Genomic DNA, 56,369 nt, shown 5'->3' on the forward strand with positions numbered 1-56,369 from the left:
ACACGAAGATGTGGTGGGCCGGCAACCAATCGATCACCGCGGAGCAGTTCGAGACGCTCTACCAGGATTTCCTCAAGCACGCCGAAGGCAAGCGCCTGTTCGCGCAGGACCTCTATGGCGGCGCCGATCCGGCCTACCGGATCAAGACGCGCGTCTTCACCGAGCTCGCCTGGCATTCGCTGTTCATCCGCACGCTTCTGATCCGCCCCGAGGCGATCGAGCTGTCGACGTTCGTGCCGGAGCTCACCATCATCGACATGCCGAGCTTCCGTGCCGATCCCAAACGTCATGGCTGCCGTTCGGAGAACGTCGTCGCAATCGACTTCGCCCGCAAGATCGTCCTGATCGGCGGGTCTTATTATGCCGGCGAGATGAAGAAGTCGGTCTTCACCACGCTGAACTACTATCTGCCCGAGCGCGGCGTGATGCCGATGCACTGCTCGGCCAATGTCGGCGCCAAGGGCGACGCCGCGATCTTCTTCGGCCTGTCGGGCACCGGCAAGACCACGCTGTCGGCCGATCCGAACCGCACGCTGATCGGTGACGACGAGCACGGCTGGGGCCCGAACGGCATCTTCAATTTCGAAGGCGGCTGCTATGCCAAGTGCATCAAGCTGTCCAAGGAAGCCGAGCCCGAGATCTTTGCTGCATCCACGCGCTTCGGCGCCGTGCTCGAGAACTGCGTGCTCGACGAGGACACCCGCGTGGTGGACTTTGACGATGGTTCCAAGACCGAGAACACGCGCTCGGCCTATCCGCTCGACTTCATCCCGAACGCCTCGCCCACCGGCCGCGCGCCGCAACCGAAGAACGTGGTGATGCTCGCCGCCGACGCCTTCGGCGTGCTGCCCCCGATCGCAAAGCTCTCGCCGGCGCAGGCGATGTATCACTTCCTCTCGGGCTACACCGCCAAGGTCGCGGGCACCGAGCGCGGTCTCGGCAACGAGCCGCAGCCGGAATTCTCGACGTGCTTCGGCTCGCCCTTTCTGCCGCTCGATCCATCCGTCTACGGCAACATGCTGCGCGACCTCATTGCCCAGCACAATGTCGACTGCTGGCTGGTCAACACCGGCTGGACCGGCGGCAAGTATGGTGTCGGCTCGCGCATGCCGATCAAGGTGACGCGCGCGCTGCTCACCGCCGCGCTCGACGGCTCGCTTCGCAACGTCGAATTCCGCACCGACAAATATTTCGGCTTCGCGGTCCCGACCGCGCTGCCGGGTGTGCCGGCTGAGATCCTCAACCCGGTCAACACCTGGAAGGATAAGGACGAGTTCGACAAGACCGCCCGTGCGCTGGTCGGCATGTTCCAGAAGAACTTTGCCAAGTTCGAAGCCCAGGTCGACGCTGAAGTGCGCGCGGCTGCACCGGACGTGAAGCTGGCGGCGGAGTGAGCTTCTTCGCTTGAAATGCAAAAGGGCGGCCGCGAGGCCGCCCTTTTTGTTTGTAGCCGTGAGCGCGAACCACACACTCAGTGTCGTCCCGGCGCAGGCCGGGACCCATACCGCGTGATCTATCGAGGGAATGCTGTGCGGGTACCGGCGAAGAAGAATAACGACGAGTCTTCGCCAAACTTCTCCCGTGGTTATGGGTTCCGGCCTTCGCCGGCACGACATTGGGGTGGGGCCTTAGGCCTTGAAATAGGCGATCTGGGTCGTCGTCGCGAGCAGCCGTCCGTTCGGGGACCAGAGCTCGCCGTTCTGGTCGGCGTAGCTCCTGTGCATGATCTTCGAGTCCGCCGTCGCGAGCACGCGCGTGATGTCTTCAGTCGCGAGCTCTTCGCTGCCGGTGTGGAAATAGGTCGTCAGCGACACCGTGCCGAACGGCACCAGCTCGCGCCGCGCGTGGAAGATGCGGCCGAAGAAGGCGTCCGACATCGACATCAGCGACAGCATGTCGAGCTTGCGCGGCGTGCGGTCGCTGATCCAGATTTTTGAATAGGTGCTGGCAAGCTCGGCCTGCGGCGGGCCGATCCGCATCTCGCCCTCGATGAAGCGGAATTCGTACTGGTTGGCCCACGACGCCGAGATCTTCGGGAACGGCAGCGTCTCTTCGAACGGCTTGGCGTCCGGGCACTGCGCCACCCTGTGCTCCCAGGACGGCCGGCGCTCGGCGAACACGGCGGTGGCGAGCGTCGCGACCTCGCCCCCGCCCTGGCTGAGCTCGACGCTCCAATGCTGGCTGGAGCGGTTGGCCTTCACCAGCCGCACGTCGAGATCGAACGGACCCTTGGCGATCGGCGCGCAGTAATTGACGGTGAGCGCGAGCGGATCGCCGGCGCGTTCCGGATGGTCGATCAGCGCGCGCAAAATGGTCGCCGCTGTGGCGCCGCCGAACGGGCCGACAAAGGCCCAGTAATCGTCGCTGGTGTGCCCCTGCCAGCTGGAGTCGCCCGCGGTGATGCGGGTGGCGTCGTCGAACGGGTGCGGGAGCTTGGCGTGCATTGTTGGTCCTCGATGGCCCGCCGTCATTGCGAGCGCAGCGAAGCAGTCCAGACTGTCTCCGCGGAAAGAACCTGGATTGCTTCGCTGCGTTCGCAATGACGACGTTCGGCGTTACAGCGTCCGTCTCACTAACGCCGCTGTGGGAATGATGACAATCATATCATCATCCGTTGCGCCTGATGCAATAACCTCGCAGGTAACGCCGATTTCACGTCGCGGAAAATCAGCCCGCGGCGTCGCGCAGGTTCGGCAGCAGCGGCGTGGTCGGATTGACCGGCACGTTCCAGATTTCCTCGGCATATTCGCGGATGGTGCGATCCGAGGAGAACCACGCCATACGCGCGACGTTGAGGATGGAGGCGCGCGTCCAGGCCGGCGAGACCAGCCAGCGCGCGTCGACCGCACGCTGGGCCTCGTAATAGGAGTCGAAATCGGCGCTAACCATGTAATGGTCGAGATGGCGCAGCGCGTGCGCGATGGATTCGAAGCGGCCGGGATCGCCGGGCGAGAATTCGCCGGTCCCGATCGCATTGATGGCGCGCTGGAGCTTCGGCGAATTCCGGATGATGTCGGAGGCATCCAGCCCCTGCTTGCGACGGATCATCACGTCGCCGGCCTCCAGGCCGAAGATCGCGATGTTCTCCGCGCCGACATGGTCGCGTATCTCGATATTGGCGCCGTCGAGCGTGCCGATGGTGATGGCGCCGTTCAGCGCCAGCTTCATGTTGCCCGTGCCGGAAGCTTCCATGCCGGCGGTGGAGATCTGCTCGGAGAGGTCGGCCGCGGGGATGATCACTTCGGCGAGGCTGACATTGTAGTCGGGAAGGAAGGCGACCTTCAGTTTGCCGCCGATCGCGGGATCGTTGTTGACGACCTCGGCCACATCGTTGATCAGCTTGATGATCAGCTTGGCGTATTTGTAGCTCGCCGCGGCCTTGCCGGCGAAGATCTTCACCCGCGGCACCCAATTGCCGTTGGGATCGTCCTTGATCGCCTGGTACAGCGCGACGGTCTCGATGACGTTGAGGAGCTGGCGCTTGTATTCGTGGATGCGCTTGATCTGCACGTCGAACAGCGCGCCGGGATCGACCTTGATGCCGAGCCGCTCGCCGATCAGCCGCGCCAGCGCCGCCTTGTTGGCGTGCTTGACGGCCCGGAATTTCTTCTGAAATTCGGCGTCGCTGGCACGGGCCTCGATCAGGCTGAGCTGGGTCGGATCGTCGAGTACGGCCTCGCCGCAGGTCTCGCGTAACAGGTCGGTCAGCTTCGGGTTCGCCAGCATCAGCCAGCGGCGGAAGGTGATGCCGTTGGTCTTGTTGGTGATTCGGCCGGGATAGAGATGGTTGAGATCGTGGAACACGGTCTCGCGCATGAGGTCGGAGTGCATCGCCGAGACGCCGTTGATGCGGTGCGAGCCGACGAAGGCGAGCTGCCCCATGCGCACGCGGCGGCCGCTCTTCTCGTCGATCAGCGAGACCGAGGCACGGAAGTCGATGTCGCCGGGGCAGCGCGCCTCAGCGAGCGCCAGATGCTGCACGTTGATGCGGTAGATGATCTCCAGATGCCGCGGCAACAGCCGCTCGAACAGCTCGACCGGCCAGGTCTCGAGCGCCTCGGGCAGCAGCGTGTGGTTGGTGTAGGAGAGCGTGGCGACCGTGATCTTCCAGGCCTCGTCCCAGCGGAAATTGTGGAGGTCGACGAGGATCCGCATCAACTCGGTGACGGCGAGGCTCGGATGGGTGTCGTTGAGCTGCACCGCGACCTTGCTGGCGAGGCTGCGCAGCTGGCCGTCCGAGCCGAGGTGGCGCTTCACCAGATCCTGGAGCGAGGCCGAGACGAAGAAATATTCCTGGCGCAGCCGCAGCTCGCGGCCCGCCGGGCTTTCGTCGTTCGGATAGAGGAATTTGCAGATCGCCTCCGCGCGCGACTGTTCGGCGCTGGCGCTGACATAATCGCCCCTGTTGAAGGCATCGAGCTTCAGCGGATCGGGCGAGCGCGCCGACCACAGGCGGAGCGCGTTGACGTGCTGGCCGCGCCAGCCGACGATCGGCGTGTCGTAGGCGATCGCCTGCACGGTCTCGCCGGGATGCCAGATCGCGCGGTCGCGGCCCTTGTCGTCGACATGCTCGACGCTGCCGCCGAAATTGATGTCGTAGATCACCTCGGGCCGCTGCAATTCCCAGGGGTTGCCGAAGCTCAGCCATTCGTCCGGATATTCCTGCTGCCAGCCCTGATTGATGATCTGGCGGAACAGGCCGTAATCGTAGCGGATGCCGTAGCCGATCGCGGGGATCGACAGCGTCGCCATGCTCTCCATGAAGCAGGCGGCGAGGCGGCCGAGGCCGCCATTGCCGAGCGCCGCGTCCGGCTCGCATTTGCGCAGCTCGGGCAGCGAGACGCCGAGATCGCCGAGCGCGACCTCGAAGATCTTGAGCAGGCCCATGTTGTTGAGCGCGTCGGTGAAGAGGCGGCCGATCAGGAATTCGAGCGAAAGATAATAGACGCGCTTGCGCCCTGCGTCGTAACTGTGCTTCTCGGCCGTGAGCCAGCGGTGCACGATGCGGTCGCGCAGCGCCAGCGCCGCGGCCTGGTACCAGTCGTGCTTGGTTGCCATGCCCGCGTCCTTGCCGATGGCAAGGCGCAGCTTCGCCAGGATCGCGCCCTTGATCTCAGCCAGCGCGAGCTCGTCGACGGGCTGGCCGGGGGCGGGAAAATTTGGCTGGAACGATTGATCTTGCAAGGCCTTCACTTCCTGGTCGACTGAACACTGAACCCTACGCGTCTTGCTCCTGCACCGGAACCGTCACAGGCGCGGCCGTGCACTGCGCTGGCGTAAATTTATGCAAGGACCGGGCCGGTTTGGGAACCCGGGCGAGCACGGAGAAACGTGGATTTGCTGCTAGAATGGGGGCCAATTCAGCCATCACTGTGGAGGAGACCTCTGATGAGGCTGCTGATCGAAATGGCCGCCGCGACCTTTCTCATCGTCTGCATCTCCGCCTCCAGCGCGGCGCTTGCCGCAGGCAAGACCGGCCGCAGCGCCGACGGCCTCAGCTGCGGCTTCACTGTTCCGCAGAATGCATCCCCCGCAGCCCGCTGCGCCGCCATCAAGCGTCAATGCGCCGGCAAGTTTTATGCGAGCGCGTGCGGGGACAAGCTGATGTCGGCGGCGAGGTGAGGGGGGTGATGCTATGAAATTCGGGGATGCGTTGCGGCATGCTCTCACCACATCGTCGTCCTGGCGAAAGCCAGGACCCATTACCCCGGCTGTCGGATGAGGCCCGATCGGTCGTTCCAGTCAGGATTTTCCTGCTCGATCAGCTTGATCTTCCAGTCGCGCTTCCAGAACTTCAGTTGCTTCTCGCGTGCAATGGCTTCTTGCGGTGTCGCAAAGGCTTCGACGTGAACGAGGCGAAAGATCTTGTATCGGTGGACGAACTTGGACCCGCGACCTGAACGGTGCAATTCAAGTCGTGCGCGGACGTCGTTAGTGACGCCAATATAGATCGCGCCGTGATGGCGGATCGCGAGGATGTAGACGTAGTATGTGGCTGCGCTCGTGTGGCTCAAGCCCGCAAAGCAACGCTGACCGGGGTAATGGGTCCTGGCCTTCGCCAGGACGACGCTCTCAACAACCAGCCCTACAGCATCAGAACAAATTAAGAACACTTTAGCAAGTCTTTGATATATCATTGTGATTCGGCACTGCGCCGACACAACATCTAGCGCCCGTCAGACTTTGCGAGGACTACATGTCCACCATTGCGTTCGATCAGTTTGCCCTCACCCGGATCGCCGATTTCGCGCGGTCGCTGTCACGGCTGCATCGGGCGGCGCGGCGGCAGCGGATCGACGACGACCAGTTCGACCGCGAGTTCAACGCGGTCTGCCAGTCGATCTGGGGCTACACCATCGACGACATCAGCGACGAGCTGTTCTCGATTGCCGACCATCTGTTCCTCGACACGCTGGACGAAGCGCATGCGCGCATCTTCGCGGCCGAGCAGGGCTATGACCTCGTTGACGAGACGGGCATGCTGACGGACTGGTGGGGCTTCTGCTGGATGATCCTGGCCGAGAAGCGCGGCCTGTTGACGCCGGACAACCGCGCCGCGGCGCGCGCGGCGATCGAGGAGAAATACCTGGCGGCGCCGAACGTGATCGGGGTGATCATCGGGCGGTGAGTTTTCGTGCCCCGAACAAAGCGCAGCGCGCCAAGCGATGCGCTGCAGAGCCGGGGCCCAGAAAGGCTGGGTCCCGGCTCTGCGTCGCGTTACTTCGTGCCGCGCCGCGTCCGGGACACGAAACTGAGCTAATCCAGTCCCGCGCGCTTGGCCGGCTTTTGTGTCTTCGGCACCGCCACGTCAGGCAGCGGCTCGCGCACGATCTCGGCCGCGGGCGGGGCATCCGCGGAGACCGTCTCGGCGCGCACCGGGGCCACCTTCATCTCGCCGAGCCGGGCCCGGACCTGCGCGGTGAGCCCGGGATAGGAAGCGACCGGGGTGAAGTCCGCAGCCTGGTCGTTGCCGACGCGGATGCCGGTATAGGCCACGAGGCCGTCGGAGGTGGCGATCACGTCGCCGGCCTTCAGCGAGGAATCCAGCGCCAGATCGACCGGGGCGAGGCCGACGGGGTCGCGGCCGTTGCAGGTGCAGTCCGCGCGCAGCGCTTTGCGATAGGCGAACGCGTTCTCGCTGTCGGCGTAGCGTTCCCCGGTCTGCGACGCGGCGCCTTCGATCGAGGAGCCGAAATAGACCTTCGTCGCGGTGGCAGGACAGAACGCCTGACACATCTGCGCCGGCGAGACGAGCCCGCGCATCAGCGGAAAATATTTCCCGTCGCAGCTGCGCACGCAGAAGGCCGGGCCGGAGCCGCCGGCCGCCGCCGAACGGCTCGGCGGCACATACTGCTGCTGGCCGGTGACGGGATCGACGTAGGAGTTCTGTTGCGGCACCTCGCGCTGGGGGCGCTGTTGCTGCAGCCCGCCGAAGAGGAAGTCGAACAGGCCTTCAGCCGAAACCGGGGCCGGCGCCGCAAGCAGCGGAGCTGCAAGGGTGGCGGCCACAAGTATCGCGCGACGCCGCGCATGGGACGAGATGGTACGCAATGCTCACTCCACCCGACGCTACTGAACCGGCTGGAACCGCCCGGGTCGCAGCACATGGTTCACCATAAAGTGGGATGGTAAATGAGCCGTTGAGCGGAGGCGGTTTCAAGTCGAGGCCGTGACCTCTTTAAGGCCGGGCACAGCTTTCGACGGATGGTTGCTTCCGGGCTACACAAGGGCAAGACGGCGGAGAAGTTTTGCCACCTCAGGCCTTCAAGAACTCCGACGCCTTGTACAGCGAGCGGAACGGCAGGCCGGCCGCACCGAATGTATCGGTGGCGCCTTCCTCGCGGTCGACCATGGTCAGCACCAGCACCACTTCGGCCCCGGTCTCGCGCACGGATTCCACCGCCTTCATCGCCGAGCCGCCGGTGGTGGTGACGTCCTCGACGATCACGACGCGCTTGCCCGCCAGCGTCTCGCCCTTGGGCAGGCCCTCGATCGCGAGCTTGGCGCCGTGCTCCTTCGGCTTCTTGCGGACGAAGAAGGCCGCGATCGGATGACCCTTGATCCAGGAGATCTGCGCCAGCGCGCCGGCCAGCGGCACCGCGCCCATCTCGAGCCCGCCGATGAAATCGAGCTGGTCGTCCTTCAGCGCCTCGTAGGTGAGCTCGGCGAGCAGGGTCGCGCCCTCGGGGTCGAGCATGGTCGGCTTGAGGTTGAAGTAGAAATCGCTCTTGCGGCCGGACGCGAGCGTCACCTCGCCGCGGCCGAAGGAGCGCCGGCGGATGATTTCGAACAGGCGGGCGCGGGAGGCTGATTTCGACACGGCGGTCCCTCGAACAGCGTTTTTGGAGGAGGCGGAATTTATCCGCGACGGGCGCGACATTCCAGAGGGGGCGTCTCCCGTCAACAGGGATCGGCCATCCCGGTCCGCCGGTTGTGGGGGTGCAACTTTCTGGAGTAGGTGAAGGCCGAACCTGTCAGGGGGAAGGAAACAAGGCATGACCATCGAACTGCACACTTGGAACACGCCGAACGGCCGCAAGATCTCGGTCGCGCTGGAGGAGATGGGGCTGCCCTACAAGGTGATCCCGGTGAACATCTCCAAGGGCGAGCAGATGGCCCCGGCCTTCCTCAAGCTCTCCCCCAACAACAAGATCCCCGCGATCGTCGACCCCGAAGGTCCCGACGGCAAGCCGGTCGGCATCTTCGAATCCGGCGCGATCCTGCTCTATCTCGGCGAAAAGACCGGCAAATTCCTGCCGAAATCGCTGTCCGGACGGGTCCCCGTCTACGAATGGCTGATGTGGCAGATGGGGGGCTTCGGCCCGATGCCGGGTCAGGTGCACCATTTCATCGCCCTCGAGAACGAGCAGGACCGCGCCTACGGCCTGAAGCGCTACATGGCCGAGACGCGCCGGCTCTATGGCGTGCTCGACCGCCGGCTCGAGGGCCGCGACTTCGTCGCCGGCGAGCTCTCGGTTGCCGATTTCGCGATCCTCGGCTGGGCCTGGCGTCACCCCCGCCACAAGGTGGACCTCGCCGACTTCCCCAACGTCAAGCGCTGGTACGACGCCCTGATGGCGCGGCCGGCGGTGAAGCGCGGCATGGAGGCGAAGCTGGATTAGCCTCCCAGCGCCTCGTGCCCCGGACGCAGCGCAACGCGCAAGCGGTGCGCTGCAGAGCCGGGGCCCATGCCTCTGCGATTTTCATTCTTAGCCTCCTGGGTCCCGGCTCTGCGCAGCAGCGCAAGAGCGCTGCAGCGCGTCCGGGACACGAGCGCGGCTTGCGACGTTGGCTACACCTTCTTCGCTTCCACCGCCATTCGCACCGCGAGGCCGGCCAGCACCGTGCCCATCAGCCAGCGCTGCACCAGCATCCAACTCGGCCGGCTCCCCAGGAACAGTGCGATCGATCCGGCTGCGAGCGCGATCATCGCATTGACGCTGACGCTGATCGCGATCTGGATCGCCCCGAGCACCACCGACTGCGTCAGCACGCTGCCGGCGGCGGGATCGATGAATTGCGGCAGCAGCGCCAGATACAGCATCGCGATCTTTGGGTTGAGCAGGTTGGTGACGAAGCCCATCGCGAACAATTTGCGCGGGCTGTCGACCGCGAGTTGCTTCACCTGGAACGGCGAGCGCCCGCCCGGCTTCACGGCCTGCCAGGCAAGCCAGAGCAGATAACCGGCCCCGGCAAAGCGCAGCGCGTCATAGGCAAAGGGAATGGCGAGCAGCAGCGCCGTGATGCCGAACGCCGCGCACAGCATGTAGAACACGAAGCCGAGCGCCACGCCGCCGAGCGAGACAATGCCCGCCGCCGGCCCCTGCGTGATCGAGCGCGAGATCAGGTAGATCATGTTCGGCCCCGGCGTGAGCACCAAACCGAGAGAAACGAGGGCGAAGCCGAGCAGGGCGGGCGTGTGGGGCATGGGTGAACCGGTGCGGGATATGACACGATTCTAATATGCGGCGCGCTGCGGGGCCATCGCGCAATTGCTCGGAGGACAATTGAGCTTCAGTGTCGTCCCGGCGAAGGCCGGGACCCATAACCACGAAATCGAGTTTGGAGAAGACTGCCAACTACGGTCTTGTGCCAAAACTTCTTCCTGGGGTTATGGGTCCCGGCCTTCGCCGGGACGACGCCGTGTGTGTGTAGCGTTCAGTGCGCCTCGTCCCAATTGTTGGCCGCGCGTGCGTCGACATGCAGCGGCACTGACAGCAGCACGGCCGGGAACGGTGCGTCCTGCATCACGCGTTGCACGACGGGCAGCGTTGCCTCGACCTCGGCGTCCGGCACCTCGAAGATCAGTTCGTCGTGCACCTGCAGCAGCATCTGCGCCGACAGCTTCTTCTCGGCGAGTGCGTCCTCCACGCGCGTCATGGCGCGGCGGATGATGTCGGCGGCGGTGCCCTGAAGGCGGGCGTTGATCGCGGCGCGCTCGTTGAAGGCGCGCACCGAGGCGTTGGAGGCCTTGATGTCGGGATAGTGGCATTTGCGGCCGAACAGCGTGGTGACGTAGCCGTAGCTGCGGCAGAAGTCGCGCGTCTCGTCCATATAGGCGCGGATACCGGGGAAGCGCTCGAAATATTTCTTGATGTAGGCCGAGGCCTCCTCGCGCGCGATGCCGAGCTGGTTGGCGAGACCGAACGCGGAGATGCCGTAGATGATGCCGAAATTGATCGCCTTGGCACGGCGGCGGATCTCGCTCGGCATGCCCTTGATCGGCACGCCGAACATTTCCGACGCCGTCATGGCGTGAATGTCGAGCCCGTCGCGGAACGCCTGCTTCAGCACGGGGATGTCGGCGATCTCGGCGAGCAGCCGCAGCTCGATCTGCGAATAGTCGGCGGAGACCAGCTTGTGCCCTGGTGTCGCGATGAAGGCGCGGCGGATCTTGCGGCCGTCCTCGGTGCGCACCGGAATGTTCTGCAAGTTCGGCTCGTTCGACGACAGCCGGCCCGTGGTGGTTGCGGCCAGCGCATAGGTGGTGTGGACGCGATGGGTCTGCGGATTGACGTAGGTCGGCAGCGCGTCGGTATAGGTCGATTTGAGTTTCGAGACCTGGCGCCACTCCAAAATCTTCTTCGGGAAGTCGTGGCCCTGCTCGGCGAGCTCGTCGAGCACCTGGGCGGTGGTCGACCATGCGCCGGTCTTCGTCTTGGTGCCTCCGGGCAGTCCCATCTTGCCGAACAGGATGTCGCCGATCTGCTTGGGGCTGCCGACATTGACGGGCTCGCCGGCAATCTGCTGGATCTCGGCCTCGACGCGCGCCGCGGTCTGGGCGAAGTCACCCGACAGGCGCGACAGCACCTGGCGGTCGATCGAGATGCCGCGCCGCTCCATGCGGGCGAGCACCGACACCAGCGGCCGCTCCAGGCTCTCGTAAACCGTCGCCATGTGCTCGGCGACGAGGCGCGGCTTCAGCACGCGCCAGACGCGCAGGGCGATGTCGACGCCCTCGGCCGACAGCGGCGCGGCCTTGTCGACCGGCACCTGGTCGAAGGTGATCTTGCCCTTGCCGCTGCCGAGCAGCTCGCTCTCCTTCAGCATGGCATGGCCGAACCAGCGCTCGGATAGCGATTCCAGCGCATGCGAGCCGCGGCCGGCATCGAGCACGTAGGAGATCAGGAGAGCATCGTCGATGTTGCGCAAGGTGATGCCATGCTGCGCCAGCATCACGGCGGTGAACTTGACGTCGAAGCCGATCTTGAGGATGCCGGATGATTCCAGCACCGGCCGCAGGGCCTCGATCGCATCGGCATGCCTGACCTGACCGGGCGCGAGCCCTGCATCGAACAGGCCGCCGTCGCCGCCGGATTGCTTGTGCGCCAGTGGCACGTAACAGGCCTCGTTCGGCGCCAGAGCCAAGGCAATGCCGCAGAGGTCGGCCTGCATCGGATCGATCGAGCTTCCGCGCAGCTCGATCGCGACGTGGCCTGCATCGTGGATGCGCGCGATGAAGGCGTCGAGCTCCTCGAGCGTCTTGATCGCCTGGTATTTGCCGCGGTCGACCGGAAGCTTGCGCAAGGCGTCCTCGCGCGCGGCCGCGAGCGAGACCGGCGCGCCTTTCGGGCTCGCGGACTTGTCTTCCTTGCTGGCCGATGTGTTGGGCTGGCTCGGCCGGGCCGGCACCGGCGTGCCGTCGCCCGGCGTGGGCACGACGTCCGAGGGCGGCAGCGGCGAGAACACGCTGGCGCCGCTGGCATAGCCCGGGTCGGCATCGACATTGGCGGGATCGATTTGCGAATAGTCGGCGACGCGTCGCGTCAGCGTCGTGAACTCCATCGCCTTCAGGAAGGCGACCAGCTTGCGCGCGTCGGGCTCGTGCACCGCGAGGTCGTCGAGCGGCACCTCGAGCTCCACCTTGTCGTCGAGCAGCACGAGCTGCCGCGAGATGCGGGCCTTCTCCGCGTTCTCGAGCAGCGCCTCGCGACGCTTGGGCTGCTTGATCTCGCCGGCGCGGAACAGCAACTGGTCGAGGTCGCCATATTCGGTGATCAGCTGCGCGGCGGTCTTGATGCCGATGCCGGGCACGCCGGGCACGTTGTCGGTGGAATCGCCGGCCAAGGCTTGCACCTCGACCACCTTCTCCGGCGGCACGCCGAACTTCTCGATCACCTCGGGGATGCCGATGCGGCGGTCCTTCATCGTGTCGTACATGGTGACGCAGTCGGTGACGAGCTGCATCAGGTCTTTGTCGGAGGACACGATGGTCGCGCTGGCGCCGCGCTCGCAGGCCTGCCGCACATAGGTTGCGATGAGATCGTCGGCCTCGAATCCGACTTGTTCCAGGCAAGGCAGGTCGAAGGCGCGCACGGCCTCGCGGATCAGGGCGAATTGCGGGATGAGGTCATCGGGCGCCGGCGGCCGGTGCGCCTTGTAATCGGGATAGATCTTGTTGCGGAAGGTGATCTCCGACTTGTCGAAGATGATGGCGAGATGCGTGGGCCGATTGTCCTCGGGCATGTCGCGCAAGAGCTTCCACAGCATGTTGCAGAAGCCGAGCACGGCATTGACCTGCAGGCCGTCGGATTTGCGGTTCAGCGGCGGCAGCGCGTGATAGGCGCGGAAGATGTAGCCGGAACCGTCGACCAGGAAGATGTGGTCGCCCTTGCCGACCGCCTTCGCCGCGACCGGTTTGGCAGCAGCTGTCGCAGCAGCGGGCTTGGTGTTCGCCGCCTTGGGCGCGGCAGCCTTGGTGTCAGCTTTGGCGGAGGTCTTCGGGGAGGTTTTGGGCATGGCCGCAATGTATGAATTTTTGCGGGCTTTGACAGCCTTAGAAGAGGGATTTTTGGGCGGATTCCCACACCTCATCGTCGTCCCGGCGAACGCCGGGAGCCATAACCACAGGGAGGAGTTTGGCGAGGTTTGGCAGCTAAGAAGCCGTGGTACGACGACCGCAATCTATCGATTGATCACGCGGTATGGGTCCCGGCGTTCGCCGGGACGACGACTCATTCCGCCGCCTGCAACACGGCTCCCGTCCTCTTCGGTGCGATCCAGAACGCATCGGGCCGCTCGAACAGGAAACGCGCATTGAGGCGCAGCGCTACCTGCCAGATCGCCAGCGCGCCGAGCACGCCGGCGATGGTGACGAGCAGCGACACCGTGCCGATGTCGGCAATGACGCCCGTGCGCAGCAGCAGCGTCCGCGTTGCCGCCATCGGCAGGAAGAAGGCGAGATAGATCACGATCGAATGCTCGCCGCAGAAGCGGAGGACATTCAGCCATCGTGCGCGCGCGAGCAGCGTGCCCGTCGTGATGATGGCGCATGCGCCGGCGAAGCCGAGCACGAGCGAGACGATTCCCCATTCGCTGGCGCCCCACGCGACGAGGCCGGCATTCACCAGCGCCCATGTGGCGAGCGCGGCAAGCGCGAGCGCCGGATGGCTGCGCGCGCGATCCGACAGCGCGAACACATAGGGCGCGAACAGATAGCCCGAATAGAAATAGACGAAGCGCGAGCAGAACTCATCGATGACGGTCCAGCCGGTCGTGATGCGCGCTGTCTCCAGCGCGGCGGCGACGAGCCAGATTGCGAGCGGCGGGACTTTGCGTGTCAGTTTTGTGACGACGAAGAAGATCGGCAGCAGATAGATGAACCACAGCGTGCCGAACGGCTCGATGAAGGATTCCAGATACAGGAGGCCCACGTGATGCCAGCCCGTCTCCGCCGCAAAGGCCGGCGCCTTGAAGCCGAATTGGATTGTCACCCAGACGACATAAAAATAGGCGAAATGCACAACCTTACGGTCGAGATAGATTCGCCAGTCCCGATCGATCACCAGTGACAGGAACAATCCCGAGATCAGGAAGAAATCCGGCATCCGGAACGGCTTTGCGAAGGCCACGGCGACATGCATGAAACCGGTCTGCCCGGCGGCGAGCTCGACCCCCAGCACCGAATGCATCATCACGACCATGACGATGCAGATGCCCTTGGCGTAGTCGACCCAGTCGATACGCGCGGCAGCTTGGGCCTTGAGCCCGCCGTCGGCGATTGTGCCCGATCGTGCCATGGTGTCCCTTTTCGAGGCGCCTTCCGCCCGTCCCTGTGTGGCTGTGGGGCAGTTTGGAGCCCAGTGGTTTCTGACTTCTTTACCGGTTCAAATCGCGGGCCGGTTTTTGCATGCGGACTGTTCCACGGCCGCGGGAAAGTGCTAAACCGCCCAAAATTGGGCTTTCGTTAACCAAGCTGGAACAGGACTTTCCATGCGCATTGCGATGATCGGAACGGGCTATGTGGGACTGGTGTCCGGGGCCTGCTTTGCGGATTTCGGTCACGACGTCATCTGCGTCGACAAGGACGAGAAGAAGATCGCGGCGCTCCATCGCGGCGAGATCCCGATCTACGAGCCGGGGCTCGATGACCTTGTCGCGACCAACGTCAAGGCCAAGCGGCTCGACTTCACCACCGATCTGTCCAAGCCGGTTGCGGATGCCGACGCCGTCTTCATCGCCGTCGGAACGCCCTCGCGCCGCGGCGATGGCCACGCCGATTTGTCCTACGTCTACGCCGCCGCGCGCGAGATCGCGCAGTCGCTCACCGGCTTCACCGTCGTGGTGACGAAATCGACCGTGCCGGTCGGCACCGGTGACGAGGTCGAGCGCATCATTCGCGAAGCCAATCCCAAGGCCGACGTCGTCGTGGCCTCCAATCCCGAATTCCTGCGCGAGGGCGCCGCGATCCGCGACTTCAAATTTCCCGACCGCGTGGTGGTCGGCCTCTCCGACGAGCGCGGCCGCAAGGTGATGGGTGACATCTACCGCCCGCTGTCGCTGAACCAGGCGCCGCTGATGTTCACCGCACGCCGCACCGCCGAGATGATCAAATACGCAGCCAACGCGTTTCTGGCGACCAAGATCACCTTCATCAACGAGATCGCCGATCTCTCCGAGAAGGTCGGCGCCAACGTTCAGGAGGTCGCGCGCGGCATTGGCCTCGACAACCGCATCGGCACCAAGTTCCTGCATGCCGGTCCCGGTTTCGGCGGCTCGTGCTTTCCCAAGGACACCAAGGCGCTGATCAAGATCGCTCAGGATTATGACGTCTCCTTGCGCATCGTCGAATCCGTGCTGGCGGTCAACGAGAACCGCAAGCGCGCGATGGCGCGCAAGGTGAGCCAGGCGCTCGGCGGCTCGCTGCGCGGCAAGACCATCGCGGTGCTCGGCCTCACCTTCAAGCCCGACACCGATGACATGCGCGACGCGCCGTCGATCCCGCTGGTCACAGGCCTGATCGACATGGGGGCAACCGTGAGGGCCTTCGATCCCGTCGGCATGGAGCAGGCGAAAAGCGAGCTGCCCAGCATCACCTATTGCGAGGACGCCTATTCCTGCGCGCAAGGCGCCGATGCGCTCGTCGTCGTCACCGAATGGGTGCAGTTCCGCGCGCTCGATCTCGACCGGTTGAAGGCGAACATGGCAAAGCCCGTCGTGGTGGACCTCCGCAACATCTACCGTCCCGAGGACATGGCGGCCGCCGGTTTCGTCTATGAGAGCATCGGTCGTCCGCCGGTGCAGGGCTGATAACTACACATGATTGTCATACCCCGCGAAGGCGGGGTATCCAGTAATCCCGGTCTTCGTGATGGTCGGGATCTGAGTTTACTGGATCAGCCGCCGCAGTGCGCAATCGCGCACGAGGCGGGTGATGACGGATGCGAGATCTTGCCCCGCAAATTCGATACGCCCCTCCCGATCGATGCCGTGCTCGACGAACTCTCGGGCACGCTGGAGGCCGGCAACGCCGCCGTGCTGGTGGCGCCGCCGGGTGCCGGCAAGACCACGCGGGTGCCGCTGGCACTGCTCGATGCACCCTGGGCCAAGGGCAAGAAGATCATCGTGCTGGAGCCACGCCGCATCGCCGCGCGCGCCAGCGCCGACCGCATGGCCAAATCGCTCGGCGAGCGCGCCGGGGAAACCGTCGGCTATCGCGTCCGCTTCGGCTCCAAGATCTCGCGCGCCACGCGCATCGAGGTGGTGACCGAGGGCATCTTCACCCGCCAGATCCTCGACGATCCCGAGCTCTCCGGCGTTGCCGCCATCCTGTTCGACGAATTCCACGAGCGCTCGCTCGATGCCGACATGGGCCTCGCACTGGCACGCGATGCGCAAACCGGCTTGCGTGAAGACCTGCGCATCCTGGTGATGTCGGCGACGCTCGATGGTGCGCGCGTGGCGAAACTGCTCGGCGATGCCCCCGTCGTCGAAAGCGAGGGCCGCGCCTTTCCGGTCGAGACGCGTTATCTCGGCCGCAAGGCCGACGCGCCGATCGAGCGGCAGATGGCGGACGCGATCGCATCTGCGCTGCGCGCCGATAGCGGCTCAGTGCTGGCCTTTCTGCCGGGTGCTGCCGAAATCCGCCGAACCCAGAATTTTATCAGTGAACGCGTGCAGGACGCTTCCATCGAGATCGTGCCGCTGTTCGGCGCGCTCGATGCCGCCGTGCAGGACCGCGCCATCGCGCCGGCGCCGAAGGGCACGCGCAAGGTCGTGCTGGCGACATCGATCGCGGAAACGTCGCTCACCATCGAAGGCGTGCGCATCGTCGTCGATTGCGGTCTCGCCCGCGTGCCGCGCTATGAGCCCGACATCGGGTTGACGCGGCTCGAGACCGTGCGCGCCTCGCGCGCCGCAGTGGACCAGCGCCGTGGCCGCGCCGGCCGCACCGAGGCCGGGGTATGCTACCGGCTCTGGGACGAGCCGCAGACGGCCTCGCTCACGCCCTACACCCAACCGGAAATCCTCAGCGCCGATCTGTCCTCGCTCGTGCTCGATCTCGCGCAATGGGGCGTCGCCGATCCCGCTGCACTGTCGTTCCTCGATCCGCCGCCGCAGCCGGCCTGGAAGGAAGCGAAGAGCCTGCTCTCCGAGCTCAACGCGCTCGATGGCGACGGCCGCATCACCGCCGAAGGCAAGAGCCTGCGCGCGCTGGCGCTGCCGCCGCGGCTGGCGCGCATGATCGTTGATTCACATCGTGCCGGGGAGGGCGAAGCCGCCGCCGAGATCGCGGCGATCATCACCGAGCGCGGGCTCGGCGGCGACAGCGTCGATCTCGAGCACCGGCGCGACCAGTTCCGCCGCGACCGCTCGCCGCGTGCCGCCAGCGCGCGCGATCTGGCGCGGCGCTGGGCCTCGCAGGTCGCGGCGTCGGAGAAGGCGGGGCCGCAGGAGGATATCTCGACCGGCCTGATGCTCGCCTATGCATTTCCGGACCGTGTCGCGCGCAACCGCGGCAATGGCAGCTTCGTGCTGGCCAATGGCCGCGGCGCGTCCGTCGAGCAGACCTCCTCGCTCGCCCGCGCTCCCTACATCGCGATCGGCGAAATGACGGGAACGGCGGCGAGCGGCCGCATCCTGCTTGCCGCACAGATCACGCAGGAGGAGATCGAGCAACATTTCGCCGAGCACATCGAGAGCGCCGATGAGATCACCTTCGACCGTGGCGCGATGGGGCTGCGGGCGCGGCGCAAGCGGGTGCTGCACGCCATCACGCTCTCGGAGGCGACGCTTGCCGTCTCGCCCTCGGAGGATACCGCGCGCATCTTCGCAGACGGGCTGATCGCAGCCGGCCTCGACCGGCTGCCCTGGTCGAAGGCGGCCAAGCAGTGGCGCGACCGCGTGACGTTCCTGCGCAAGGCCGAGGGTGACAGCTGGCCCGATCTGTCCGACGATGGATTGATCGCGCGGCGCGACGACTGGCTGGTGCCGGCGCTCTACGACAAGATCGCGCTCAAGGACATCTCCGCGGGCGATCTCTCCGAGGCGCTGATGGCGCTCTTGCCCTGGGAGATGCGCGCGCGGCTCGATCGCGAGGCGCCGACGCATTTCGAGGCGCCGACCGGAAGCGTGCTTGCGATCGACTACGAGGCCGAGCAGGGGCCGACCATTGCGGTGCGGCTGCAGGAATTGTTCGGCCTCAACACCCATCCCGCGATCGCTGCCGGCAGGGTGCCGCTGGTGCTGGAATTGCTGTCGCCGGCGCAGCGCCCGGTGCAGGTGACGCGCGATCTGCCCGGCTTCTGGCGCGGCAGCTACGCGGCCGTACGCTCCGACCTGCGCGGCCGCTATCCGCGCCACCCCTGGCCGGACGATCCCGCCAATGCGTTGCCGACAAGGCGGGCGAAGCCGCGCGGCACGTGAGAACTGGCGATCGATATTAACCGTCCGCTCATCCTTTTCGTCAAAATGACACGTGTCCCGGCCTGCCTTCGCTCGCGGACAAACGTGCCGCGTGGTGAAATCGGGCTTTCGGCTCGGAAGTGGTGTGATGCGTAACATTGTGATCTTCGCGGCCGTGATGCTCGGCCTCGGCACCTTCATGGCCCAGATGGCGGACAAGATGAGCTCCGCCTCCGCGACCTCGGTGCCGCGCACGACCGTGGCCGTCGCCTCCATTGCGCCGGCCGGCGGCCGCAACCTGGTCCTCTCTCGTGACGTCCGCGGGCATTTCCAGGCCGAAGGCCGCATCGAGGGTCAGCGCATTGGCTTCATGGTCGATACCGGCGCGTCCGTCGTTGCGCTGAACGAGACCTCGGCAGCGCGTTTCGGCCTGCGTCCCTCGCGCGGCGAGTACACCGCAACCGTCTCCACGGCCAACGGCACCATCAAGGCCGCGCGCACCCGCATCGCCATGCTGGAGGTCGGCGGCCTCATCGTGCGCGACGTCGATGCGATGGTGCTGCCGGATGCGGCGCTCTCGGAGAACCTGCTCGGTCTCTCCTTCCTGTCTCGCCTGAAGCGCTTCGAATACGCCAACGGCCAGATGGTGCTGGAGCAATAGGCGCGGCCCGCACGATCGTCCGACTGTCATTTTCAAAGAAAATATCTTTGCTCTGACCGCCCTCGCGGCAACGTTTCTTCGTTACCAAACTGCCGCAATTATCGGCCATAAGCCTTCATTCCCGCCTTTCGTTGCGGCCCGGCATTCGCTAAGGCTGCAGCAAATCCAGCCCCCTTTTCACGAGACTGTCTCAATGTTCCCGAAGCCGAAATCCGTATTGTTGCCCAACACCTATGCCTTCGAATCCGAGCCGATGGTGAAGCCGACGGGCTTTCGCGAGTATGACGCGCGCTGGTTGTTCCAGAAGGAAATCAACCTGATGGGTGTACAGGCGCTCGGCATGGGGCTGGGCGCGCTGATCGCCGAACTCGGCGTCAAGCAGGAGATCGTTACCGGTCACGATTTCCGCGGCTATTCGGCCTCGATCAAATATGCGCTGATCTCCGGCCTGATGGCGGCGGGCTGCAAGGTGCACGACATCGGGCTTGCGGTGACGCCGATGGCCTATTTCGCACAGTTCGATCTCGACGTGCCCTGCGTCGCCATGGTCACGGCCTCGCACAACGACAATGGCTGGACCGGCGTGAAGATGGGCGCCAACCGTCCGCTGACCTTCGGTCCCGACGAGATGACGCGGCTGAAGCAGATCGTTCTCAATGCCGAGTTCAAGAACAAGGCCGGCGGCTCCTACCAGTTTCACGAGAACTATCCGGCGCGCTACATCGCCGATCTCACCTCTCGTCCGAAGCTGACGCGCAAGCTCAAGGTGGTCGCGGCCTGCGGCAACGGCACCGCCGGCGCGTTCGCGCCGCAGGTGCTGGAGGCGATCGGCTGCGAGGTGATCCCGCTCGACACCGAGCTCGACCACACCTTCCCGAAATACAATCCCAACCCCGAGGACATGGAGATGCTGCACGCGATCCGCGACGCGGTGCTGCATCACAAGGCCGATGTCGGACTCGGCTTCGACGGCGACGGCGACCGCTGCGGCGTCGTCGACAACACCGGCGAGGAGATCTTTGCCGACAAGGTCGGCGTGATGCTGGCGCGCGACATGTCGGCGATCCACAAGGACGCGCATTTCATCGTCGACGTGAAGTCGACCGGCCTGTTCGTCACTGATCCCGTGCTGCAGAAACAGGGCGCCAAGACCGCCTATTGGAAGACCGGCCATTCCTACATGAAGCGCCGCACCAACGAGACGGGCGCGCTGGCGGGCTTCGAGAAGTCGGGCCATTTCTTCTTCAACAAGCCCTATGGCCGCGGCTATGACGACGGCCTGGTCTCGGCGATCGCGATCTGCGACATGCTCGACCGTGCGCCGGGCAAGTCGATGGCGGATCTGAAGAACGCGCTGCCGAAGACCTGGTCGTCGCCGACCATGTCGCCGCACTGCGCCGACGAGACCAAGTATGGCGTCATCGACCAGGTGGTGAAGCACTTCGAAGGCCTGCAGGCGAAGGGCGCCAAGATCGGGGGACAGGCGATCCGCGATCTCGTCACCGTCAACGGCGTGCGCGTCACGGTGGAGGACGGCAGCTGGGGCCTGGTGCGCGCCTCCTCCAACAAGCCCGAGCTCGTCGTCGTGGTCGAGAGCCCGGTCTCCGAGCAGCGCATGCACGACATGTTCGAGATGGTGAACAGCGTGCTGCGCACGCATCCGGAAGTCGGCGAGTATAATCAGAAGATCTGATTTGGCGTCAGGGCGTCTGCGCTTGCCGCATCCACTGCTGTGTCATCGCCCGCGAAAGCGGGTGATCCAGTATTCCAGAGGCGGTCGTCGCATACGGAGAAGCCGCGGCGTACTAGATCGCCCGGTCCCGGCTCCGCCAAGGTTACGCCGGGCCACGATGGTGCTCGGCCGGCGAAGCCTTAGCGAAGTCGGCAAGCCGGGCGATGCCAGCGTCCGTGTGGCAGCGCCTACGCTGTCCGCAACGAGCCCAGGAAGCCGTCAACCTCGGCCTTCAACCGCTCCGACTGCGATGACAATCCGGCCGCAGCCTGATGCATCTTCGAAGCCGCTGCGCCGGCCTCGTTCGATGCCTTGCTGACGCTCGAGATGTTGTCGTTCACCTCGCGCGTGCCGGTGGCTGCCTGCTGCAGGCTGCCGGCGATCTCGCGCGTTGCCAGACCCTGCTGATCGACCGCGGTCGAGATCTGGCCGGAGATCTGGTCGATCTCCGCAATCGTCGCGCCGATCGCCTGGATGGCGTTGACGGCATCGCCGGTCGCGCTCTGGATGTTCTGCACCTGCGCCGAGATCTCCTCGGTGGCCTTTGCGGTCTGGTTCGCCAGCGCCTTCACCTCGCTCGCGACGACGGCAAAGCCCTTGCCGTGCTCGCCGGCACGGGCCGCTTCGATGGTCGCGTTCAGCGCCAGCAGGTTGGTCTGGTTGGCGATGGTCTGGATCAGCGTCACGACCTCGCCGATCTTCTGGGTGCCGCTGGCAAGGCCCTCGACGACCTGATTGGTGCGGCGGGCTTCGTCCGCGGCCCGGGCCGCGATTTCGGCGGAACGGGCGACCTGCTGAGTGATGCTGCTGACCGACGCGGTGAGCTCCTCGGTTGCTGCAGCCACCGTTTCGACATTGCTCGAGGCCCGATTCGAGGCTGCGGCCGCGGCGGCGGTCTGCCGCGCGGTGTCGGCGCTGTTGTTGCTCATCGAGGACGACAATTGCTGCACCTCGCCGGCGGCGATCGCCACCGCCTCGACGATGCTGCCGATGCTGCGCTCGAAATTGCCGGCCAGCCGCTGCTTGGCCGCCTCACGGTCCTGCTTCGCGCGCTGCTCGACTTCGCTGCGTTCGCTGTTGGCGCGTGCTTCCGCCGCCATCGCGGCCCGGGCCTCGGCGGTCTTCACTGCCGTGGTCTCGAACAGTTCCTGGAGCTTGTGCGCCAGCGCGATCAGCACGCCCGCCTCGATCAGCAAAATCACCGCGTGAAGCACGACGCGGCCGAAATCGGAGCCGCCCGGATAGATCGCCGCAGGCAGCAGGAAGTTCAACGCGATGTGATGCAATGCCACCGCGACCGTCGCTGCGGCGATCGCACGATAATCGCAATAGGCGACGATGCACGCCAGCGCGGCAAAGAAGTACATGTGCATGTCGATCTGCCACGGGTTCCCCTCGAACTGCCAGGTGAACATCGACACGCCGCTCATCAGGGCGACGGAGAACACCAGGCGTGTGGAGAGGCCGTTGCCCGACATGCGCCAGGACAAGGTCGCGGCGAGCGCGAAGACGGTCATGAAGATGGCGGGGATGAGCCAGGCCTTGCCGAGCGCCAGTCCGATCGTCACGCTGATAGGCACGTGCAGCCAGAGCACCGCGACAAGGACCTTGCTGGTGGTCTGGCGCAGCGATTCCAGTCCGTCGTTCTCGATAGTCATCACGTCATCCCCCGGCCTATCTGCCAATGCATGCCGACACCGCTTGCGCGTCCATCACGAACCAGGCACCGGCCTCATAGAGGCGGCGCAGTCCGTCATGGTCATCCGGGCGGACGACGAGGAGGGTGGGAAGGGCGGTTGCCCCGACGATCGCCGCTTGCGCCGATCCCGCAGCCTCAAACACCTGCTGCGTGCCCCACCAGGGCGGAAACACAACTGCGACAATTGTCGCGCCCGGACGAACCTGTAAGGTGAGGATTGCGAGCGCGATCCAGCCTGCGACCAGCAACGCAGTCGCATTCGCCCAGGCAGGCCAAAGCCGGGACGGAATCGCCGTTCTCCCCTCCATGCGGCGAAGATAGGCGGCCGAACCTAATTCTCGGTAAATGGTTCCTTACCGAGGTACCGTGTCAGGCGGAGACCGGGAACGTACGGGTGATCAGCGGCGATCGCCGCCGATCTCAGTTCGTGCGGCGTGGGTTGCTGGCTCGATCTAAGCCGCCACCACTGCCGGGATCGGCAGCGCGGTGACCGACTTGATCTTCTCCATCGCGAAGCGCGAGGTGACGTTCTTCAGCGGCACGGCGCTGATCAGCTTCTTGTAGAACACGTCATAGGCCTGCATGTCCGCGACCACGACGCGCAGCATGTAGTCGACGTCGCCGGCCATGCGGTAGAACTCCATCACCTCCGGCATGGCGCTGACGGCTTCGGCGAACCGCTTCAGCCAAGCGTCGGAATGGTCGGAGCTCTCCACCGATACGAATACGGAGATGCCGAGCCCGATCTTGTTCTGGTCGACGAGGGCGACGCGCTTGATGATCACGCCATCGGCCTCCAGCCGCTGGATGCGCTTCCAGCAGGGGGTGGAGGACAGGCCGACGCGGTCGCCGATCTCGGCGACGGAGAGGGAGGCATCGTCCTGGAGGACCATCAGAATCTTGCGGTCGATGGCATCGAGGCGGCGGCTGGTCTCGGGGATCTGGACGGCAAGGTCGGTCATTTGAAGAACTTTGTTCCAATTTATGGGCTGATTTTCCTGATATAGAGAAAATCATTCCACATCAAGCCCATAATCTCGGCGCGCCAGTGGAATCGCTCTAGGGTCCGTCTTGTAAAAACCCTTCAACTTCAAGGCGTTGCGGCGCGGCTTGGCCGCCGCCATGGCGGGTGCATTTCAGCGCTGCAGCGGCCGCGGCGAATCGCAGCGCCTCCCGCGCGTCCTTGCCCTCGGCAAGGCCGAGCGTGAATGCGCCATGGAAGACGTCGCCGGCGCCGAGCGTATCGACCGCCTGAACCGGGAAGGCCGGTGTCTCCTCCAGCTCGCCCTCCTCGTTCAGCCAGATCGTGCCGCGTGGGCCGCGGGTGGCGGCAAGGAAGGCCGGCGTCAGCCCGGCCAGCCGCTTCAAGGCTTCGCCGTCGTCAGCGATGCCCGCGGTCTCCTGCACCTGTTCGCCGGCGAACAGCAGATGCGATGCGGTCGTGAGCAGGCGGTCCTGCAGCGCCATCGGGCGGTCGACGCCGACGATGATGGCAATGCCGCGCCGGCGCGCCTCAGTGCAGAGGGAGGTCGCGAACGCCCCGCAGCGGCTTTCGACCAGCACTGCCCGGCAATCGGCGAACAATTCGTCCGCGTCCGGCAGCTTCACCGTCCACAGGCCGGGATCGCGATAGATGGTGAGCGTTCGCTCGCCGGAGGGCTCGATCATGATCGCCGAGACCGGCGTGGCCAGGCCCGGCATGCGCACGATGTGCGTGGTGTCGATGCCTTCAGCTTCCATCCGTTCGAGGATGAAGCCGCTCGACGTCTCCCGCGCATCGCCCATGGGCCCCGCGAACGCGACGCGGCCGCCGAGCCGGGAAATGGCGATCGCGGCATTGAGCGCGTTGCCGCCGCAGATCTCCACAAGATGGCTCGCATTCGCCTTGCTGCCGCGTTCGGGCAGGGCCTCGACGCGAAAGGTGAGATCGCGCACGGGAATGCCGATGCAGAGGATGCGCGGCGCGATCCCGGATGGCGCCATCGGCGATCAGCCCTTGTCGTGCACCCAGCGGCCGAGCAGATGGTGAGCGATGGCGAAGGGATGCGGGCCGGCGAGCCCGTCGGGATGGGTCCGCGCCAACATCTTTGCAGCCTCCTCGCGCGTGAACCAGCGCGCATCCTCCAGCTCCGAATGATCGACCACGACGTCGTCGCTCACGGCCCGCGCGCTGCAGCCGATCATCAACGACGACGGATAAGGCCAGGGCTGGGTCATGTAATATTGCACGTCGGTGCAGCGAATCCCGGACTCCTCGAAGATTTCGCGGCGCACCGCATCCTCGATGGTCTCGGCGGCTTCGACGAAGCCGGCGAGGCAGGAATACATGCCCGGCGGAAAATGCTTCTGGCGGCCGAGCAGGCATTTGTCGCCGGAGGCGACCAGCATGATCACGACCGGATCGGTGCGCGGAAAATGCTCGGCCTTGCAGGCAGGACAATCGCGCTTCCAGCCGCCTTCCTTCATAGCACTGCGCGTGCCGCAATTGGCGCAATAGCCGTGGCGTTGATGCCAGCTCACCATCGACTTCGCCATCGCGATCGCCGACAGCTCCTCGGGCGGAACGGCGCCCTGCATCGCCATGCCGCGCAGCTCGGTCACGGTATACTCGCCGCCGCCGACCAGCTTCTCGGCGGCCGCCTGCGACAGGCCCATGCCGAACATGGCCGCGCCGTCACGCAGGCCGAGGAAGATCGTGCCGGGATTGGCGCCGCATTTCAGCGCCTCGCCGATCCCGAGCAGCGCGCGCACCGTCTCGCCCTCCCGCTTCACGAGAAGCGAGTCGCGGTAGACGACATAGGCCCGCGACGACGGCTTCTGCTCCATCGCGAACAGCTTCTCGTCGTCGCGGCGCAGATGCGCGGCGCGGTCGAGGATGTTGGTGACGAAGGCCGGTTGCCCTAACGGAAAGGCGTCGAATGCTGACATGTCGTGTTCTTTCAACCCAACCAGATCTTGCGGCGAAGCGCGCTGATGAAATTCTGGACTTCGGTGGCGTCATGGGCCAGCGGCGGCATCACGCCCCATACCGGCCGCGGCCAGGCCGCGTCGCTGGTCCGGCGCGCGATGATGTGAACGTGAAGCTGCGGCACCAGGTTGCCGAGGGCTGCGACATTGAGCTTGTCGCATCCGGTGATCTCCTTCAGCGCGCGCGAGACGCGGGAGATCTCGGTCATCAGCTGCGCCTGCTGCACCTCGTCGAGGTCGATGATCTCGACCGCATCAGGCCGCCGCGGCACCAGCAGCAGCCAGGGATAGTGCGCATCCTTGATGACCAGCACCTTCGACAGCGGCAGGTCGCCGATGTCGATCGTGTCGTCTTTCAGGCGGGAGTGCAGCGACCAGGCGGGTTCGGGCATAGGTGTTTCCGGATGGCCCGGTGGGGACGGGCGTGTTGGGCCGGACCATACGATAGGGATTTTGCCAGGGGAAGGTTGGGGGCCGCGGGGGCGGCATGCTCCGCTGTCGTCCCGGGGCTCGCGCTACGCGCGCCCCGGAATGACGGAACTACGCCTCCGCAATCACTCGCGCATTGGCGCGGATCGAGGCTTCGCTGACACGAATCCCGAGGCCGGGTCCATCCGGCACCACGACGTGCCCGGCGCGGTTGGCGACGCGCTCTTCCAGCACGTCCTCGGTCAGCACATGATGCGGCATGTAGAATTCGCAGCCGAGCGAGATGCCCGGCGTGGCCGCGATCAGCTGCGTGCCTGCGGCTAGCCCAATGCCGCCCTCCCACAGCGTGCCGCCATAGCCGGGCAGGCCCGTGATATCGGCGATCGCCATGATCGCCTGCGCCTCGAACAGGCCGCCGGCCTTCATCAGCTTGACCGAGACCGCGTCGGCCGCCTCGCGGCGCACCACCTCCATCATGTCGCGGCGATCGAAGCAGCTTTCGTCCGCGAGAACAGGTGTCTCCAGCGCCGCGGTGAGCTGCGCCATCACGTCGAGATATTTGCGCGGCACCGGCTGCTCGATGAAGGTCGGTGCGAACTCTTCGACGTCGCGCAAGGTCTTGATGGCGCCGAACGGCGCGAGCGCCTGGTTATAGTCGACGCGCAAATCGACCTTGTCGCCGAATTCCTTCCGGATCGCTTCGAGGTGCGCGAGGTCCTCGCGATGCGGCTTCACGCCGGTCTTGACCTTGTAGATGACGTTGCCGTCCGGAACCATCTTGCGCATGCGGTCGAGATCGGCGGCGAAATCGGGATCGGCGATCGAGAAGGAGAGGGGGATGGTGTCGCGCACGCGGCCGCCGAGCAGGTCGGCGACCGAAAGCCCCGAGGACTTGCCGACGATGTCCAGCAGCGCCATCTCGATCGCGACTTTCGCTTCGGCGTGGCCGACCAGCGCGCGGTCGAGCTCGGCCATCAGCGCGCGTATGCGCCGCACGGATTTGCCGAGCACGATCGGACGCAAATAGATATCGAGCGCGGCGAACGCGGCTTCCGGCGTTCCCGTGAAGACCTCCCATGGCGCGGCCTCGCCCCAGCCGATCACGCCGTCGCTGGACGTGAGCTCGATCAGCACGCGCTTCACCGTGCCCTTGACGTTGCCGACGCCTTGCAGACGCGCCATCTTGATCGGGCTTTCGATCAGGAACAGCCTGAGACGTTCGATGGTCGCTCCGGTCATGTCAGACCTCCATTGACGTGCCAGATCTGGCCGGTGACGTAGGATGCCTTCGGGGATGCCAGGAAGGCGATGATCTCGGCGACCTCCTCGGGTCGCCCGCGGCGGCGCATCGGGATCAGCGCCTCGGTCGCGGCGATCTGCTCGGGGGAGAGCCGGCTCTCGCTCGGCTTGTCCTTGACGATGAGGCCGGGTGAAACCGCGTTGACGGTAATGCCATCCCTAGCGAGCTCGATCGCGGTCAGCCGCACCAGCGCTTCCAGCGCGGAACGGCTCGCGGCGGTCGCGGCGAAGGGCGCGAATTCGGGCCGGATCACGTGCGCAACGAAGGACGACACCGCAACGATCCGCGCGTCTTGCCCGGCGCGCAGCAGTGGAAGTGCAGCGTCGATCATCCGCGTGAACGCGAGCGCCGATTCGTCCATCGCCTGCCGGAACTGATCCGCCGGCGTGCCGATCGCGCTGCCGCGGCGGGCGTGGCCGCCGACCAGGATCAGTCCATCGAGCCGGCCGAAGGCGGCTTTTGCGGCGGCGAGGGCATCACTGGCCGCGCGTTCCTCGGCGAGATCGCCAAGGCATTTTGCCGCGACGGCGCCTTTCGCTTCGGCATCGGCCGTCGCGGCGTCGAGGCCGTCTGCGTTCGCGCGTGTATGGAGCAGCAGCCCGACGCCAGGCGCCGCGAGCAGCTTTGCCGTGGCGCGGCCGATGCCGCTGGCGGCCCCGGTGACGAGATAGACGCGTTCGATATCAGGCATCAGGGTGTCGCATTTGCCGGCGGCAGCGCGCCGGTGCGGTGGAAATGGCTGAGGAAGGCGCGCGTTGCGGCCTCCCGCGGGCTATCGATGACCTGCCGCGCCGGGCCTTCCTCGACGACGACGCCGTCGCGCATGAAGATGAGACGGTCGGCAACCTCGCGGGCAAAGGCGATCTCGTGGGTCACGATCACCATGGTCATGCCTTCGGATGCCAGTTGCTGGATCACGTTCAGGACTTCACCGACCAATTCAGGATCGAGCGCGGAGGTCGCCTCGTCGAACAGCATGACGTCGGGCTCCATCGCGAGCGCCCGCGCGATCGCGACGCGCTGCTTCTGCCCGCCGGAGAGCGTCGCCGGATATTGGTCCGCCTTCTCGGCAAGCCCTACCTTGGCGAGCTGCGCCCGCGCGAGCTTTTCCGCATCCGCCCTGGCCATCCGCCGCACCGTGACCGGTCCCTCCATCACGTTCTGGAGCGTCGTCATGTGCGGGAACAGGTTGAATTGCTGGAACACCATGCCGGTGGTGGCGCGGAATCTTGCCAGCGACTTCACATCGGGGAGCTTCGAACCCTCACCGAACGCAAAGCGGGTGTCGCCGACGCGGACGCTGCCGCCGTCGGGCACGACCAGGAGATTGATGCAGCGGAGCAGCGTCGACTTGCCGGAGCCGGACGGACCGATCAATGCCACCACGCCGCCCTTGGCGACGTCGAGGTTGATGTTCTTGAGGACCTCGTTGCTGCCGAAGCTCTTGCGAAGGCTGCGGATCTCGATTTTCGGCGTTTCGCTCATTCGCTGACCGCCAGTCGCTTCTCGCCGCGCCGGACGAGGATGGTGAGCGGAATCAGGATCGCCGCATAGGCGACCGCGACGGCGGTGTAGGTTTCCAGCGGCCGGTAGCTGTCATGGGCGGCGACCTGGCTCTGATAGACGAGGTCGGGCACCGCCAGCACCGAGACCAGCGAGGTGTTCTTGAACTGGATGATCGACTGATTCATCAGCGCCGGGATCATGCGCTTGATCGCCTGCGGCAGCACGATGCGGCGCATGGTCTGGATCGGCGTCATGCCGAGCGCGGCGCCGGCTTCGGACTGGCCGCGATCGATCGAGATGATGCCGCCGCGGATGATCTCGGAATAGAACGAGCCGCCATAGAGCGAGAGCGCCAGCGCCGAGGCCGTGATCGGCGTCATCTCGACGCCGGCGAGGATCGGCAGTGCGTAATAGAACCAGATCAGCTGCACCAGGATCGGCGTGCAGCGGAACGCCTCGATGAAGGCAAGCGCGGCGAGGCGCAGCGCCTTGAAGCGCGACAGGCTGCCGAAGGCACCCAGCAGGCCGAACAGCAGCCCGCACACCACGATGACCACGGTGAAGCCGACGGTGACGCCGAGCCCGTTGAGAAAGAGCCAGCGATAGCTCCAGAGAATTCCGAAGTCCCACTGATACATGCGTGCTTTACTCGTCGTGGGTGACGTGATTCCGGGGCGCCCGGAGGGCGAACCCGGAATCCAGAGATTGTAGCGCGGGATTCCGGGTTCTCGCTTCGCGAGCCCCGGAATGCCGGGGGGAATTTACAGCGAAACGCCTGGCGGAATGTCCGCTTCCGTCACGCCCACCAGCTCCATGTTGGTGATGATCGCGTTGCGGATGAAGCCGAGGCCCTTGTTGAAGTCGATCCAGGTGTTGACGTAGTCGCGCCAGGTCTTGTCGGTCTCGCGGCGGAAGCCGGCATTGGATGTGGTGGCGAAGATCGGCGTCGGCAGCACGAGCTGGCCGAGCGAGGGGTTCTTCTTCAGCACGGTCAGCGACAGCATGGTGATCAGACATTGCGCGTCGACGCGGCCGGTCTGCAGCGCGGCGGTGGCGTCGTCGGCGGTCTTCAGCCGCGTGATCTGCGCCTTCGGCGTCAGGCGGCTGACGACCTGGTCGTGCGAGGAGCCCTGGTCGACGGCGATCTTGATGTCGGGCGAGTTCAGCTCGGCCCAGGTCTTCGGCTTGAAGTCCTTCTTGCAGAGGATGGCGAAGGCGTTGTTGAAGACCGGCACCGAGAAGTCGACCACCAGCGCGCGCTTCGGAGTCGGGTTGAGGCCGAAGAAGATGTCGATCTTGTTGGCCTGCAGATCGAGCACCGAATTGCCCCAGGTGGTCTCGGTAATCTCGAGCTCGGCCTCCATGTCGTCGGCGAGTCCCTTGGCGATGTCGATGTAAAAGCCCTTCCACTGGCCGGAGGCGAGGTCCTTCATGTAATAGGGCGCGCCGCCGCCGACCGCGCCGATTCGCATCTTCTTGGTGCGGCGGATGCGGGCAAAGGTCGATTCATTCGGATCGGCCGTCTGCGCCACCGCCGGGGCGGCCAGCGCGGCCGCGGTTACTGCGCCAAGTCCGACAATCGAGGCAACATCACGACGTGTAACCATTGGGATCAATCGCTTTTCTGGTTGGGTGGGGGTTCCGCCAATCGTTCTTAGCAAGGTGCTCCCAGCGGCGAAAGCACAGCCTATCGGCTGGGCAGACCGGTAATTGCCCGGATGATGGGCAGGATCAAGTCGTTCGGGGCGATACCCGCTTGCTTTCCGCGCCCGTTGGCCCCAAATAGGGACCGGGAGATTGGCGGTGGACGAGCCACTCGCCAACCGGGTCAGGTCCGGAAGGAAGCAGCCCTAACGAGGTCCGGATCGGGTCGCTCGTCAGTCTCCTACCTGTTTTTCCGAGCGAATTGCGCCGGCGGGTCTCCCGCCAGCGCGCTCCTTTCCGCAAAAGCCGGCCGAGAGAGATTTCATTGCGGATCGACCGATGACCGACGCTGGCGCCCCTCCCAATCCCGACAGCGCCGGCCCGGCTGGCAACGCGCCTTACCGGGTGCTGGCGCGGAAATACCGCCCTTCCTCTTTCGACGACCTGATCGGCCAGGAAGCCGTGGTCCGTACCGTCTCCAACGCGTTCGAGACCGGACGGATTCCGCAGGCCTGGATCCTCACCGGCGTCCGCGGCGTCGGCAAGACCACCACTGCGCGGATCCTGGCCCGCGCCCTCAACTACGAGATGCCGGACGGCTCGGTGAAGGGCCCGACCATCTCCATGCCCACGCTCGGCGTGCACTGCCAGGCGATCATGGAAAGCCGGCACATGGACGTGCTGGAGATGGACGCCGCTTCGCACACCGGCGTCGACGACGTCCGCCAGATCAATGACAGCGTGCGCTACGCCCCTGCCAGTGCGCGCTACAAGGTCTACATCATCGACGAAGTCCACATGCTGTCGACGGCGGCGTTCAACGCCTTCCTGAAGACGCTGGAGGAACCGCCGGAGCACGCCAAATTCGTGTTCGCCACGACCGAGATCCGCAAGGTTCCGGTCACCGTGCTGTCGCGCTGCCAACGCTTCGACCTGCGCCGCGTCGAGGCCGACGTGCTGATGAAGCACCTCGCCAATATCGCCGCGAAGGAAAGTGTCGAGATCGAGCCGGAGGCGCTCGGCATCATCGCGCGCGCCGCCGAAGGCTCGGTGCGCGATTCGCTGTCGTTGCTCGACCAGGCCATTGCCCATGCGGCGGGACAGGTTAAGGCCGATGCGGTCAGGCAGATGCTGGGGCTCGCCGACCGCACCCGCGTCATCGATCTGTTCGATTCGCTGGCGCGCGGCGACATCGCCGCCGCGTTCAAGGAGTTCCGCGACCAGTACGATGTCGGCGCCGATCCCATCGTCGTGTTGTCGGACCTCGCCGAATTCGTCAATTTCGTTACCCGCGTGAAGATCGTGCCGGCGACCGCGGACAATGTCGCCTATGGCGAGACCGAGCGGGTTCGCGCGCGGGACTTCGCCTCGAAGATCTCGATGCGGGTGCTGTCGCGGATGTGGCAGATGCTGCTCAAGGGCATCACCGAGGTGCAGGCCGCCACGCGCCCCGCCGCAGCGGCGGAAATGGTGCTGGTGCGCATCGCCTATGTCGCCGACCTGCCGACGCCGGACGAAGCCATCCGGATGCTGGAGCAGAACGGCGGCGGCTCGCCGGTCGTGAGCGGTGGCAGCGCGGCGCGCAGCAGCGCGCCGTCCGCGCCGGTCGCGTCTGCCGCGCCAGTTCGCATGCCGACATCCTCGCCGGCCTCGTTCGGCGGTGGCGCAGCCCGTCCACAGATGGCGGCGCCCGCGCCGGATCCGCAAGGTGCCGCGCCCGTGCTGCGCGTCACCAGCTTCACCCAACTCGTCGCACTGGCGGGGCAGAAGCGCGACATCATGACCAAGAGCGCGCTCGAGGGCGACATGCGCCTCGTCCGTTTCGAGGAGGGGCGCCTCGAAGTTGCGCTCGAACCCAACGCCTCCAAGACCATGATCTCGGAGCTTGCGAAGAAATTCGAGCTATGGACCGGCCGCCGCTGGACCGTGATCGTTTCCAACGAGCAGGGCCAGCCGACGCTGCGCTCGGTGAATCAGGCGGCGAAGCAGGAGCATGCCCGTACCGCCGAGGCCGATCCGCGCGTGCAGGAGGTGCTGTCGCGTTTCCCCGGCGCCAAGGTCGTCGAGGTCCGCAGGCTTGCCCCCGAGACGCCGGAAACCAATATTAATTCAGACTATGGCAGTGACGATCCGCCCGACGGTTCCGACGGCGACGACGATCTCTGAGCCATCTTTTCAAGGACACGCGAGCTATGGCTGATTTTCTCGGCATGATGAAACAGGCGGCGCAGCTGCAATCCAAGATGCAGGAGATGCAGGACCAGCTCTCCAACGTCGAGGTCGAGGGCATTTCCGGCGGCGGCCTCGTCGCCGTACGCATGACCGCGAAGATGGACGTGAAAGGCATCAAGATCGATCCCTCGCTGATGAAGGCGGAGGAGCGCGAAGTGCTGGAAGACCTGCTCGTCACCGCGCTCAGCGATGCCCGCCGCAAGGCGGAGACCGCGATGCAGGAGAAGATGCAGGCCCTCACGGGCGGTCTCGGCCTGCCGCCGGGATTGTTCGGCCAGTAAGATGGGCGCGGTTGCAGGTCCTGAGATCGAGCGGCTGGTCCAGCTTCTCGCGCGGCTGCCGGGCCTCGGTCCGCGCTCGGCGCGGCGCGCCGCCCTGCATCTGATCAAGAAGCGCGAAGCGCTGATGATGCCGTTGTCCTCGGCCCTGCAGGTCGCACTCGACAAGGTCGAGGTCTGCAAGACCTGCGGCAACATCGACACGCAGAATCCCTGCACGGTCTGCACCGATCCGAAGCGCGATCCGTCCATCATCGTCGTCGTCGCCGATGTCGCCGACCTCTGGGCGCTGGAGCGGGCCAATGCCACCCGGGGGCGCTACCACGTGCTGGGCGCGACGTTGTCGCCGCTCGACGGCGTCGGCCCGCAGGACCTCACCATCGATGTGTTGGTGGCACGCGCGCATGACCAGCAGGTTCAAGAGATCATCCTGGCGCTCAACGCGACGGTGGACGGCCAGACCACGGCGCATTACATCACCGACCTGCTCCAGGACGCCAACGTGAAGGTGACACGGCTCGCCCACGGGGTTCCCGTCGGCGGCGAGCTTGATTATCTCGATGAAGGTACGCTATCGGCTGCGATGCGGCAGCGCACCCTGTTCTAGCCATCCAGATCTTACGGAACGGACGACATGACGAAACTTTTCGCCACGCGATGGGCTTTGGTCGCGATGATGACGATGCTGGTGAGTCCGGCGATCTCCGCGCAGCAGGGCGACGAGACGCCGCCGTCCAAGCCCGGCAAGCCGATCAACACCGGCGACGTCCTGTCAGGCGAGCTGAACGCGATGAAGGTACGCGACGTCAAGAACGGCAAGCGCGTTGCGACCTACCAGATCACGTCAGAGCCGCGCCGGCTGCCGCCGCCGAACGGGCTCTGCAATCTCGAGACCGGCCCCGAGACCTTCCAGCTCGTCACCTCCAGCGACGCGCAGGCCACGCAGCTGAAATCGTTCGTCGGCAAGGAGATCTCGGTCAAGGTCGACGAGATCGCCTGCGCCAGCGACGCCGGCCAGATGAGTGAAGCGGTGATCACGAAGTGGAGCCTGATCAGGAAGCAGTAGGGGCGGCGCCTCAACACGAGCTGCCGCAGGGTGGGCCAAGGCGCAAAGCGCCGTGCCCACCATTCTTTTGGTAACGACTGAGCGGTGGGCACGCTTCGCTTTGCCCACCCTCCGGCATCGCGGACGAAGCGCGTCCCGGGCCTACACCCGCGCCGGCTCCAGCGTTTCGAAATGGCCGCGCTTCTGCAAGTACGCCAGCAGCATCAGGCTCGGGATGGCGACGAGGACGGAGATCGCAAAGAACATCGGCCAGCCGGTTGCCTTCGCCAGATAGCCCGCGCCCGACGACAGGTAGGTGCGTCCCACGGCGGCGAGCGCCGTCAGCAGCGCATATTGGGTCGCGGTATGCAGCGGGTTCTGGCACAGCGCCGAGAGATAGGCGACGAAGATCACGGTACCGATCGCGTTGCAGAAATTGTCGGAGGTGATTGCGAGGGTCAGCGCCCATTCGTTGACGCCGACCAGCGCAAGCCATGAGAACGACAGGTTGGACATTGCCTGCACGATGCCACCGATCCACAGGCTGGTTGCGAGCGAATAGCGCCGTGCGACGAAGCCGCCGGCAAAGCCGCCGGCCAGGGTCGCCACGATGCCGACGCCCTTGACGATCACGGCGTAGTCGTTGCGTGTGAAGCCGATGTCGATCACGAACGGTACGGTCATGTTGCCGGAAAACGCGTCGGTGAATTTGAACAGCACGACGAAGGCAAGCGCGGCCCACGCTTCCTTTCGCTGCAAAAATTCCGAGAATGCGCCCAGCGCGGCATGAAGCACCCGCGTGAGCGCGCCCTCGTCCGCCGTGGCGGCCTCGGCGCGCGCGGATTGCGCGGGCTCGGTGGCGGCCAGCGCGGTCACCGTGCCGATCAGCACCAGCGCCGCCATCACCACATAGCCCCACATCCAGGCCGCGCCACGAGGGACGACCGCCTCGAAGCCGGTGACGATGAACAAGGCGCCCGCTGTCGAGATCAGCATGCCGATGCGGTAGGCCGCGACATAGGCGGCCATGCCGGCGGCCTGCTCGCTTTCGGGCAGGCTCTCGACGCGGAAGGCATCGACGACGATGTCCTGCGTCGAGGACATCGTCGCGACCAGGAGCGCACCAAGCGCGACGAACAGTGGCGAGCGTGCCGGATCGGTCAGCGCCAACAGCAGAATCGCGCCGATCAGCAGCAATTGCGAAAACACCAGCCACCCACGGCGACGGCCGAAGGCACGCGTGAAGAGCGGGACATGCAGCGCATCGACCAGCGGCGCCCACAGGAATTTCAGCGTGTACGGCGTTCCAACCAGCGCAAAGAGCCCGATCGTTCCAAGATCGACCCCCGCCTCGGCCATCCACACCAGCAGCGTCGATCCCGACAGCGCCAGCGGCAGCCCCGAGGAGAAGCCGAGGAACAGCACGATCAGCACCCGCGGCTGCAGGTAAACGGCAAGGCTCTCGCGCCAGGAGGCGGCGGGAGCGTCAGCAGGTGAGGTCGCGTCGGGTGCGGTCATGCGGCGGTGTTAGCAGATTCTGGCCGTGATGCCTCTTCCACAAAGCTCGTCATGCCCGGGCTTGTCCCGGGCATCCACGTTCTTTGTGCCTCCGAAAAGGCCGTGGATGGCCGGGACAAGCCCGGCCATGACGATGCAGAGCTACTCCCCCGCCTGGAGCTTCCTTGGGAACAGTTCCGGCGCTGTCGTCGCCACCAGCCGTGGGGCTTCCGCCGCATCGCTCTTGCTGAAATCGAGCTCCTCGATCCGCCCTGCGCGCTTCTCGATCTTATCGGCGGAGATCAGAATCTGGCGGACGTCCTCGTTCGCGTCGGCAAAGTGCTTCTGCAACTTCAGCACGCGGTCGCGCAGGCGGCCGAGGTCGTCGCCGAGCTTGATCACTTCAGTCTGGATCTGATCGGCGGCATCGCGCATGCGCGCGTCCTTCATGATCTGCTGCATCACCTGGATCGCGAGCATCAGCAGCGAAGGCGACACCAGAACCACGCGCGCGCGATAGGCCTTCTGGATCACGTCGTCGAAACCGTCATGGATCTCGGCATAGACCGATTCCGACGGCACGAACATCAGCGCCATCTCCTGGGTCTCGCCGGTGACGAGATATTTCTCGGCGATGTCGCTGACATGCTTCATCACATCGCCGCGCAGGCGCTGCGTGGCGACGCGCCGCTCCTCGTCGGTGCGGGCGTCGTGCAGCGCCGTCATCGCCTCCAGCGGAAATTTCGCGTCGATGCAGAGCGGGCGCTGGTCCGGCAGGAACACGACGCAGTCCGGCCGCTTTCCGGTCGAGAGCGTGAACTGGAACTCGTAGGAGCCTTTCGGCAGGCCGTCCTGGACGATCGCCTCCATCCGCGCCTGGCCGAAGGCGCCGCGCGACTGCTTGTTGGCGAGCACGTCGCGCAAGGTGGTCACCTGCGTGGTGAGGTCGGTGAGGTTCTTGTGCGCGCTGTCGATGATGCCGAGCCGCTCGTGCAGCGCGCGCAGGCTCTCCATGGTGTTGCGGGTGGAGTGTTCCATGGATTGCCCGACGCGGTGCGTCACCGAATCCAGCCGCTCATTGACCGCGCGCGCCATCTCGGCCTGGCGGCCGGCCAGCGCCTGGGTCATGGCGTCGACCCGGCCGGACGCTTCGCTCTGGGCATGCAGCACTTGGGCGAGGCGCTCCTCGAGTTCGTCGGCCCGGATCGCGTGCGCCATCGCGAGTTCCGCGCCGCGCCGCCCGGAGCGCGCGATCACGACGGCAATGACTACTAGCAGGATGAGGACCAGGACGCCGAAGCCGATCAGCGCATCGATCGTGCGCACCGGCCAGTCGCCCACCATGGAAATGATGTCGTTCATGCCTGCTCTTCTAGCCGATTCGCATCTGAGTGCGAACGAAGAGGGAACGATGACGGTTAACAACCCACTAATTTTTATGGTTAACGAAAGTCGAAGATTTATGGTTAGCGGCGGGTTAACGGAGTTCCGGGCCGGATTGACCGCATCCGGCGCGCAGCTTAAATCGCGGCCATGGCCCTCAGAGAAATCATCATCCTGCCCGACAAGCAGCTGCGTCTGGTCTCCAAGCCGATCGAAAAGGTCACTTCGGAGATCCGCAAGCTGGCCGACGACATGTTCGAGACCATGTACGATGCGCCCGGCATCGGCCTCGCTGCGATCCAGATCGCGCAGCCGCTGCGGCTGATCACCATGGACCTCGCCAAGCGCGACGAGAACGGCGAGACCAATCCGCTTCCGCGCGTCTTCATCAACCCCGAGATCATCGCCTCCTCCGAGGAGCTGTCGGTCTACGAGGAAGGCTGCCTGTCGATCCCCGAATACTACGAGGAGGTCGAGCGTCCCGCGAAGGTGCGCGTCCGCTTCACCGACCTCGACGGCAAGGTGCACGAGGAGGACGCCGAAGGCCTCTACGCCACCTGCATCCAGCACGAGATCGACCATCTCAACGGAGTGCTGTTCGTCGACTATCTGTCGAAGCTCAAGCGCGACCGCGTGATGAAGAAGTTCGAGAAGGCCGCCAAGCGCGCGGGCGAGTAGGCGCTCTGTCGTTCCGGGGCGATGCAAGGCATCGAACCTGGAACCTCGAGATTCCGGGTTCGGCTCTTCGAGCCGCCCCGGAATGACTGTAACTACATCGCTTCCTTCGCAGGTTTTCCGATGCCTCTCCGCCTGATCTTCATGGGCACGCCCGATTTCTCCGTGCCGACGCTGCTCGAGCTGGTCGCGCATGGCCACGAGATCGTGGCCGTCTACACCCGCGCGCCGAAGCCCGGCGGCCGCCGCGGCCTGCAATTGCAGCCGACCCCGGTCGAGGAAGCTGCGCGAAAGCTCGGCGTTCCCGTGCTGACGCCCAAGACGTTGAAGAGTCAGGAAGCACTCGACGAATTTCGCGCCTTCGATGCCGATGCCGCAATCGTCGTCGCCTATGGCATGATCTTGCCGCAGGCGATCCTCGATGCGCCCAGGCTCGGCTGCTACAATCTGCACGCTTCGCTGCTGCCGCGCTGGCGGGGCGCCGCGCCGATCAACCGCGCCATCATGGCAGGCGATGCCGAGAGCGGCGTGATGGTGATGAAGATGGATGTCGGCCTCGATACCGGTGACGTCGCCATGGCGGAGCGGCTTGCGATCACCGACAGCATGACCGCGCTCGATCTGCACGACCGTCTCTGCCGGTTGGGGGCCGATCTCATGGTGCGCGCGATGGCCGCGCTCGATCGCGGCGGGCTCCAGCTCAGGAAGCAGAGCGAGGACGGCGTCACCTATGCCGCCAAGATCGACAAGGCCGAGGCGCGGATCGACTGGGCCAAGCCTGCGCGCGCGGTGCTGCGCCACATTCACGGCCTGTCGCCGTTCCCCGGAGCGTGGGCCGAGCTCGCAGGCGTCAGCGAGAACGCGCGCGTCAAAATCCTGCGCTGCGAGCTTGCGACAGGCGCGGGCACGCCGGGCGAGGTGCTCGACGATCTGCTCACCATCGCCTGCGGCGACGGCGCCATCCGCATCGTCGAGCTGCAGCGCGAAGGCAAGGGCCGGATGCAGGCCGCGGACTTCTTGCGCGGCGTACCGCTGAGGACGGGCGCGAGGTTCAGCTAGCCAACTCGTGATACGCGGGCTTGACCCGCGTATCCATCTTCTAACAAAACTCTCTCCCAGGTGATGGATTGCCGGGTCAAGCCCGGCAATGACGTCGGATAGAGCTGGATCGATGCCCCGCTACAAGCTCATCATCGAATATGACGGCGCGCCGTTCTTCGGCTGGCAGGTGCAGGAGACGCTGCCCTCGGTGCAGGGCGCGTTGGAAGCTGCCGTGAAGGCAATGACGGGTGCGGATTTGCGGGTGCACGGCGCCGGACGCACCGATGCCGGCGTGCATGCGCGCGGCCAGGTTGCGCATGTCGACATCGAGAAGCAGTTTCCGCCGGGCCGGTTTCGCGATGGCCTCAACGCGCATCTGCGCCCGCATCCTATCGCGGTGCTCGAGGCCGAGATCGTCCCGGATACCTTCGAAGCACGCTTTTCGGCGATCAAGCGCCACTATCGCTACCGCATCGTCAACACCCGCGCGAATCTTGCCCTCGACGTCGGCCACGCCTGGCGCGTGCCGCGCCGGCTCGACAGTGAGGCGATGCATGCGGCGGCACAGCGTCTGCTCGGCAAGCACGACTTCACCACGTTCCGCGACACCGAGTGCCAGGCCAAGTCGCCGGAGAAGACGCTCGACCAGCTCGACGTGACGCGCGACGGCCGCGAGATCACGATTCTCACCTCGGCGCGCTCGTTCCTGCACAGCCAGGTGCGCTCGATGGTGGGCTCGCTGGTGTGGGTCGGCGAAGGACGCTGGACCGCGGATGATCTCTCCGCCGCACTCGCAGCCCGCAACCGCGCCGCGTGCGGCATCGTCGCCCCGCCGGAGGGCCTGTATCTGGTGAAGGTGGATTATTGAGGGGAGAGGCGTGCGCGGCGGGCGCACGCTCTCGCCGCAACCCGGTGTCATGCCCCGCGAAGGCGGGGCATCCAGTACGCCGCGGCCTCTCGGCTCGATCACTATCGTCTCTGGGATACTGGATCGCCCACCTTCGCGGGCGATGACAGCGGAGAAGGTGAGGGCTTCGGCGCCTACCCGAAATACCGCTGCAAAATCCCCCGATACACCTTGGTCAGCTTTTCCAGATCCGCCACCGGCACCCGCTCGTCGATCTGGTGCATGGTCTGGCCGACCAGGCCGAACTCGATCACCGGGCAGTAGCTGGAGATGAACCGCGCGTCCGAGGTGCCGCCCGAGGTCGACAGCTCCGGCTTGCGGCCGGTCACCTCCTCGATCGCGGACACCGCGAGATCGGTGAACGGGCCGGGCTTGGTCACGAACACGTTGGAGTTCGAGGGCTCCCAGACGATGCGGGCCTTGATGCGATTGCCGCAGGCTTTTGCCAGGCGCGTCTCCACCAGCTCGCGCAAGGATGCCTGGGTGTGGTTGTCGTTGTAGCGGATGTTGAACTTCGCGCGGGCCTCGCCGGGGATGACGTTGCTGGCCTTGTTGCCGACGTCGACCGAGGTGAATTCGAGATTGGAGGCCTGGAATTGCGCACTGCCGTGGTCGAGCGGCTCGTCGGAGATCGCCACGATCAGCCGCGAAATATCCGGCACCGGGTTGGCGGCGCGATGCGGATAGGCGACATGGCCCTGCACGCCGTCGACATAGAGCGTGCCCGATTGCGAGCCGCGGCGGCCGACCTTGATGGTGTCGCCGAGCGTCTCGACATTGGAGGGCTCGCCGAGCACGCAATGGTCGAATTTTTCGCCGCGCTCGGCCGCCCATTTCAGCAGCTTGATCGTGCCGTTGATCGAGACGTCTTCCTCGTCGCCGGTGATCAGGAACGAGATCGAACCCTTGCCGTCGCTGCGCGGCTTGCCGTCATTGGCGACGAGATGATCCAGCGCCGCGGCGACCGAGCAGGCGATGCCGCCTTTCATGTCGACCGCGCCGCGGCCGTGCAGGACACCGTCCTTCACCTCGCCGGAGAACGCGCCGACGCTCCAGGCGCTCTCGTCACCCGGCGGCACCACGTCGGTATGGCCGGCAAAGGTGATGTGCGGCCCCTCGCTGCCGATCCGCGCATAAAGATTGTCGACGTCGGCGGTGCCTTCCTCGCTGAACGTCACGCGATGACAAGCGAAGCCGGCGGCGGAGAGCAGTTTTTCGAGCACCCCGAGTGCACCGGCATCGGCCGGGGTTACCGAGGGGCAGCGGATGAGATCGCGGGCAATGGAGAGAGCATCGGTCATGCGCCCCGCTTAACATGCATGCCGCCGGGTGGGCTAGCGCGCGGCGGGACAAATTCGATCTCGCGGCTCTGGTCCCAGCCCTGTCCCCGCTGGAAATCGACTTCGGCCTCCGGGTCGGGACCGAACCGATTGGGCCCCTTGGTGCCGCGCAGGAAACCGGTTTCAAGGAAACACGCGAAGGTCAGGACAATGCTGGCCAGCGCGACTGGTATCATCCAGTAAGTGTCCGGGAGACGCTCTGCGAACTGCTTGAAGAGACCGGGCAGCACGAAGTACGCGAGCAGCCACCACGCGGACTTGTCGCGATCATGCAGCCGCTTCACCAAGATCGCGAGATAGATCCAGAGCATCAGCGCGGTTGCGGCCAGCTTGAGCAGCAGCAGCGGCAGATTGTCGAGCAGCGACCAGCGATAGGCCGTGGGATCGACGATCTTGAAGACATCGTCAGCATTCAGATTGAAGGATCTGACTTCACCGCCGAACGCGGACATGATGCCCAGGCAGAGGCAGAGCAGCAGGATCATGCCGCAAAAGACCAGGATCAGGCTGCACCAGAACCCGGAGCGGCCCATGCGGCCGTCGAAGCGGAAAAGGTACCAGGTCCAGTCCATCCGAGAGGCTCCGGGCAGGCGGGGCCGCCCGGAAATTGGTCGCGATGGAGGGAGGGTGGGTTCGATTGACCCTCGGTGTCGTCCCGGCGCAAGCCGGGACCCATACCGCGTGATCTATCGATTGGGGAAGATAGAAGTACCGAACGGCCGGTCTTCGCCAAACCGCTGCCTGGGATTATAGGTCCCGGCTTTCGCCGGGACGACGGCGGTGTGCGCCTTTCATCAATCCCGAAGCAGCTCGTTGATGCTGGTCTTGGACCGCGTGCGCTCGTCGACGCGCTTGACGATCACGGCGCAGGCGGTGCTCGGGCCGATCTGGCCGTTCTTCATGGGCTTGCCGGGCAGCGCGCCGGGCACCACCACCGAATATTCGGGCACTTCACCCACGAAGACCTCGCCGCTCTCGCGGTCGACGATCTTGGTCGAGGCGCCCAGGAACACGCCCATCGCCAGCACCGCGCCCTTGCGCACGATCACGCCCTCGGCGACCTCGCTGCGGGCGCCGATGAAGCAGTCGTCCTCGATGATGACGGGCTCGGCCTGGAGCGGCTCGAGCACGCCGCCGATGCCGGCGCCGCCGGAGATGTGCACGCGCTTGCCGATCTGGGCGCAGGAGCCGACGGTGGCCCAGGTGTCGACCATGGTGCTCTCATCGACATAGGCGCCGAGATTGACGAAGGACGGCATCAGCACGACGTTCTTGGCGATGAAGGCCGAGCGCCGGACGACGGCGCCGGGCACCGCGCGGAAACCGGCATCGCGAAAGCGGTTCGGGCCCCAGCCTTCGAACTTCGAGGGTACCTTGTCCCACCAGCTCGCCTTGCCCGGGCCGCCGGGAATGACGTCCATGTCGTTGAGGCGGAACGACAGCAGCACCGCCTTCTTCAGCCATTGATTGACCGTCCACTTGCCGTCGGCCCCGCGCTCGGCGACCCGCGCCTCACCCTTGTCCAGGGTCTCAAGCGCCTGGTCCACGGCCTCGCGCACCTCACCCTTGGTCGACGTCGAGATGCCGTCGCGCGCGTCGAAGGCGCTGTTGATGGTGGATTCGAGGGCTGCAAGGGACATCGGGATTTCCTCAGGGACAGACAGGAATTTGTGGTGAATTGGAGCGCTTTTTCGGGATTTGCGCGGACGGAGTCAAGGCATACTCGGTCGTCGTCCCGGGGCGCGCGAAGCGCGAGCCCGGGACCCATAGCCACAGGCAGTCGTTTGGTGAGGACTCGCAGTTATCGATCTCGCGCCCCAACCAATCCCTGTGGTTATGGGTCCCGGGCTCGCTTTGCGCCCCGGGACGACGGCGGTTATTTCGGCGACAACTCACCCAAAAACCCCGTCAGATCGTCCGTGACGTGGTCGACATGGGCGGCGTCACGGCCTTCCAGTTCCCAGTCCTCGCGCACCACATCCTTGGTGCCGTCGGGCACCACCAGCACGGTGGTCATGCCGAGTTCATGGGGAACGGTGAGGTTGCGGGCGAGGTCCTCGAACATGGCGGCGCGGGTCGGATCGACCGCATGGTCGCTCAGGAACTTGCGGTAGGTCTGCGGCGCCGGCTTGGGCTCGAATTCGGCGGCGATGATGTCGAACACGCCGTCGAAATGCGAGGCGAAGCCGAGCCGCGCCAGCACCGCATCGACATGGTCGACCGAGCCGTTGGTCAGGATCAGCTTTCGCCCCGGCAGCCTTGCGATGGCTTCGCCAAGCTGCGGGTTTGGCTCCAGCGGCGAATGGTCGATCTTGTGGACGTAGGCAAGGTAGTCGTCGGCGGAGACGCCGTGCATCGTCATCATGCCGCGCATCGTGGTGCCGAAGCGCAGATAATAATCCTTCTGGATCTTGCGCGCTTCCTCGGGCGTGACGTTCAGCCAGTTGCAGACGAACTCCCCGATCCGCGCATCGACCTGCTGCCAAAGATTGACGTGATGCGGATAGAGCGTGTTGTCGAGATCGAACACCCAGGTGTCGACGTGGGCGAAGGTGCGGGGAGGGGTCATTGCAGCTCTCTCAACGCGTCGTCCCGGCGAAGGCCGGGACCCATACCGCGTGGTCCATCGATGGGGCACTCTGGTCGTCGTTCTTCGCCAAACGCAATTTGGTGGTTATGGGTCCCGGCCTTCGCCGGGACGACATCGGCATTTGTCGTACCACCCATCACGGCAGCGCAAACCGCAGCGTCTTGCCGCCGCTCGACATGTCCACCGCGCCGAACCCCGTCGCGGCGAAGCCGCGCGCGCTGCAATCGGTCTGCTCGCTCGTCTCGAATTTGGACTCGCGCGTGCAGAGCTGCTTGTCGCCGCCCCAGTTCAGCGGCCGGTCCTTCAGCTTGACGACGCGGTTGTCGGCATCGACCGCTTCGGCGAAGCTGAAGATCTGTTTGGGCTGGCCGGTCACGTCAGGATGCAGGCATGTCTTGGGATCGATGCGATACCAGCCGCGGCTCGTCACCGACTTGCCGTCGTCGGTCGCGACCGCCGCCATCACCTTGTGCGGGGTGTCGTTGCACCAGGTGAGGCCGCTCGCGGACGGCGTCTGCACCGCGTCGACCATGGTCTTGAAGAAGTTTTGCGACGGCACGATCTCGGGCGACAAGCCGCGGCTCTTCAGAAAGGCGGCCAGTGCGCCTTGCGTTTTCGGCCCGTCGACGCCGTCGATCGCGCCGACGTCGTAGCCCGCGATCACCAGCAGACGCTGGATGCCGGCGAGGCGTGCCTGCTCGTCGTCATATTCGGAATCCTCGGCGAGATAGGCAGTGAGGTTGCCATCCGCGGCTTGCGTCGGCATCACTTGCGTGAACGCAGCCTGGGTCTGGCCGCCGCGGCACTGCCGTGCTGCCGCGATGACGAAATTGTCCTGCGCCACGCACAGCATGTCGCGGCCGTTCTGCGGGATCGGGGAGGCGCCATAGAGGCCGAGCGCGCGGGCATTGAGCAGGATGCGGTCGGCCGTCAACGTGCCCTGCACCACCACGCGGCAGGTCGCGGGATCGATCCTGAACCAGCCGCGCGTCGCGGTCGCCGCCTTGTCGTCGATGCCGATCGCGGCCTCCACGACATAGGACATGCGGTTGCAGATTTTGAGGTCAGCGTGCGCAGGCGCAGAGGAGAAGAAGAGTGAGACAACGGCCGCCGGCAGCGTCATCAGGAAGCGTGTCAGGGCCGAGCGGTGGGGGCGCCGCATTCGCGGTTCGTCATGGCCGGGCAAAAGCGCGGAGCGCGTCTCGACAGACAAGTCCCGGCCATCCACGTGCGACAGCGCGCGCGGAGAGCCGTTGATGCCCGGGGCAAGCCCGGGCATGACGACCTTCATCCGCTCCTCGCGCTCGTCCCTCACTTGTGGATCAGCGTGCCCGTGCCCTGGTTGGTGAAGAGCTCGAGCAGCACCGCGTGCTGCATCTTGCCGTCGATGATGACGACGCCTTCGACACCCTGTTCGAGCGCGTAGATGCAGGTCTCGACCTTCGGGATCATGCCGCCGGAAATGGTGCCGTCGGCGATCAGCTTGCGCGCGTCCTTGACGGACAATTGCGGGATCAGCTTCTTCGACTTGTCGAGCACGCCGGGCACGTCGGTGAGCAGCAGCAGGCGCTTGGCCTTCAGCGCGCCAGCCACCGCACCGGCAAAGGTGTCGGCGTTGACGTTCAGCGTCTGGCCGTCCTTGGAGGTCGCGAGCGGTGCCAGCACCGGGATCAGCTCGTAGCCGATCAGCTGGTTGAGCAAAGTGAGGTCGACCTTCTCGGGGTCGCCGACGAAGCCGAGATCGACCGCCTTCTCGATATGCGAGTCCGGATCGATGATGGTGCGCGTCGTCTTCGACGCCTTCACCATGTTGCCGTCCTTGCCCGACAGGCCCACGGCCTTGCCGCCGGCCTCGTTGATGTAGCCGACGATCTGCTTGTTGACTGAGCCGGCCAGCACCATCTCGACGATCTCGATGGTCGCGGCATCGGTGATGCGCAGGCCTGCGGCGAATTCCGAGACGATGCCGAGCCGCTTGAGCATGGTCGCGATCTGCGGCCCGCCGCCATGTACCACCACTGGATTGATCGCGGTCTGCTCGAGCAGGACGATGTCGCGGGCGAAGTTCTTGGCAGTCTCCTCGTCGCCCATGGCATGACCGCCATATTTGATGACGATGGTTTCCTCGTCATATTGCTGCATGTGCGGCAGCGCTTCGGACAGGATGCGGGCCTGGTCGAGCGGGGAGATTTCGGTCATGAGGCGGATCTCGCTGGCGGGACGGTCGGTGCGCGTTCTATCCGATTGGTGGAGGCAGCGCAAAGTGGTCTTCGTGCCCCGGACGCAGCGCAGCGCTTCTTCAGCGGTGCGCTGCAGAGCCGGGGCCCATGTGGCTGCTGGGTCCCGGCTCTGCGGAGCGTCACTGCGTGCCGCACCGCGTCCGGGACACGAATGCTACTTTTTCGCCACCACCGCCGCCAGCGTCACCACGAGCCAGCTCGCAATCATCACCATGCCGCCCGTCGGGGCCGCCATCGGAAACAGCGAGTGTCCCGCATATTGCCGCAAGGTCAGGTCGCCCGCGAACAGCACGGCGCCGACCGCGAAGCCGAAACCGGCCACAAGCCCAATTCCGCCGTGCAGAAGGCCGCGCGCGAGCAGCGCCACGGTCGCGAGTATGGCAGTTGCATGAAACAGCAGCATGGCGCTGGCCGATGCCAGCCGGCTCGCGTCGCCGCCGTGCGCGGAGGCCGCGGCCAGCGCGACGCCGGCGGCGCCCATCAGGCCGGCAAGGCCGATCAGCAGGCGTTGCGCTGCCATCACGAGGTCCGCTCTTCCAGAAGCTTCGCCATCGCGGCGCGCAAGCTCTCCATGCCGGTCGAGCTCCGGGACGAGGTCGCGAGCACGTTCGGGAACGCGGCGGGATGCTTGGCGAGCGCAGCCTCGGTCTCGGCGATGCGCGTCTCAAGCTCGGCGGCCTTCACCTGGTCGGCCTTGGTCAGCACGATCTGATAGCTGACGGCGGAACGGTCGAGCGTCTTGAGGACTTCGAGATCGACCTCCTTGATCCCATGCCGCGCGTCGATCAGCACGTAGACGCGTGCGAGCGAGGCGCGTCCCAGCAGGAATTTGTGGATCAGCTCGGTCCAGGATGCCACCTGGCTCTTCGGCGCCTTGGCATAGCCGTAGCCGGGCATGTCGACGAGCCGCAGGTCGCCTTTCCCGGGGACCTCGAAGAAGATCAGCTCCTGGGTGCGCCCCGGCGTATGCGAGGTGCGCGCCAGCGCGTTGCGCCCCGTGAGCGCGTTGATCAGGCTAGACTTGCCGACATTGGAGCGGCCGGCAAAGGCAATCTCCAGCCCCGCCATCGGCGGCAGCGTTGCAATCGAGGGCGAAGCCCAGATGAACTGCCAGTCCCGGGCGAACAGCTTGCGCCCGGCTTCGATCAGCTTCGCATCTTTGTCGTCGGTCATGCGAAGCTCTTTGCTTCCTGTCATTCCGGGATGGTCCGAAGGACCAGACCCGGAATCTCGAGATTCCGGGTTCGATGCTTCGCATCGCCCCGGAATGACGGAGTGATACTTACGTCGCCTTCCGCGCGAACGTCGACTTGAGATTGTCGAACAGCTCCACCTTCACGCCGTTGCGGCGCATGATGTAGCTCTGCTGGATCACCGACAGCAGGTTGTTCCAGGCCCAGTAGATCACGAGACCCGCCGGGAAGCCCGCCAGCATGAAGGTGAAGATCAGCGGCATCCAGTTGAAGATCAGCTGCTGGGTCGGATCGGGCGGTGTCGGGTTCAGCTTCATCTGGAACCACATCGTGATGCCCATGATGATCGGCCAGATACCGAGTGCGAGGTAATGGCCGAACACGGGAATCGTGGTCGGGTCGAACGGGATCAGCCCGAACAGATTGAACAGATTGGTCGGATCGTGCGCCGAGAGGTCCTTGATCCAGCCGTAGAACGGCGCGTGCCGCATCTCGATGGTGACGAACAGCACCTTGTAGAGCGAGAAGAACACCGGGATCTGGATCAGCACGGGCAGACAGCCGGCGACCGGATTGATCTTCTCCTTGCGGTAGATCTCCATCATCTCCTGCTGCTGCTTCACCTTGTCGTCGGGGTAGCGCTCTTTCAGCGCCAGAAGCTGCGGCTGGATCGATTTCATCTTCGCCATCGAGGCGTAGGACTTGTTCGCCAGCGGGAAGAACAGCAGCTTCACGATCACGGTCACGAGCAGGATCGAGATGCCGAAATTGCCGAAGAAACGGAAGAAGAAGTCGAGGCCGAGGAACATCGGCTTGGTGATGAAGTGGAACCAGCCCCAGTCGATCAACAGATCGAAATGGTTGAGGTCGAGCGCCTTGTTGTAACCACCAAGACCTGCGAGCGGGAAATTGATGCCGACCACGCCGGCTTCCTTGGCGCCCGCGAACAGGCGCGCATGCGCCGTCGCCGTGCCGCCGATCGCGACGGTAACGGGATCGAGCAGATAGTCGGTCTGGTAGGTATGGACATTGCCGACCGGATTCGACGAGAAGCGCGCCTGAAGCCTGGCCTTGGTGTCCGGCAGCAGCGCCGAAGCCCAGTACTTGTCGGTGATGCCGAGCCAGCCATTGACGACATTGTTGAAGTTGATCTGCTTGGCTTCGTCGACCTTCTTGTAGGCGAATTCCTGCAGCTTTTCGTCGCCGAGATAACCGATCAGGCCTTCATGCAGGATGTAGTAGCCCGAGACCTGCGGCGCGCCGTGGCGCGAGATCAGCGCGAAGGGGTAGAGCGTGACCGGCGTGTTGCCGACATTGCTCACCTCGTCCTTGACGCTGAAGAGATAATGCTCGTCGACCGAGATGGTGCGGCGGAAGGTGAGGCCGTCGCCATTCTCCCACTTCAGAACCACCGGCGAGGTCGGCGTCAGGCTGCCGCTGCCCTCCTGCTGCCAGACGCTCTGGGCATCCGGCATCTTCGCCGTCACGCCGGTCGCGGCCACCCAGCCGAACTCGGCGTAGTAGGGCTCCGCGGTGCCCGAGGGCGAATAAAGATAGATCGGCGGCGACTTCGGATCGACCGTTTCGCGGTATTGCACCAGCGCGAGGTCGTCGATGCGGCCGCCCTTCAGCGAGATGCTGCCGGCAAGCCGCGGCGTGTCGATCTTCACGCGCGGGCTGGCCGCGATCGCGGCGTCGCGGGAAACCACCGGCTGGGCCTGATTCGCGGCCGGGGTCGACGGCTGAGCGGCGCCGGGCTGCGGCGCGCTGCCCGGCGTTGCGGACGCGCTCGGCTGCGGCGTGGTGGATTTCTGGAGCTCGGCCTGCGCCTGCTGCTGGGCGCGCTGCTTCTCCATCTGCGGCACGTTGTAGAAATACTGCCAGGCGATCAGCACAAGGCCGGACAGAATGACGGCGAGGATCGTATTGCGGTTGTCGGTCATCGAATGTCTCGTCATCAATCCGGTTTGCGGCTGGTCGCTGCGGCGGGACCTGGCCTCTGGCCGCGTGCCTTGGCCGGTCCTTTGGCCGTATGCCGCGCCGGCCTCGTGAACGCTATACGCAGATCGTCGAGCATGGTCGCGAAGTCGCGCGAGAGCGCGTCCCTTCGGCCGACCAGCACATAATCATGATGGGGTTGCATCGATACTGGGCCGAGCCGCTTCACCAATTCGCGAAGCCGGCGCCGGATACGATTGCGCTCGGGGGCGTTGCCGTTCTTTTTGGTAACGGTGAAGCCGATCCGGATCGGGCCGCCGTCGTCCCGGCGGCGGCTTTGCAGGACGAACGCGGCACTGTTCGCCCGCGCGCCATTGGCAACGGCGAGGAAATCCGCCCGCTGCCTCAGCCGATCCATGATGAAATCCCGGAAAAGGGGGTCCGGCTCAGGCGCTCAGACGCTTGCGGCCGCGGGCGCGGCGGGCGGCGAGAACCTTGCGGCCGCCGGCAGTGGCGAGACGGGCACGGAAGCCGTGACGGCGCTTGCGCACCAGTTTGCTGGGTTGATAAGTCCGCTTCACGGGTTTTTCTCCGCTGACCGGGCAATTTGCCTGTAGAATTGATGGTAAAGTCCGGAAGATGCGGCCCAAAATGGGCCCTTTCCGGCCCCAAGAGAGCCGCTCCCGGTCTCGCACCGGGTCATCGCGGACAATTTGCGCGGCTTATAAGGGAGCGCCTTGTTTTCGTCAACGCCGCACAAGCGCGCGATTTCGGTGAATATGGCTGTATGTGTGGGGTTTTTAACCCTTGAGGTAGCGACTCGCTCAATCAGCGCTTACATCCCACCTTGGCAGATTAGCGATCCGTAATTTGACCAGATCCCGGGCGGGTCGCATCCTCCATCAGTCAAGCCAATAGGGGCGAATTTCGTGTCAGCCACAGATCGCCAGCCGATCCAGGATACGGATCAGCCGGACCAGCCGGCGATGACGCCGCGCGGGACGCGCGGGCTCGGGCTGTCGGGCAAGCTGCTGCTGCTCACCGTCCCCCTGGTGATGATCGCGGCCAGCCTGCTTTACGTGCCCGCCATCGCCAATTTCTGGGTCAACCGCCTGAACGACCGCGTGGCGGCCGCCAACACCGCGGCGCTGGTGCTCGATGCGGCGCCGCTCGGCATGGTTCCCGATTCGCTGTCGCGGCAGATCCTCAAGAGCATCAATGCCCGCGCCGTCGCCATCAAGATGGGCCAGCAGCGGCGGCTGCTCGCCAGCGACAACATTCCGGCAGCCATCGAGCATGACATCGACCTGCGCGACATGACGGCCTGGGAGGCGATCACCGGCTCGTTCCGGATGATGCTGGAGACCGGCAACCAGGCCATCCGCATCGTCGGCCCCGGCGTCGGCAACGCCCAGTTCATCGAGATCGTGACCGACGAGCTGCCGCTGCGGCAGCAGATGTACCGCTTCTCCCGCAACGTCGTCGTGGTCGCGCTGATCATCGCGGCGCTGACCGCGGGCTTGGTCTATCTCGCGCTCCATTATCTCTTCGTCCGCCCGATGCGGCGGCTGACCGCGAGCCTGGTCGGCTTCCACGAGAATCCCGAGAGCTCGGCCGGCATCATCGTGCCGAGCCAGCGCAGCGACGAGATCGGCGTTGCGGAGCGCGAATTGTCGGACATGCAGCGCGACCTGATGTCGATGCTGAATCAGAAGAGCCGGCTCGCCGCCCTCGGCCTCGCAGTGTCCAAGATCAACCACGATTTGCGCAATCTGCTGGCTTCGGCCCAGCTCTTGTCGGACCAGCTCGCCAGTGTGCCGGATCCGCGGGTGCAGCGCTTCGCGCCGAAGCTGGTGCGCTCGCTCGAGCGCGCCATCGCCTTCTGCCAGTCGACGCTGTCCTACGGCCGCGCCCAGGAGGCCGCGCCCGACCGCCGCATGATTTTGATCGAGCCTGTGGTGCTCGAGGTGCGCGAGACCGCGGGCCTTGCCTCGGATGCCTCGATCGCCTGGGTCGCCGCGATCGAGCGCGGGCTCGCCATCGATGCCGACCCCGACCAGCTGTTCCGCGTGCTGCTCAACCTCGTCCGCAACGCCGCCCAGGCGCTGGAAACCCATGCCTCGTCCGGCGATGTCGGCGTGCAGCAGATCCGGATCACCGGAAAACGCGAGGGCGCGGTCGCGATCCTCGAGGTCTCCGACACCGGCCCCGGCGTTCCCCAGAAGACCCGCGAGCACCTGTTCGAGGCGTTCCAGACCTCCGGCCGCCCCGGCGGCAGTGGCCTCGGCCTTGCCATCGCCGCGGAGCTTGTCCGCGCCCATGGCGGCGACATCCACCTCGTCGAAGGCACCATCGGCGCCACCTTCCGCATCGTCATCCCCGACCGCCCCGTGGAACTGCTCTCGATCCGCAACGAGCGGCAGAGGGCGTAGATCGGCCAGCGGCTGAGTGAGCCTGTCACTCCGGCGCGGCGCAAAGCGCCGAACCCGGAATCCAGAGGTTTTAGGCGCGAGATTCCGGGTTCTCGCTTCGCGAGCCCCGGAATGACCGGGTGGAGATCGTCATTTCCCTGCAAAATCTCCGCAACCCGGACCTTGCCAATCGGGACAAGAGCGGTTAGTCAGAGCGCTCTTTCGCACCCCTTCGGCGCTGTCCGAAGGCTGCCTGCGGGCCCAGCCCGCACTATTCGCGAAAAACGCGCCCGTAGCTCAGCTGGATAGAGCATCAGACTACGAATCTGAGGGTCGGACGTTCGAATCGTTCCGGGCGCGCCATTTCGGTACAAGACTGGCCACTCCAAAACCTGCCGTTTCCGCGTCGGACGACATCGTCGCTCGGCTGCTCGCTATCGTCACCGTGTAAGCCTGGAGCCGGTAACGGACACCTTCCTAGCGAGTCTCGGCGCACGCCGCTTTGTCCACGAGGCGTAGCGAAAACTCGCAGGGCATCTCAGTCGTGCCCATCTTTGTCGACCGTGGTCCTGGGTAAGCTTCGGGAAGCCCACAATTGGGCAAGGACGAAACCCTTTGCCGGCCGGGGCGAAGCCGGCCGGAAACAAACCAGGCCTAATCTCCCCTGAGCTTTCCCGTCCAACCCGATTTTAAGGGAGGATCCCATGAAAGCAGCGCTTTTGGCCCTCTCGCTTCTTGGCCAGCCCGCGATACCGGTTTCAGACCGTGTGCCCGTCTTCAACGTGGAAGCCCTTTGCAGGGACGTGTCCGCTGACGACAAGGCGTCAGGGCTCGTCCTGGCGCAGGACGCCAGCGAATGCGAGCGTGACGAGGGACTTGCGCGGCAACAGCTAAGTTCGGCTTGGCCGACCGTGCCTGGTCCCGCGCGCGACAGTTGCGAAGGCGAGGCCGCGGCAGCGGGAATACAAAGCTATGTCGATCTGCTCACCTGTCTGCAGATGACAGGCTGGGCGAATCCGAATCCCGCACCGGCGCCCCCGCTCAGGGGCGCGAGCAAGATGCGGAACGCCAAGAATGAGCTGAAGAATTAACTGCGCAAGTGCGCACTCTTACGCGGTCGTGCCGTCGATCGAGCGGCGGATCACCCGCTGTACCTCCGCATTCGACAGAAACAGATCGTGGCTGATGATGCCCCAGCCTTCCTGGGAGGCATCGATCACGCGCACACCGCGCGATGACGGCCAGTCGCAGGTCGCGCGTCATGGTGTGCGCGTCGTCGGCAGCAGGGTCTGCGAGCGATGCGACGAAGCTCCCGCGCCGGGTTGGCGGTTGCCATCAATGGTGGGCCGTTACGCCCTTGACGCATTGGGTCAACAGATCAACGGTGGCGAATTGGCCGATATCACCCAGGCTGATCATGCCGACCATCCGCTTGCTCTTGTTGATCACGGGCAGCCTGCGGATTTTCAGGGTCTCCATGTGATGCACGGCTTTCGCCAGATCGTCGTCTTCCCGGCAGCAATGGATACCTTCGGTCATCACGTCCCGCGCCGTCATGCGCGCGGCGTTGAAGCTCTTGCTTGCAAGGCCTTTGCAGACGATATCGCGATCGGTCACCATTCCGATCAGATGGTCGCCTTCGCCGATCGGAATGCAGCCGACGTCGTGCCCTTGCATCAGCTTCGCGATCTCGGTGATTGGGGTGTCGGGGCTGACCCAATCGACACCCTTGTGCATCACGTCCTTGACCTTCATGGAGGACCTCCGTTGCGAACGCAGCCCCCGTCACGCGATCATACTACGAACGGGGCGCGACCGCACGCGCGCCGCGACGAACGCGCACGGGAATCATCCCGTCGCCATGCTGCGTCAAGCATGCATGCTGAAGCGTCCATGCGGCGCATTGGCCGTCAGCCGCTCGAACTGCGCATGTGTCAGTTGGAGCAGCGTCTCATGGTCGCCGGCTTCGATATAGATCTCGGGCTGCGCCCGGATGCTGTCATCGACGATGAGATCGAGCCCGTAGCACCGGCCTACCGCCGGAACGGCTCCATGCGCGCAGTCCACGAACAGCCGGTTGATCTCGGTTTCGTTCGCCATCACGAGATCCGCGCCGAGCTTCTCCTTCAAGTCCGGCAGGTTGAGACGGTGCGATGCCGGAACGACCGCGAGCATATAGCCGCCGTCATGCCGCAAGACGACGGCCTTGGCGAAACGATCGCCCGAGACGTGGCAGGCCTGCGCCGTGCGCGCGGATGACATGGTGAAAACGTGCGGGATCTCGACATACTGGATGTTTTCGGCAGCCAGGTAGCGGTGGAGCGTGGGGGCAATGGTCATGGCGCAGCCTTTCGGATGGATATGCGAGCCATCCACCGTGAGGCTGCCCCGCCGCACGATGGGCGGCCGCGTGATTGCCGGATGCCAGCATAGGCCTCGCGCCCGAATGCTGCAATCGGATCGGGGTTCGGATCGTTCCGGGTGTGCCAAACACCAGCGGAAGTCGCACGTTCGGCTCGCCGTTCATGCATTCCCGAGGAGCTCGCTTGCCGCGCTCACGATGGCTGGTCGAACTGAAATCAATGGGTACCCGAGTAGCGAAGACCGGGACTCAGAAGTGCTGGGAGAAGAATTGGTCACGTTGTCAACGCGCGTCCAATCTTCAAAGCTACAGGAGATCGAGCTCTGGTTGCCGATCGCGCTAGTCCGGCGCTTTCAATGCGTCTTGCTGCATTCACTTCTTCACCATGTGTGATACGTTGTGTAGCATCAAACTCTGCGGGGACCGAGAACTGAGCGGGGAGCGCCATGAAAGGCGTCACCGAGTGGCTCAAGTCGATCGGTTTGTCGGAGTACGCCCAACGCTTCGGCGAAAACGGCATTGATGTCTCAGTTCTCCGCGATCTGTCGGAAGACGACCTCAAGGAGCTGGGTGTCCTTTTAGGTCATCGCCGCAAGCTGCGGCGCGCCATTGCGGAGCTAGAGAACACAGCTGGACCCGAGCCAACGAGAACGGCGGCTGGATCGCAGCAGGCGAGCGAAGGCGAGCGCCGCCACCTTACAGTGATGTTTTGCGAGTTGGTTCGCTCCACAGCCGTCGCGGCACGGTTGGACCCCGAGGACCTGCGGCATCTGATTGGCGTGTATCACGGCCGCATTGCGGAAGTCATAGGTCACCACAACGGAACGGTTGCTCGCTATACAAGCGACGGTGCACTAATCTATTTCGGTTTCCCACGAGCGCACGAGGATGACGCCGAACTGGCTGTACGCGCCGCGCTCGCGCTGATTGACACCATCGCGAGTATCCGGGACGTCGCTGAGACGCTGCAGATTCGCATCGGCATTGCGACCGGCACCATGGTTGTCGCCGAGCTTCTGATTGAGAAGGCGTTGACAGAGCAGGAAGTTGTCGGTGAGACACCTAACCTCGCCTCGCGCCTGCAAGCGATGGCGGAGCCGGGGACCGTGTTGATCTGCGCGAGTACGCGCCGGCTCACTGGGGGAACATTTTATTACCGCGATCTGGACCCCGTTCTGCTGAAAGGCTGGGAAAGACCGTTCCGGATTTATCAGGTGCTAGGAACGAGCGGCATTGAGAGCCGCATCGAGGCAATGCACGCCGCCAAGCTGCCGCCTCTGTTCGGGCGTGAGGAGGAACTAGAGCTGCTGTTCCGCCGCTGGCGACAAGCTACCCTGGAAGGGGGGCGAGTGGTCACCCTTACAGGAGAGCCGGGTATCGGCAAGTCACACATCGCGCTGGCGCTTAACGAGCGGCTCTCGAGTGAATCGCACATCACGTTGCGGTATTCTTGCTCGGAGCATCATACCCACAGCGCATTGTTCCCATTCATAAGTCAGCTCGAGCGTGTTTCCGGGTTCGAACGTGGCGACTCATCTCAGGAGAGGCGATCCAAGCTCGACGCGCTGCTCGCACAATCCACCCATCACAATCCCGAGGACCTTGCAGTTCTGGCCGACTTATTGTCGTTGCAGGTCGAGGATCACTTCCGAATGCGAGACGTCACTCCACAAAAACGCAAGGAGAAAATCTTCGCGGCGTTGCTCGCTCAGCTCGATGGGTTAGCGGTACAGCAGCCGATCTTTCTAGTTTTCGAGGACGTACACTGGATTGACCCAACGTCGCTTGAGCTCCTTGCAAGAGCCGTGGAGCAAGTCCCGCGGCTTAGGGTACTGATGCTGATTACGGCCCGGCCCGAATTCACGCCCCCATGGCCGAGTTATGCGCACACCACAACCATCTCCCTCACGCGCCTTGGCCGGCGTGACGGCACTGCATTGGTCCTGCGCGTGACAGGCGGTAGGACACTCCCCAAAGAGGTCATGAAGCACATTCTCGCACACACCGATGGGGTGCCTCTTTTCATCGAGGAACTAACGAAGATGGTGATAGAGGGCGGGTTGTTGCGAGAGGGTGGCGGCCAATACGTTCTTGACGGTCCCCTACCTTCATTCGCGATCCCAACCACCCTGCAGGCTTCGCTGATGGCACGCCTTGATCGCCTGTCAACAGTGCGGGATGTGGCTCAGATAGGTGCCGTCGCAGGTCGCGAGTTTCATTACGAGCTTGTAAATGCCGTCGCCGGGCTGCCGAAGGACAGTTTGGATGAGGCGCTCGACAAGCTGGTGCGCTCGGAATTGGTGTTCTGCCGCGGAGAAATTCCAAACGCCGTATACACCTTCAAGCACGCGTTGGTGCGGGATGCGGCATATGCCGGGCTCCTAAAAAGTCGCCGCGCGCATCTGCATGCCGCGATGGCGAAGGGGCTTGAGCAGAAATTCCCCGAGATCGTGCAGGCTCAACCAGAGATCATTGCCTATCACTGTACTCAAGCACGAGATTACGATCGGGCCATACATTACTGGTACGAAGCAGGCAAACAGTCTGCGGCTCGCTCGGCGCACAACGAAGCGATCGGCCATCTGAAACAGGGATTGAAACTGATTCCCAATATCGACGGGCTGATGCAACGCAATAGATCGGAGTTGCTGCTCCAAATCTTGCTCGGCAACTCC

At 64.9% G+C, this 56,369-nt stretch carries 52 protein-coding genes, 1 tRNA gene and 1 other RNA gene (2 of these 54 running past the window's edge); 20 read left to right on the forward strand and 34 right to left on the reverse strand.

The features are described from left to right. On the forward strand, positions 1-1,394 hold the 3' portion of the coding sequence (locus tag HAP40_RS04270; protein WP_166818958.1) for a phosphoenolpyruvate carboxykinase. The gene continues 223 nt to the left of window position 1, outside the view; the window shows 1,394 of its 1,617 coding nt (coding positions 224-1,617); the start codon falls outside the window, past its left edge; its stop codon occupies positions 1,392-1,394. 234 nt (positions 1,395-1,628) lie between these two features. Here HAP40_RS04270 and HAP40_RS04275 read toward each other — a convergent pair whose 3' ends face one another. After that, positions 1,629-2,444: an acyl-CoA thioesterase gene (locus HAP40_RS04275; RefSeq protein ID WP_166818957.1), complete on the reverse strand. Its 816-nt coding sequence runs from the start codon at positions 2,442-2,444 to the stop codon at positions 1,629-1,631. 223 nt (positions 2,445-2,667) lie between these two features. After that, complete coding sequence (locus HAP40_RS04280; RefSeq protein WP_166818956.1) at positions 2,668-5,184, reverse strand: glycogen/starch/alpha-glucan phosphorylase; 2,517 nt, start codon at positions 5,182-5,184, stop codon at positions 2,668-2,670. A gap of 204 nt (positions 5,185-5,388) precedes the next feature. On the opposite strand from HAP40_RS04280, the gene HAP40_RS04285 reads away from it, so the two are divergent. Continuing rightward, positions 5,389-5,622, forward strand: coding sequence for a hypothetical protein (locus tag HAP40_RS04285; RefSeq protein WP_166818955.1), 234 nt, complete (start codon positions 5,389-5,391; stop codon positions 5,620-5,622). Positions 5,623-5,702: 80 nt separating this feature from the next. On the opposite strand, the gene HAP40_RS04290 is transcribed toward HAP40_RS04285, so the two are convergent. After that, on the reverse strand, positions 5,703-6,014 hold the full coding sequence (locus tag HAP40_RS04290; protein ID WP_246741379.1) for a GIY-YIG nuclease family protein: 312 nt from the start codon (positions 6,012-6,014) through the stop codon (positions 5,703-5,705). A gap of 182 nt (positions 6,015-6,196) precedes the next feature. Here HAP40_RS04290 and HAP40_RS04295 point away from each other — a divergent pair, with 182 nt between their 5' ends. After that, positions 6,197-6,628: a hypothetical protein gene (locus HAP40_RS04295; RefSeq protein WP_166818953.1), complete on the forward strand. Its 432-nt coding sequence runs from the start codon at positions 6,197-6,199 to the stop codon at positions 6,626-6,628. 128 nt (positions 6,629-6,756) lie between these two features. Here the strand turns inward: HAP40_RS04295 and HAP40_RS04300 are convergent, their stop codons facing one another. Both HAP40_RS04300 and pyrE read right to left on the reverse strand, forming a co-directional pair. Beyond that, positions 6,757-7,551: a DUF2865 domain-containing protein gene (locus tag HAP40_RS04300; RefSeq protein WP_246741175.1), complete on the reverse strand. Its 795-nt coding sequence runs from the start codon at positions 7,549-7,551 to the stop codon at positions 6,757-6,759. Between the two features lie 205 nt (positions 7,552-7,756). Further along, the gene (pyrE, locus tag HAP40_RS04305; protein ID WP_018647906.1) at positions 7,757-8,320 is read right to left on the reverse strand and encodes an orotate phosphoribosyltransferase; all 564 of its coding nucleotides are present in this window, start codon (positions 8,318-8,320) and stop codon (positions 7,757-7,759) included. 175 nt (positions 8,321-8,495) lie between these two features. Here pyrE and HAP40_RS04310 point away from each other — a divergent pair, with 175 nt between their 5' ends. Beyond that, positions 8,496-9,122, forward strand: coding sequence for a glutathione S-transferase family protein (locus HAP40_RS04310; protein WP_166818952.1), 627 nt, complete (start codon positions 8,496-8,498; stop codon positions 9,120-9,122). Between the two features lie 170 nt (positions 9,123-9,292). On the opposite strand, the gene HAP40_RS04315 is transcribed toward HAP40_RS04310, so the two are convergent. The 3 genes from HAP40_RS04315 to HAP40_RS04325 form a co-directional block, all read right to left on the reverse strand. Continuing rightward, positions 9,293-9,928, reverse strand: coding sequence for a LysE family translocator (locus HAP40_RS04315; protein WP_166818951.1), 636 nt, complete (start codon positions 9,926-9,928; stop codon positions 9,293-9,295). A 230-nt stretch (positions 9,929-10,158) separates the two neighbouring features. Continuing rightward, on the reverse strand, positions 10,159-13,239 hold the full coding sequence (gene polA / locus HAP40_RS04320; RefSeq protein WP_166818950.1) for a DNA polymerase I: 3,081 nt from the start codon (positions 13,237-13,239) through the stop codon (positions 10,159-10,161). A 215-nt stretch (positions 13,240-13,454) separates the two neighbouring features. Further along, positions 13,455-14,519, reverse strand: a complete 1,065-nt coding sequence (locus HAP40_RS04325; protein WP_166818949.1) for an acyltransferase family protein — start codon at positions 14,517-14,519, stop codon at positions 13,455-13,457. 193 nt (positions 14,520-14,712) lie between these two features. On the opposite strand from HAP40_RS04325, the gene HAP40_RS04330 reads away from it, so the two are divergent. From HAP40_RS04330 to HAP40_RS04345, 4 genes are all read left to right on the forward strand, one after another. Continuing rightward, a complete protein-coding gene (locus HAP40_RS04330; protein ID WP_166818948.1) occupies positions 14,713-16,029 on the forward strand; it encodes a UDP-glucose dehydrogenase family protein in 1,317 nt (438 codons plus the stop codon). 141 nt (positions 16,030-16,170) lie between these two features. Then, positions 16,171-18,645, forward strand: coding sequence for an ATP-dependent helicase HrpB (gene hrpB / locus HAP40_RS04335; protein ID WP_166818947.1), 2,475 nt, complete (start codon positions 16,171-16,173; stop codon positions 18,643-18,645). A 127-nt stretch (positions 18,646-18,772) separates the two neighbouring features. Further along, positions 18,773-19,285: a TIGR02281 family clan AA aspartic protease gene (locus HAP40_RS04340; RefSeq protein WP_166818946.1), complete on the forward strand. Its 513-nt coding sequence runs from the start codon at positions 18,773-18,775 to the stop codon at positions 19,283-19,285. A 193-nt stretch (positions 19,286-19,478) separates the two neighbouring features. Further along, the gene (locus tag HAP40_RS04345; RefSeq protein WP_166818945.1) at positions 19,479-20,978 is read left to right on the forward strand and encodes a phosphomannomutase/phosphoglucomutase; all 1,500 of its coding nucleotides are present in this window, start codon (positions 19,479-19,481) and stop codon (positions 20,976-20,978) included. Positions 20,979-21,205: 227 nt separating this feature from the next. Here the strand turns inward: HAP40_RS04345 and HAP40_RS04350 are convergent, their stop codons facing one another. The 11 genes from HAP40_RS04350 to HAP40_RS04400 all read right to left on the reverse strand — a co-directional run bounded on the left by HAP40_RS04350 (position 21,206) and on the right by HAP40_RS04400 (position 30,525). Beyond that, complete coding sequence (locus tag HAP40_RS04350; protein ID WP_166818944.1) at positions 21,206-22,675, reverse strand: methyl-accepting chemotaxis protein; 1,470 nt, start codon at positions 22,673-22,675, stop codon at positions 21,206-21,208. 16 nt (positions 22,676-22,691) lie between these two features. After that, complete coding sequence (locus HAP40_RS04355; protein WP_334270917.1) at positions 22,692-22,964, reverse strand: hypothetical protein; 273 nt, start codon at positions 22,962-22,964, stop codon at positions 22,692-22,694. 204 nt (positions 22,965-23,168) lie between these two features. After that, a complete protein-coding gene (locus HAP40_RS04360; protein WP_166818942.1) occupies positions 23,169-23,678 on the reverse strand; it encodes an Lrp/AsnC family transcriptional regulator in 510 nt (169 codons plus the stop codon). Between the two features lie 97 nt (positions 23,679-23,775). Further along, positions 23,776-24,699 carry a sugar kinase gene (locus tag HAP40_RS04365; protein WP_166818941.1) on the reverse strand — a complete coding sequence of 308 codons (924 nt, stop codon included), beginning with the start codon at positions 24,697-24,699 and terminating at the stop codon, positions 23,776-23,778. 6 nt (positions 24,700-24,705) lie between these two features. Beyond that, positions 24,706-25,644 carry an NAD(+) diphosphatase gene (gene nudC / locus HAP40_RS04370; protein WP_166818940.1) on the reverse strand — a complete coding sequence of 313 codons (939 nt, stop codon included), beginning with the start codon at positions 25,642-25,644 and terminating at the stop codon, positions 24,706-24,708. 11 nt (positions 25,645-25,655) lie between these two features. After that, positions 25,656-26,075 (reverse strand): HIT family protein, encoded by a 420-nt coding sequence (locus tag HAP40_RS04375; RefSeq protein WP_166818939.1) that lies wholly within the window; start codon positions 26,073-26,075, stop codon positions 25,656-25,658. A gap of 148 nt (positions 26,076-26,223) precedes the next feature. Beyond that, the gene (locus tag HAP40_RS04380) at positions 26,224-27,351 is read right to left on the reverse strand and encodes a muconate cycloisomerase family protein (protein WP_166818938.1); all 1,128 of its coding nucleotides are present in this window, start codon (positions 27,349-27,351) and stop codon (positions 26,224-26,226) included. Continuing rightward, a complete protein-coding gene (locus HAP40_RS04385; RefSeq protein ID WP_166818937.1) occupies positions 27,348-28,103 on the reverse strand; it encodes an SDR family NAD(P)-dependent oxidoreductase in 756 nt (251 codons plus the stop codon). The genes HAP40_RS04380 and HAP40_RS04385 overlap by 4 nt, the downstream gene beginning before the upstream one ends. Then, positions 28,103-28,897 carry an amino acid ABC transporter ATP-binding protein gene (locus HAP40_RS04390; RefSeq protein WP_166818936.1) on the reverse strand — a complete coding sequence of 265 codons (795 nt, stop codon included), beginning with the start codon at positions 28,895-28,897 and terminating at the stop codon, positions 28,103-28,105. The genes HAP40_RS04385 and HAP40_RS04390 overlap by 1 nt, the downstream gene beginning before the upstream one ends. After that, positions 28,894-29,556 carry an amino acid ABC transporter permease gene (locus HAP40_RS04395; RefSeq protein ID WP_166818935.1) on the reverse strand — a complete coding sequence of 221 codons (663 nt, stop codon included), beginning with the start codon at positions 29,554-29,556 and terminating at the stop codon, positions 28,894-28,896. Before HAP40_RS04395 ends, HAP40_RS04390 begins: the two co-directional genes overlap by 4 nt. 123 nt (positions 29,557-29,679) lie before the next feature. Beyond that, entirely contained in the window at positions 29,680-30,525 is an 846-nt protein-coding gene (locus HAP40_RS04400) for a transporter substrate-binding domain-containing protein (protein ID WP_166818934.1), read from the reverse strand. Between the two features lie 185 nt (positions 30,526-30,710). Here HAP40_RS04400 and ffs point away from each other — a divergent pair. The 5 genes from ffs to HAP40_RS04425 all read left to right on the forward strand — a co-directional run bounded on the left by ffs (position 30,711) and on the right by HAP40_RS04425 (position 34,138). After that, an RNA gene (gene ffs / locus HAP40_RS04405) (signal recognition particle sRNA small type) lies at positions 30,711-30,807 on the forward strand. 94 nt (positions 30,808-30,901) lie between these two features. After that, complete coding sequence (locus HAP40_RS04410) at positions 30,902-32,728, forward strand: DNA polymerase III subunit gamma/tau (protein ID WP_166818933.1); 1,827 nt, start codon at positions 30,902-30,904, stop codon at positions 32,726-32,728. A gap of 26 nt (positions 32,729-32,754) precedes the next feature. Then, the gene (locus tag HAP40_RS04415) at positions 32,755-33,075 is read left to right on the forward strand and encodes a YbaB/EbfC family nucleoid-associated protein (RefSeq protein ID WP_166818932.1); all 321 of its coding nucleotides are present in this window, start codon (positions 32,755-32,757) and stop codon (positions 33,073-33,075) included. A 1-nt stretch (position 33,076) separates the two neighbouring features. Next, positions 33,077-33,679, forward strand: a complete 603-nt coding sequence (gene recR / locus HAP40_RS04420; protein WP_166818931.1) for a recombination mediator RecR — start codon at positions 33,077-33,079, stop codon at positions 33,677-33,679. Positions 33,680-33,706: 27 nt separating this feature from the next. Further along, positions 33,707-34,138 carry a hypothetical protein gene (locus HAP40_RS04425; RefSeq protein WP_166818930.1) on the forward strand — a complete coding sequence of 144 codons (432 nt, stop codon included), beginning with the start codon at positions 33,707-33,709 and terminating at the stop codon, positions 34,136-34,138. Positions 34,139-34,279: 141 nt separating this feature from the next. Here the strand turns inward: HAP40_RS04425 and HAP40_RS04430 are convergent, their stop codons facing one another. Together HAP40_RS04430 and HAP40_RS04435 are read right to left on the reverse strand one after the other, a co-directional pair. Then, a complete protein-coding gene (locus HAP40_RS04430; protein ID WP_166818929.1) occupies positions 34,280-35,635 on the reverse strand; it encodes an AmpG family muropeptide MFS transporter in 1,356 nt (451 codons plus the stop codon). A gap of 141 nt (positions 35,636-35,776) precedes the next feature. Further along, positions 35,777-36,976, reverse strand: a complete 1,200-nt coding sequence (locus tag HAP40_RS04435) for a DNA recombination protein RmuC (protein ID WP_166818928.1) — start codon at positions 36,974-36,976, stop codon at positions 35,777-35,779. A 171-nt stretch (positions 36,977-37,147) separates the two neighbouring features. Between HAP40_RS04435 and def the strand changes: the two genes are divergently transcribed. The 3 genes from def to truA all read left to right on the forward strand — a co-directional run bounded on the left by def (position 37,148) and on the right by truA (position 39,581). Beyond that, positions 37,148-37,675: a peptide deformylase gene (gene def / locus HAP40_RS04440; RefSeq protein WP_166818927.1), complete on the forward strand. Its 528-nt coding sequence runs from the start codon at positions 37,148-37,150 to the stop codon at positions 37,673-37,675. Between the two features lie 120 nt (positions 37,676-37,795). Next, a complete protein-coding gene (gene fmt, locus HAP40_RS04445; protein WP_166818926.1) occupies positions 37,796-38,731 on the forward strand; it encodes a methionyl-tRNA formyltransferase in 936 nt (311 codons plus the stop codon). 112 nt (positions 38,732-38,843) lie between these two features. Beyond that, positions 38,844-39,581, forward strand: coding sequence for a tRNA pseudouridine(38-40) synthase TruA (truA, locus tag HAP40_RS04450; protein ID WP_166818925.1), 738 nt, complete (start codon positions 38,844-38,846; stop codon positions 39,579-39,581). 173 nt (positions 39,582-39,754) lie between these two features. Here the strand turns inward: truA and dapE are convergent, their stop codons facing one another. The 11 genes from dapE to rpmH form a co-directional block, all read right to left on the reverse strand. After that, on the reverse strand, positions 39,755-40,921 hold the full coding sequence (gene dapE, locus HAP40_RS04455) for a succinyl-diaminopimelate desuccinylase (protein ID WP_166818924.1): 1,167 nt from the start codon (positions 40,919-40,921) through the stop codon (positions 39,755-39,757). Beyond that, positions 40,918-41,532, reverse strand: coding sequence for a DUF805 domain-containing protein (locus tag HAP40_RS04460; RefSeq protein ID WP_166818923.1), 615 nt, complete (start codon positions 41,530-41,532; stop codon positions 40,918-40,920). Before HAP40_RS04460 ends, dapE begins: the two co-directional genes overlap by 4 nt. Positions 41,533-41,754: 222 nt before the next feature. Continuing rightward, positions 41,755-42,600 carry a 2,3,4,5-tetrahydropyridine-2,6-dicarboxylate N-succinyltransferase gene (dapD, locus tag HAP40_RS04465; RefSeq protein ID WP_166818922.1) on the reverse strand — a complete coding sequence of 282 codons (846 nt, stop codon included), beginning with the start codon at positions 42,598-42,600 and terminating at the stop codon, positions 41,755-41,757. Between the two features lie 236 nt (positions 42,601-42,836). Next, positions 42,837-43,529, reverse strand: coding sequence for a pyrimidine 5'-nucleotidase (locus tag HAP40_RS04470; RefSeq protein ID WP_166818921.1), 693 nt, complete (start codon positions 43,527-43,529; stop codon positions 42,837-42,839). A gap of 157 nt (positions 43,530-43,686) precedes the next feature. Further along, on the reverse strand, positions 43,687-44,673 hold the full coding sequence (locus tag HAP40_RS04475; RefSeq protein WP_166819625.1) for a DUF1036 domain-containing protein: 987 nt from the start codon (positions 44,671-44,673) through the stop codon (positions 43,687-43,689). A gap of 188 nt (positions 44,674-44,861) precedes the next feature. Next, positions 44,862-45,749, reverse strand: a complete 888-nt coding sequence (gene argB, locus HAP40_RS04480) for an acetylglutamate kinase (RefSeq protein ID WP_166818920.1) — start codon at positions 45,747-45,749, stop codon at positions 44,862-44,864. 195 nt (positions 45,750-45,944) lie between these two features. Next, positions 45,945-46,310 (reverse strand): DUF423 domain-containing protein, encoded by a 366-nt coding sequence (locus HAP40_RS04485; protein WP_166818919.1) that lies wholly within the window; start codon positions 46,308-46,310, stop codon positions 45,945-45,947. Next, a complete protein-coding gene (gene yihA, locus HAP40_RS04490; protein ID WP_166818918.1) occupies positions 46,310-46,963 on the reverse strand; it encodes a ribosome biogenesis GTP-binding protein YihA/YsxC in 654 nt (217 codons plus the stop codon). Before yihA ends, HAP40_RS04485 begins: the two co-directional genes overlap by 1 nt. A 109-nt stretch (positions 46,964-47,072) precedes the next feature. Then, positions 47,073-48,926 carry a membrane protein insertase YidC gene (gene yidC / locus HAP40_RS04495; protein WP_166818917.1) on the reverse strand — a complete coding sequence of 618 codons (1,854 nt, stop codon included), beginning with the start codon at positions 48,924-48,926 and terminating at the stop codon, positions 47,073-47,075. Positions 48,927-48,940: 14 nt separating this feature from the next. Next, positions 48,941-49,339 carry a ribonuclease P protein component gene (gene rnpA, locus HAP40_RS04500; RefSeq protein ID WP_166818916.1) on the reverse strand — a complete coding sequence of 133 codons (399 nt, stop codon included), beginning with the start codon at positions 49,337-49,339 and terminating at the stop codon, positions 48,941-48,943. Positions 49,340-49,367: 28 nt separating this feature from the next. Continuing rightward, positions 49,368-49,502 (reverse strand): 50S ribosomal protein L34, encoded by a 135-nt coding sequence (gene rpmH / locus HAP40_RS04505; protein ID WP_008542748.1) that lies wholly within the window; start codon positions 49,500-49,502, stop codon positions 49,368-49,370. A 405-nt stretch (positions 49,503-49,907) separates the two neighbouring features. Between rpmH and HAP40_RS04510 the strand changes: the two genes are divergently transcribed. The 3 genes from HAP40_RS04510 to HAP40_RS04520 all read left to right on the forward strand — a co-directional run bounded on the left by HAP40_RS04510 (position 49,908) and on the right by HAP40_RS04520 (position 52,423). Beyond that, a complete protein-coding gene (locus HAP40_RS04510) occupies positions 49,908-51,353 on the forward strand; it encodes an ATP-binding protein (RefSeq protein ID WP_249141484.1) in 1,446 nt (481 codons plus the stop codon). Positions 51,354-51,618: 265 nt separating this feature from the next. Further along, positions 51,619-51,695, forward strand: a tRNA-Arg gene (locus HAP40_RS04515). A 341-nt stretch (positions 51,696-52,036) separates the two neighbouring features. Next, positions 52,037-52,423 (forward strand): hypothetical protein, encoded by a 387-nt coding sequence (locus HAP40_RS04520; RefSeq protein WP_166818914.1) that lies wholly within the window; start codon positions 52,037-52,039, stop codon positions 52,421-52,423. Between the two features lie 244 nt (positions 52,424-52,667). Here the strand turns inward: HAP40_RS04520 and HAP40_RS04525 are convergent, their stop codons facing one another. Both HAP40_RS04525 and HAP40_RS04530 read right to left on the reverse strand, forming a co-directional pair. After that, the gene (locus HAP40_RS04525) at positions 52,668-53,087 is read right to left on the reverse strand and encodes a CBS domain-containing protein (RefSeq protein WP_166818913.1); all 420 of its coding nucleotides are present in this window, start codon (positions 53,085-53,087) and stop codon (positions 52,668-52,670) included. A 114-nt stretch (positions 53,088-53,201) separates the two neighbouring features. Continuing rightward, positions 53,202-53,672 (reverse strand): aminoacyl-tRNA deacylase, encoded by a 471-nt coding sequence (locus HAP40_RS04530; RefSeq protein WP_166818912.1) that lies wholly within the window; start codon positions 53,670-53,672, stop codon positions 53,202-53,204. A gap of 468 nt (positions 53,673-54,140) precedes the next feature. Between HAP40_RS04530 and HAP40_RS04535 the strand changes: the two genes are divergently transcribed. Continuing rightward, a protein-coding gene (locus tag HAP40_RS04535) for an adenylate/guanylate cyclase domain-containing protein (protein WP_166818911.1) crosses the window boundary here: on the forward strand, positions 54,141-56,369 show its 5' portion. 1,137 nt of this gene lie beyond the right edge of the window; 2,229 of the gene's 3,366 nt are visible here — the first part of the coding sequence; the start codon lies at positions 54,141-54,143; the stop codon falls past the right edge of the window.

It is taken from the genome of Bradyrhizobium sp. 1(2017) (assembly GCF_011602485.2).
Classification (GTDB): Bacteria; Pseudomonadota; Alphaproteobacteria; order Rhizobiales; family Xanthobacteraceae; genus Bradyrhizobium.

What these genes read in the sequence shown, in the direction of transcription:
- HAP40_RS04360 (WP_166818942.1), bottom strand. Translation starts at nt 23,678, where the DNA reads ATGACCGACCTTGCCGTCCAGATCCCCGAGACCAGCCGCCGCCTCGAT.
- HAP40_RS04460 (WP_166818923.1), bottom strand. Translation starts at nt 41,532, where the DNA reads ATGGACTGGACCTGGTACCTTTTCCGCTTCGACGGCCGCATGGGCCGC.
- HAP40_RS04485 (WP_166818919.1), bottom strand. Translation starts at nt 46,310, where the DNA reads ATGGCAGCGCAACGCCTGCTGATCGGCCTTGCCGGCCTGATGGGCGCC.
- truA (WP_166818925.1), top strand. Translation starts at nt 38,844, where the DNA reads ATGCCCCGCTACAAGCTCATCATCGAATATGACGGCGCGCCGTTCTTC.
- HAP40_RS04295 (WP_166818953.1), top strand. Translation starts at nt 6,197, where the DNA reads ATGTCCACCATTGCGTTCGATCAGTTTGCCCTCACCCGGATCGCCGAT.
- HAP40_RS04435 (WP_166818928.1), bottom strand. Translation starts at nt 36,976, where the DNA reads ATGAACGACATCATTTCCATGGTGGGCGACTGGCCGGTGCGCACGATC.
- HAP40_RS04315 (WP_166818951.1), bottom strand. Translation starts at nt 9,928, where the DNA reads ATGCCCCACACGCCCGCCCTGCTCGGCTTCGCCCTCGTTTCTCTCGGT.
- HAP40_RS04530 (WP_166818912.1), bottom strand. Translation starts at nt 53,672, where the DNA reads ATGACCATTGCCCCCACGCTCCACCGCTACCTGGCTGCCGAAAACATC.
- HAP40_RS04350 (WP_166818944.1), bottom strand. Translation starts at nt 22,675, where the DNA reads ATGACTATCGAGAACGACGGACTGGAATCGCTGCGCCAGACCACCAGC.
- HAP40_RS04330 (WP_166818948.1), top strand. Translation starts at nt 14,713, where the DNA reads ATGCGCATTGCGATGATCGGAACGGGCTATGTGGGACTGGTGTCCGGG.
- dapE (WP_166818924.1), bottom strand. Translation starts at nt 40,921, where the DNA reads ATGACCGATGCTCTCTCCATTGCCCGCGATCTCATCCGCTGCCCCTCG.
- polA (WP_166818950.1), bottom strand. Translation starts at nt 13,239, where the DNA reads ATGCCCAAAACCTCCCCGAAGACCTCCGCCAAAGCTGACACCAAGGCT.
- HAP40_RS04470 (WP_166818921.1), bottom strand. Translation starts at nt 43,529, where the DNA reads ATGACCCCTCCCCGCACCTTCGCCCACGTCGACACCTGGGTGTTCGAT.
- recR (WP_166818931.1), top strand. Translation starts at nt 33,077, where the DNA reads ATGGGCGCGGTTGCAGGTCCTGAGATCGAGCGGCTGGTCCAGCTTCTC.
- HAP40_RS04475 (WP_166819625.1), bottom strand. Translation starts at nt 44,673, where the DNA reads ATGACGCTGCCGGCGGCCGTTGTCTCACTCTTCTTCTCCTCTGCGCCT.
- HAP40_RS04380 (WP_166818938.1), bottom strand. Translation starts at nt 27,351, where the DNA reads ATGACCGGAGCGACCATCGAACGTCTCAGGCTGTTCCTGATCGAAAGC.
- HAP40_RS04415 (WP_166818932.1), top strand. Translation starts at nt 32,755, where the DNA reads ATGGCTGATTTTCTCGGCATGATGAAACAGGCGGCGCAGCTGCAATCC.
- HAP40_RS04340 (WP_166818946.1), top strand. Translation starts at nt 18,773, where the DNA reads ATGCGTAACATTGTGATCTTCGCGGCCGTGATGCTCGGCCTCGGCACC.
- HAP40_RS04410 (WP_166818933.1), top strand. Translation starts at nt 30,902, where the DNA reads ATGACCGACGCTGGCGCCCCTCCCAATCCCGACAGCGCCGGCCCGGCT.
- nudC (WP_166818940.1), bottom strand. Translation starts at nt 25,644, where the DNA reads ATGTCAGCATTCGACGCCTTTCCGTTAGGGCAACCGGCCTTCGTCACC.
- rnpA (WP_166818916.1), bottom strand. Translation starts at nt 49,339, where the DNA reads ATGGATCGGCTGAGGCAGCGGGCGGATTTCCTCGCCGTTGCCAATGGC.
- HAP40_RS04365 (WP_166818941.1), bottom strand. Translation starts at nt 24,699, where the DNA reads ATGGCGCCATCCGGGATCGCGCCGCGCATCCTCTGCATCGGCATTCCC.
- HAP40_RS04425 (WP_166818930.1), top strand. Translation starts at nt 33,707, where the DNA reads ATGACGAAACTTTTCGCCACGCGATGGGCTTTGGTCGCGATGATGACG.
- HAP40_RS04520 (WP_166818914.1), top strand. Translation starts at nt 52,037, where the DNA reads ATGAAAGCAGCGCTTTTGGCCCTCTCGCTTCTTGGCCAGCCCGCGATA.
- HAP40_RS04430 (WP_166818929.1), bottom strand. Translation starts at nt 35,635, where the DNA reads ATGACCGCACCCGACGCGACCTCACCTGCTGACGCTCCCGCCGCCTCC.
- HAP40_RS04400 (WP_166818934.1), bottom strand. Translation starts at nt 30,525, where the DNA reads ATGGTTACACGTCGTGATGTTGCCTCGATTGTCGGACTTGGCGCAGTA.
- dapD (WP_166818922.1), bottom strand. Translation starts at nt 42,600, where the DNA reads ATGTCCCTTGCAGCCCTCGAATCCACCATCAACAGCGCCTTCGACGCG.
- HAP40_RS04345 (WP_166818945.1), top strand. Translation starts at nt 19,479, where the DNA reads ATGTTCCCGAAGCCGAAATCCGTATTGTTGCCCAACACCTATGCCTTC.
- HAP40_RS04525 (WP_166818913.1), bottom strand. Translation starts at nt 53,087, where the DNA reads ATGAAGGTCAAGGACGTGATGCACAAGGGTGTCGATTGGGTCAGCCCC.
- yihA (WP_166818918.1), bottom strand. Translation starts at nt 46,963, where the DNA reads ATGACCGACGACAAAGATGCGAAGCTGATCGAAGCCGGGCGCAAGCTG.
- HAP40_RS04375 (WP_166818939.1), bottom strand. Translation starts at nt 26,075, where the DNA reads ATGCCCGAACCCGCCTGGTCGCTGCACTCCCGCCTGAAAGACGACACG.
- HAP40_RS04325 (WP_166818949.1), bottom strand. Translation starts at nt 14,519, where the DNA reads ATGGCACGATCGGGCACAATCGCCGACGGCGGGCTCAAGGCCCAAGCT.
- HAP40_RS04310 (WP_166818952.1), top strand. Translation starts at nt 8,496, where the DNA reads ATGACCATCGAACTGCACACTTGGAACACGCCGAACGGCCGCAAGATC.
- yidC (WP_166818917.1), bottom strand. Translation starts at nt 48,926, where the DNA reads ATGACCGACAACCGCAATACGATCCTCGCCGTCATTCTGTCCGGCCTT.
- HAP40_RS04395 (WP_166818935.1), bottom strand. Translation starts at nt 29,556, where the DNA reads ATGTATCAGTGGGACTTCGGAATTCTCTGGAGCTATCGCTGGCTCTTT.
- argB (WP_166818920.1), bottom strand. Translation starts at nt 45,749, where the DNA reads ATGACCGAAATCTCCCCGCTCGACCAGGCCCGCATCCTGTCCGAAGCG.
- def (WP_166818927.1), top strand. Translation starts at nt 37,148, where the DNA reads ATGGCCCTCAGAGAAATCATCATCCTGCCCGACAAGCAGCTGCGTCTG.
- HAP40_RS04275 (WP_166818957.1), bottom strand. Translation starts at nt 2,444, where the DNA reads ATGCACGCCAAGCTCCCGCACCCGTTCGACGACGCCACCCGCATCACC.
- fmt (WP_166818926.1), top strand. Translation starts at nt 37,796, where the DNA reads ATGCCTCTCCGCCTGATCTTCATGGGCACGCCCGATTTCTCCGTGCCG.
- HAP40_RS04285 (WP_166818955.1), top strand. Translation starts at nt 5,389, where the DNA reads ATGAGGCTGCTGATCGAAATGGCCGCCGCGACCTTTCTCATCGTCTGC.
- HAP40_RS04510 (WP_249141484.1), top strand. Translation starts at nt 49,908, where the DNA reads ATGACGCCGCGCGGGACGCGCGGGCTCGGGCTGTCGGGCAAGCTGCTG.
- HAP40_RS04385 (WP_166818937.1), bottom strand. Translation starts at nt 28,103, where the DNA reads ATGCCTGATATCGAACGCGTCTATCTCGTCACCGGGGCCGCCAGCGGC.
- HAP40_RS04390 (WP_166818936.1), bottom strand. Translation starts at nt 28,897, where the DNA reads ATGAGCGAAACGCCGAAAATCGAGATCCGCAGCCTTCGCAAGAGCTTC.